Annotated in this window: 47 protein-coding genes (2 of these 47 running past the window's edge); 23 read left to right on the top strand and 24 right to left on the bottom strand. The window is 34.0% G+C overall.

All coding sequences use genetic code 11. From position 1 onward, the window contains the following. The 7 genes from GWR14_RS11935 to GWR14_RS11905 form a co-directional block, all read left to right on the top strand. Window positions 1–997, top strand: the 3' portion of a protein-coding gene (locus tag GWR14_RS11935; protein ID WP_246236319.1) for a glycoside hydrolase family 127 protein. Its footprint begins 992 nt before the window's first position; the window shows 997 of its 1,989 coding nt (coding positions 993–1,989); the start codon falls outside the window, past its left edge; it ends in the stop codon at window positions 995–997. A 233-nt stretch (window positions 998–1,230) separates the two neighbouring features. After that, complete coding sequence (locus GWR14_RS11930) at window positions 1,231–2,922, top strand: ribulokinase (protein WP_163409245.1); 1,692 nt, start codon at window positions 1,231–1,233, stop codon at window positions 2,920–2,922. Continuing rightward, window positions 2,906–3,607 carry an L-ribulose-5-phosphate 4-epimerase gene (locus GWR14_RS11925; protein ID WP_163409244.1) on the top strand — a complete coding sequence of 234 codons (702 nt, stop codon included), beginning with the start codon at window positions 2,906–2,908 and terminating at the stop codon, window positions 3,605–3,607. The genes GWR14_RS11930 and GWR14_RS11925 overlap by 17 nt, the downstream gene beginning before the upstream one ends. Before the next feature lie 159 nt (window positions 3,608–3,766). Beyond that, on the top strand, window positions 3,767–5,275 hold the full coding sequence (gene araA / locus GWR14_RS11920; RefSeq protein ID WP_163409254.1) for an L-arabinose isomerase: 1,509 nt from the start codon (window positions 3,767–3,769) through the stop codon (window positions 5,273–5,275). Between the two features lie 109 nt (window positions 5,276–5,384). Continuing rightward, window positions 5,385–6,566, top strand: coding sequence for an aldose epimerase family protein (locus GWR14_RS11915; protein WP_163409243.1), 1,182 nt, complete (start codon window positions 5,385–5,387; stop codon window positions 6,564–6,566). A 175-nt stretch (window positions 6,567–6,741) separates the two neighbouring features. Next, on the top strand, window positions 6,742–7,398 hold the full coding sequence (locus GWR14_RS11910) for a hypothetical protein (RefSeq protein WP_163409242.1): 657 nt from the start codon (window positions 6,742–6,744) through the stop codon (window positions 7,396–7,398). A 71-nt stretch (window positions 7,399–7,469) separates the two neighbouring features. Beyond that, complete coding sequence (locus GWR14_RS11905; protein WP_163409241.1) at window positions 7,470–7,937, top strand: OsmC family protein; 468 nt, start codon at window positions 7,470–7,472, stop codon at window positions 7,935–7,937. A gap of 419 nt (window positions 7,938–8,356) precedes the next feature. Here the strand turns inward: GWR14_RS11905 and GWR14_RS11900 are convergent, their stop codons facing one another. Both GWR14_RS11900 and GWR14_RS11895 read right to left on the bottom strand, forming a co-directional pair. Then, on the bottom strand, window positions 8,357–10,255 hold the full coding sequence (locus GWR14_RS11900) for an amidophosphoribosyltransferase (protein WP_163409240.1): 1,899 nt from the start codon (window positions 10,253–10,255) through the stop codon (window positions 8,357–8,359). 79 nt (window positions 10,256–10,334) lie between these two features. Further along, window positions 10,335–11,258 (bottom strand): PfkB family carbohydrate kinase, encoded by a 924-nt coding sequence (locus GWR14_RS11895; protein WP_163409239.1) that lies wholly within the window; start codon window positions 11,256–11,258, stop codon window positions 10,335–10,337. Between the two features lie 233 nt (window positions 11,259–11,491). Here GWR14_RS11895 and GWR14_RS11890 point away from each other — a divergent pair, with 233 nt between their 5' ends. Further along, window positions 11,492–12,061, top strand: coding sequence for a hypothetical protein (locus tag GWR14_RS11890; protein ID WP_163409238.1), 570 nt, complete (start codon window positions 11,492–11,494; stop codon window positions 12,059–12,061). Window position 12,062: 1 nt separating this feature from the next. On the opposite strand, the gene GWR14_RS11885 is transcribed toward GWR14_RS11890, so the two are convergent. After that, window positions 12,063–12,467, bottom strand: coding sequence for a hypothetical protein (locus tag GWR14_RS11885; protein ID WP_163409237.1), 405 nt, complete (start codon window positions 12,465–12,467; stop codon window positions 12,063–12,065). Further along, window positions 12,451–13,038 (bottom strand): RNA polymerase sigma factor, encoded by a 588-nt coding sequence (locus GWR14_RS11880; RefSeq protein ID WP_163409236.1) that lies wholly within the window; start codon window positions 13,036–13,038, stop codon window positions 12,451–12,453. The genes GWR14_RS11885 and GWR14_RS11880 overlap by 17 nt, the downstream gene beginning before the upstream one ends. 291 nt (window positions 13,039–13,329) lie before the next feature. On the opposite strand from GWR14_RS11880, the gene GWR14_RS11875 reads away from it, so the two are divergent. Beyond that, a complete protein-coding gene (locus GWR14_RS11875) occupies window positions 13,330–13,680 on the top strand; it encodes a DUF6249 domain-containing protein (protein WP_163409235.1) in 351 nt (116 codons plus the stop codon). 58 nt (window positions 13,681–13,738) lie between these two features. Here the strand turns inward: GWR14_RS11875 and rnhA are convergent, their stop codons facing one another. Both rnhA and purN read right to left on the bottom strand, forming a co-directional pair. Then, window positions 13,739–14,218 carry a ribonuclease HI gene (gene rnhA / locus GWR14_RS11870; RefSeq protein WP_163409234.1) on the bottom strand — a complete coding sequence of 160 codons (480 nt, stop codon included), beginning with the start codon at window positions 14,216–14,218 and terminating at the stop codon, window positions 13,739–13,741. A 101-nt stretch (window positions 14,219–14,319) separates the two neighbouring features. Further along, a complete protein-coding gene (gene purN / locus GWR14_RS11865) occupies window positions 14,320–14,883 on the bottom strand; it encodes a phosphoribosylglycinamide formyltransferase (RefSeq protein WP_163409233.1) in 564 nt (187 codons plus the stop codon). Between the two features lie 175 nt (window positions 14,884–15,058). On the opposite strand from purN, the gene GWR14_RS11860 reads away from it, so the two are divergent. From GWR14_RS11860 to pyk, 5 genes are all read left to right on the top strand, one after another. After that, complete coding sequence (locus GWR14_RS11860; protein WP_007137004.1) at window positions 15,059–15,295, top strand: acyl carrier protein; 237 nt, start codon at window positions 15,059–15,061, stop codon at window positions 15,293–15,295. 181 nt (window positions 15,296–15,476) lie between these two features. Next, on the top strand, window positions 15,477–16,730 hold the full coding sequence (fabF, locus tag GWR14_RS11855; protein WP_163409232.1) for a beta-ketoacyl-ACP synthase II: 1,254 nt from the start codon (window positions 15,477–15,479) through the stop codon (window positions 16,728–16,730). Window positions 16,731–16,739: 9 nt separating this feature from the next. Continuing rightward, on the top strand, window positions 16,740–17,480 hold the full coding sequence (gene rnc, locus GWR14_RS11850; RefSeq protein WP_163409231.1) for a ribonuclease III: 741 nt from the start codon (window positions 16,740–16,742) through the stop codon (window positions 17,478–17,480). Between the two features lie 124 nt (window positions 17,481–17,604). Continuing rightward, window positions 17,605–18,093 (top strand): IPExxxVDY family protein, encoded by a 489-nt coding sequence (locus GWR14_RS11845; RefSeq protein ID WP_163409230.1) that lies wholly within the window; start codon window positions 17,605–17,607, stop codon window positions 18,091–18,093. Window positions 18,094–18,097: 4 nt separating this feature from the next. Continuing rightward, window positions 18,098–19,531 (top strand): pyruvate kinase, encoded by a 1,434-nt coding sequence (pyk, locus tag GWR14_RS11840; RefSeq protein ID WP_163409229.1) that lies wholly within the window; start codon window positions 18,098–18,100, stop codon window positions 19,529–19,531. Between the two features lie 154 nt (window positions 19,532–19,685). On the opposite strand, the gene GWR14_RS11835 is transcribed toward pyk, so the two are convergent. Together GWR14_RS11835 and GWR14_RS11830 are read right to left on the bottom strand one after the other, a co-directional pair. After that, window positions 19,686–20,546 carry a CPBP family intramembrane glutamic endopeptidase gene (locus GWR14_RS11835; RefSeq protein ID WP_163409228.1) on the bottom strand — a complete coding sequence of 287 codons (861 nt, stop codon included), beginning with the start codon at window positions 20,544–20,546 and terminating at the stop codon, window positions 19,686–19,688. 78 nt (window positions 20,547–20,624) lie between these two features. Next, the gene (locus GWR14_RS11830) at window positions 20,625–21,422 is read right to left on the bottom strand and encodes an AraC family transcriptional regulator (protein WP_163409227.1); all 798 of its coding nucleotides are present in this window, start codon (window positions 21,420–21,422) and stop codon (window positions 20,625–20,627) included. 238 nt (window positions 21,423–21,660) lie between these two features. On the opposite strand from GWR14_RS11830, the gene GWR14_RS11825 reads away from it, so the two are divergent. From GWR14_RS11825 to GWR14_RS11805, 5 genes are all read left to right on the top strand, one after another. After that, window positions 21,661–22,857 (top strand): C1 family peptidase, encoded by a 1,197-nt coding sequence (locus GWR14_RS11825; protein WP_163409226.1) that lies wholly within the window; start codon window positions 21,661–21,663, stop codon window positions 22,855–22,857. 149 nt (window positions 22,858–23,006) lie between these two features. After that, a complete protein-coding gene (locus GWR14_RS11820) occupies window positions 23,007–23,732 on the top strand; it encodes a metallophosphoesterase family protein (RefSeq protein WP_163409225.1) in 726 nt (241 codons plus the stop codon). A gap of 44 nt (window positions 23,733–23,776) precedes the next feature. Continuing rightward, window positions 23,777–24,310 (top strand): DUF6646 family protein, encoded by a 534-nt coding sequence (locus tag GWR14_RS11815; RefSeq protein ID WP_163409224.1) that lies wholly within the window; start codon window positions 23,777–23,779, stop codon window positions 24,308–24,310. Between the two features lie 444 nt (window positions 24,311–24,754). Next, window positions 24,755–27,595: a pectate lyase family protein gene (locus GWR14_RS11810; protein ID WP_163409223.1), complete on the top strand. Its 2,841-nt coding sequence runs from the start codon at window positions 24,755–24,757 to the stop codon at window positions 27,593–27,595. A gap of 469 nt (window positions 27,596–28,064) precedes the next feature. Then, a complete protein-coding gene (locus tag GWR14_RS11805; protein ID WP_163409222.1) occupies window positions 28,065–30,830 on the top strand; it encodes a pectate lyase family protein in 2,766 nt (921 codons plus the stop codon). Window positions 30,831–30,906: 76 nt separating this feature from the next. Here the strand turns inward: GWR14_RS11805 and amaB are convergent, their stop codons facing one another. Next, the gene (gene amaB / locus GWR14_RS11800; RefSeq protein ID WP_163409221.1) at window positions 30,907–32,460 is read right to left on the bottom strand and encodes an L-piperidine-6-carboxylate dehydrogenase; all 1,554 of its coding nucleotides are present in this window, start codon (window positions 32,458–32,460) and stop codon (window positions 30,907–30,909) included. 173 nt (window positions 32,461–32,633) lie between these two features. On the opposite strand from amaB, the gene GWR14_RS11795 reads away from it, so the two are divergent. Continuing rightward, the gene (locus GWR14_RS11795; RefSeq protein ID WP_163409220.1) at window positions 32,634–33,593 is read left to right on the top strand and encodes an MBL fold metallo-hydrolase; all 960 of its coding nucleotides are present in this window, start codon (window positions 32,634–32,636) and stop codon (window positions 33,591–33,593) included. A gap of 91 nt (window positions 33,594–33,684) precedes the next feature. Here the strand turns inward: GWR14_RS11795 and sufD are convergent, their stop codons facing one another. The 8 genes from sufD to GWR14_RS11755 all read right to left on the bottom strand — a co-directional run bounded on the left by sufD (window position 33,685) and on the right by GWR14_RS11755 (window position 43,897). Then, a complete protein-coding gene (gene sufD, locus GWR14_RS11790; protein ID WP_095929604.1) occupies window positions 33,685–35,001 on the bottom strand; it encodes a Fe-S cluster assembly protein SufD in 1,317 nt (438 codons plus the stop codon). A 96-nt stretch (window positions 35,002–35,097) separates the two neighbouring features. Then, window positions 35,098–35,487 carry a four helix bundle protein gene (locus GWR14_RS11785; protein ID WP_163409219.1) on the bottom strand — a complete coding sequence of 130 codons (390 nt, stop codon included), beginning with the start codon at window positions 35,485–35,487 and terminating at the stop codon, window positions 35,098–35,100. Window positions 35,488–35,572: 85 nt separating this feature from the next. Then, window positions 35,573–36,319 carry a Fe-S cluster assembly ATPase SufC gene (sufC, locus tag GWR14_RS11780; protein WP_163391696.1) on the bottom strand — a complete coding sequence of 249 codons (747 nt, stop codon included), beginning with the start codon at window positions 36,317–36,319 and terminating at the stop codon, window positions 35,573–35,575. A 151-nt stretch (window positions 36,320–36,470) separates the two neighbouring features. Continuing rightward, complete coding sequence (sufB, locus tag GWR14_RS11775) at window positions 36,471–37,919, bottom strand: Fe-S cluster assembly protein SufB (RefSeq protein WP_163409218.1); 1,449 nt, start codon at window positions 37,917–37,919, stop codon at window positions 36,471–36,473. 82 nt (window positions 37,920–38,001) lie between these two features. After that, window positions 38,002–38,331, bottom strand: coding sequence for a HesB/IscA family protein (locus GWR14_RS11770; protein WP_026727150.1), 330 nt, complete (start codon window positions 38,329–38,331; stop codon window positions 38,002–38,004). 423 nt (window positions 38,332–38,754) lie between these two features. Then, on the bottom strand, window positions 38,755–41,277 hold the full coding sequence (locus GWR14_RS11765) for a T9SS type A sorting domain-containing protein (RefSeq protein ID WP_163409217.1): 2,523 nt from the start codon (window positions 41,275–41,277) through the stop codon (window positions 38,755–38,757). Window positions 41,278–41,507: 230 nt separating this feature from the next. Then, the gene (locus GWR14_RS11760; protein ID WP_163409216.1) at window positions 41,508–43,256 is read right to left on the bottom strand and encodes a sensor histidine kinase; all 1,749 of its coding nucleotides are present in this window, start codon (window positions 43,254–43,256) and stop codon (window positions 41,508–41,510) included. A gap of 14 nt (window positions 43,257–43,270) precedes the next feature. Beyond that, window positions 43,271–43,897: a response regulator gene (locus GWR14_RS11755; protein WP_163409215.1), complete on the bottom strand. Its 627-nt coding sequence runs from the start codon at window positions 43,895–43,897 to the stop codon at window positions 43,271–43,273. Window positions 43,898–44,019: 122 nt separating this feature from the next. On the opposite strand from GWR14_RS11755, the gene GWR14_RS11750 reads away from it, so the two are divergent. Continuing rightward, entirely contained in the window at window positions 44,020–44,877 is an 858-nt protein-coding gene (locus GWR14_RS11750) for an MBL fold metallo-hydrolase (RefSeq protein WP_163409214.1), read from the top strand. Window positions 44,878–44,940: 63 nt separating this feature from the next. Here GWR14_RS11750 and GWR14_RS11745 read toward each other — a convergent pair whose 3' ends face one another. From GWR14_RS11745 to GWR14_RS11735, 3 genes are all read right to left on the bottom strand, one after another. After that, complete coding sequence (locus GWR14_RS11745) at window positions 44,941–46,308, bottom strand: T9SS type A sorting domain-containing protein (RefSeq protein ID WP_163409213.1); 1,368 nt, start codon at window positions 46,306–46,308, stop codon at window positions 44,941–44,943. Window positions 46,309–46,478: 170 nt separating this feature from the next. Then, complete coding sequence (locus tag GWR14_RS11740) at window positions 46,479–47,555, bottom strand: DUF481 domain-containing protein (protein WP_163409212.1); 1,077 nt, start codon at window positions 47,553–47,555, stop codon at window positions 46,479–46,481. 136 nt (window positions 47,556–47,691) lie between these two features. Continuing rightward, entirely contained in the window at window positions 47,692–49,875 is a 2,184-nt protein-coding gene (locus GWR14_RS11735; protein ID WP_163409211.1) for a T9SS type A sorting domain-containing protein, read from the bottom strand. Window positions 49,876–50,099: 224 nt separating this feature from the next. Between GWR14_RS11735 and GWR14_RS11730 the strand changes: the two genes are divergently transcribed. Both GWR14_RS11730 and GWR14_RS11725 read left to right on the top strand, forming a co-directional pair. Continuing rightward, window positions 50,100–51,716: a S8 family peptidase gene (locus GWR14_RS11730; RefSeq protein WP_163409210.1), complete on the top strand. Its 1,617-nt coding sequence runs from the start codon at window positions 50,100–50,102 to the stop codon at window positions 51,714–51,716. 65 nt (window positions 51,717–51,781) lie between these two features. After that, complete coding sequence (locus tag GWR14_RS11725) at window positions 51,782–53,662, top strand: M1 family metallopeptidase (RefSeq protein WP_163409209.1); 1,881 nt, start codon at window positions 51,782–51,784, stop codon at window positions 53,660–53,662. Window positions 53,663–53,755: 93 nt separating this feature from the next. Here the strand turns inward: GWR14_RS11725 and GWR14_RS11720 are convergent, their stop codons facing one another. From GWR14_RS11720 to GWR14_RS11705, 4 genes are all read right to left on the bottom strand, one after another. After that, entirely contained in the window at window positions 53,756–55,513 is a 1,758-nt protein-coding gene (locus GWR14_RS11720; protein ID WP_163409208.1) for a DUF885 domain-containing protein, read from the bottom strand. A gap of 346 nt (window positions 55,514–55,859) precedes the next feature. Continuing rightward, window positions 55,860–56,471: a superoxide dismutase gene (locus GWR14_RS11715; protein ID WP_163409207.1), complete on the bottom strand. Its 612-nt coding sequence runs from the start codon at window positions 56,469–56,471 to the stop codon at window positions 55,860–55,862. A 136-nt stretch (window positions 56,472–56,607) separates the two neighbouring features. Continuing rightward, window positions 56,608–57,282 carry an aminoacyl-tRNA hydrolase gene (gene pth, locus GWR14_RS11710; protein ID WP_163409206.1) on the bottom strand — a complete coding sequence of 225 codons (675 nt, stop codon included), beginning with the start codon at window positions 57,280–57,282 and terminating at the stop codon, window positions 56,608–56,610. 384 nt (window positions 57,283–57,666) lie between these two features. Then, window positions 57,667–57,671: the 3' portion of a 50S ribosomal protein L25/general stress protein Ctc gene (locus GWR14_RS11705; protein ID WP_163409205.1), read on the bottom strand. The gene runs 607 nt beyond the window's last position; 5 of the gene's 612 nt are visible here — the last part of the coding sequence; its start codon lies off the right edge, out of view — the gene reads right to left on this strand; the stop codon is at window positions 57,667–57,669.

Genomic DNA, 57,671 nt, shown 5'->3' with positions numbered 1-57,671 from the left:
CACCGGCGGAATTGGTTCCAGACACGACGGAGAAGCTTTTGGACCGAATTATGAGCTGCCAAATTTAACGGCATACAACGAAACTTGTGCTGCCATCGGCGATGTATACTGGAATCACAGATTGCATAGTTTATACGGTAAATCAGAATATTTTGATGTGATAGAAAGAACAATGTACAATGGTTTAATCTCCGGAATTTCGCTTGACGGAAAACAGTTTTTTTATCCAAATGCATTGGAAGCCGATGGCGTTTATAAATCAAACAGAGGATCCTGTACGCGTCAGGCATGGTTTGACTGTTCCTGCTGTCCAACCAATCTAATTCGTTTTGTACCGTCGATTCCGGGATTGATTTATTCAAAATCGAATGATGTTTTGTATGTGAATTTATATGCTTCAAACAGCGCATCTTTCAAACTTGGAAAAACCGATTTGCAGATTTCCCAGCAGACAGGATATCCATGGAACGGAAAAGTTGCTGTTTCGGTTAACCCGAAAAAAGAAAGCAAATTCACTATTAAACTTCGTGTTCCTGGCTGGGCAAGAAACGAAGTATTGCCAGGCGATTTATACAGGTATAAAAAAGCTTCAACTCAAAAAACGACTATTTCTGTTAATGGTGAATCAATAGCTGCGGAACCTGAAAACGGCTATTATAACATAACAAAAACCTGGAAAAAAGGAGACAAAATTGCACTTAATTTCCCGATGGAAGTACAGGAAGTGGAAACGAATTCAAAAGTAGAAACCAATAAAAATAAGGTTTCATTAGAATACGGGCCAATCGTGTATGCTGTTGAAGAAATTGACAACAAAACCAATTTTGACAAAATAGATGTAACACCTTCAGATACTTTCAAAGTAAGAAAAGAAGCGGATTTATTGCAGGGCGTAAACGTAATTGAGAATTCAAAATTCAAGGCGATTCCGTATTACAGCTGGTCAAACAGAGGCGTTGGAAAAATGAAAGTTTGGCTGGATTATAAAGGGAATTAAATAAAAGAGCAATAAAAACAAACGGTTGCAGGATTTTATGCTAAGGCTGTAAAGAAAGTAAATTAATGGTAATATAATTAGTTTAAAGTCAGTATTTATTGCTTTTTTTAAATCAAAACATTCCTTTTTAATGAATTATTGGTAAAAATTTAGAAACACATTTTTATTAAGTGTTTTTTGTACACTTGTAAAATAATTATCTTTATATTTGTCCTACTAAAAATGAACTTTGAATGAAAAATTATGTAATAGGATTGGACTACGGAACAGATTCTGTTCGGGCAGTACTAATAGACACAGAAAATGGGCAGGAGCTGGCATCCAATGTTTCGCATTATAAAAGATGGAAAAATAAACAATATTGTGATGCTTCTATAAATCAGTTTCGTCAACACCCTTTAGACCATATTGAAGGACTGGAGATAACGATTCAGACCGTTATTAAAGAAAGTAAAGTTGATCCTTCATTGGTACGAGGAATCTGTATTGATACAACAGGATCTTCTCCGGTTCCGGTTACTAAAGACGGAACTCCACTGGCTTTGACAAAAGGTTTTGAGGAAAATCCGAATGCAATGATGGTGTTGTGGAAAGATCATACAGCGATAAATGAAGCTAACGAAATCAATGAACTGGCAGTAAGCTGGGGCGGAGAAAATGTAACAAAATATGTAGGCGGAATTTATTCATCAGAATGGTTCTGGGCAAAAATTCTTCACATTGCAAGAGAAGATGAAGCGGTTAGAAATGCAGCACACACCTGGTTGGAACACTGCGATTTAATGACCTATTTATTAATTGAAGATAAAGATTTAAAAACATTCAAAAGAAGCCGTTGCGCTGCAGGACACAAAGCCATGTGGCACGAAGACTGGAACGGACTTCCTCCGGTTGAATTCTTAGAAAAACTACATCCGTATTTAGCTGCACTTCGTGGCAATTTATATGATGAAACCTATACTTCAGATTTAGTTGCCGGAAAATTAAGCAAAGAATGGGCAGACCGTTTAGGACTTACTACAGATACAGTTGTAGCTGTTGGAACTTTCGATGCACACTCTGGAGCAGTTGGAGCTAAAATTGGCGAAAACACTTTGGTTCGTGTAATGGGAACTTCAACTTGTGATATTTTGGTTGGTTCTTACGAAGAAGTAGGTACAAAAACCGTTCGCGGTATCTGTGGTCAGGTTGATGGATCTGTGATTCCGGGTTATATTGGTCTTGAAGCAGGGCAATCTGCTTTTGGAGATTTATTGGCTTGGTACAAAGAATTGCTGATGTGGCCAACAGAACAGTTATTAGGTGCTTCATCTCTTTTAAATGATGCTCAAAAAGAACAATTAAGAGAAGAATTCAGCGATAAATTAATTGTAGAATTAACGAAAGAAGCTGAAAAGATTCCGTTGTCTGAAAGTGTACCAACCGCTTTAGACTGGATCAACGGACGCAGAACTCCGGATGCAAATCAGGAAGTAAAAAGCGCCATTTCAAACTTATCTTTAGGATCAAAAGCGCCACATATTTTTAAGGCTTTAGTAAACGCAATCTGTTTTGGATCTAAAAAAATCGTTGATCGTTTTGAAGAAGAAGGCGTAAAAATTGACAGTGTTATCGGTATTGGTGGTGTTGCCCGTAAATCTCCTTTTATCATGCAGACTTTGGCAAACGTTTTAAATAAACCAATTAAAGTAGCCTTATCTGATCAGGCTCCGGCTTTAGGAGCTGCAATTTATGCCGCTGTAGCCTCCGGAATTTATCCAAATGTAATTGAAGCCAGTCAAAAAATGGGAAGTCCTTTTGAAAGTGAATACACACCAGAACTTGACAAAGTTGCTGCTTACAATAAATTACTTTTAGCATACGACCAATTAAGCTCTTATGCTGATCCATCTATTAAAATTACACAAAATGAGTTCTCTTTATAAAGATTTAAAACAAGAATGCTACGAAGCCAATATGCAGTTAAATGCATTAAATTTAGTGGTTTATACTTTTGGAAATGTAAGCGCTGTTGATCGCGAAAGGGGCGTTTTTGCCATTAAGCCAAGCGGTGTTCCTTACGAAGATTTAAAACCGGAAGATATTGTTATTGTAGACTTTGACAATAATATCGTTGAAGGCACATTACGTCCTTCGTCAGACACTAAAACACATGCTTATTTGTACAAAAACTGGCCAAATATTGGAGGTGTAGCGCATACTCATGCAACATATTCAGTGGCCTGGGCACAGTCACAACAGGATATTCCAATCTTCGGGACAACACACGCAGATCACTTAACGGCTGATATTCCGTGCGCGCCGCCAATGGCTGATTCACTTATTGAAGGTAACTACGAGCACAATACCGGAATTCAGATTCTGGATTGTTTCAAAGAAAAAAATCTTTCTTACGAAGAAGTAGAAATGGTTTTGATTGGAAATCACGGTCCGTTTGCTTGGGGAAAAAATGCAGCAAAAGCGGTTTATAACAGTAAAGTTCTTGAAGTAGTTGCAGAAATGGCATACCTGACTTTACAAATAAACCCGAATGCGCCAAGACTGAAAGATTCATTAATAAAGAAACATTACAACCGCAAACACGGAAAAGATTCGTATTACGGACAATAATAAATTTGTTTCAGGTTTCAGGTTTTTTTGTTTCAAGTTGTTGGAACGTGGAACCTGAAACTTGTAACAAAGAAAACTAAAACAATAAAATAACAATTTAAATTTTTCAGATTCCAATAACTTGAAACCTGAAATTTGAAACAAAATAAACAAAAAGACATGATTGATATCTCTCAAAAAGAAGTATGGTTTGTAGTAGGAAGCCAGGAATTGTACGGTGAAGAAACGTTAAGAAAAGTTGCTGAACATTCGCAAATAATTGCAAAAGGATTAGATGCTTCATCTCATATACCGGTAAAAGTAGTTTATAAAGATGTAGTAAAATCTCCGGATCAGATCTTAGATGTATGTCTGGCAGCAAACACAACTAAAAACTGTATTGGGGTTATTACCTGGATGCATACTTTTTCACCTGCAAAAATGTGGATTGGTGGTTTAAGAATTCTTAAAAAACCATTATGTCACTTGCACACACAATATAACGCTGAAATTCCATGGGGTTCTATCGACATGGATTTCATGAACTTAAATCAGTCAGCTCACGGAGATCGTGAATTTGGTTTTATGATGTCAAGAATGCGTAAAAAACGCAAAGTTGTTGTGGGTCACTGGGAAGATGAAAGAGTACATAAAAAATTAGGTGTATGGTCAAGAGTAGCTTTGGGTTGGGATGAACTTCAAAAACTAAAAGTAGCCCGTATTGGAGACAATATGCGTGAAGTTGCCGTTACTGACGGTGATAAAGTTGAGGCTCAGATTCGTTTCGGAATGTCTGTTAACGGATATGATTCTTCTGATGTTACGAAACATATCGAAAAAGTTACAGAGAAAGAATTAAACGATTTGTTAGCAGTTTACGAAGCTACTTATAATTTAACAGACTCTTTAAAAGAAGGCGGAGCGCAAAGAAGCTCATTAGTTGAAGCAGCAAAAATCGAGTTAGGTTTAAGAGCTTTCCTTGTTGAAGGAGGTTTTGGAGCTTTTACAGATACATTCGAAAACCTTGGAGTATGGAAACAATTACCAGGAATAGCTACACAAAGATTAATGGCTGATGGTTATGGTTTTGGTGGAGAAGGAGACTGGAAAACGGCTGCTATGGTGAGAGCATTAAAAGTAATGAACATTGGTCTTGAAGGAGGAACTTCTTTTATGGAAGATTACACTTACCACTTTGCACCTCAAAAATCATACGTTTTAGGATCACACATGTTGGAAATCTGTCCGTCTATTGCTGATGGAAAAGCTGCTTGTGAGGTTCACCCGTTAGGAATTGGTGGAAAAGAAGACCCTGTTCGTTTGGTATTTAATTCACCGGCAGGAGAAGCAATCAATGTTTCATTGGTTGATATGGGAACCCGTTTCCGTTTAATTGTAAACGAAGTAGTAGCGGTAAAACCATTGGCAGAATTGCCTAAGCTTCCTGTTGCACGCGTATTGTGGGATTGCAAACCAGATCTTGATATTGCAGCAACAGCATGGATTTTAGCAGGAGGTGCACATCATACTGTATACAGTCAGGCAGTTACAACAGAATTTATGGAAGACTTTGCTGATATCGCCGGAATTGAATTAGTGGTTATTGATGAAAAAACAACTATCAGAGATTTTAAAGATAAATTGAATGCCAACGAAGCGTATTATCATGCGTTTCAACACGGATTATAATCTGGTCAAAAGTCGAAAGGCATAAAGTCATAAAGATTGGTTAACTTTGAATCAATTGGCTTTAAGGCTTTCGGCTTTATGACTTTACTAACTTAAAAAACCAGTATTTATGAATGTATTAAAACGTTGTGCTTTCGGAATTGCGATAATCGGTTTAGGATCTCTTTCTGTTCAATGTAAAAGCGATAAAAAAATGGATGCTACCACAACCCAAGAAACAAAAGATTCTGTAACAATTGTAAAATCAGATTACGGAACAACTCCAAAAGGAGAAAAAATTGAAAGCTACAAGCTGAAAAACCAAAACGGAATGGAAGTAGATATTATCACTTTTGGTGGTATTATCACTGAATTGAAAGTGCCAAACAAAGACGGCGTTTCTGAAAATGTTGTCATCGGATTCAATTCTTTGGAACAATATATGAAACCAAACCCATTTTTTGGAGCACTCATCGGAAGATACGGAAACCGAATTGCAAAAGGTAAATTTTCATTAGACGGAAAAGAATACACTTTGGCAATCAACAATGCACCAAATGCTTTACACGGAGGCCCAGAAGGTTTTTTCAGAGCAGTATGGAAAGCAGATGAGGTTAAATCAGGAGAAACAGCTTCTTTAAAATTATCTTACCTAAGTAAAGATGGAGAAGAAGGATATCCAGGAAATTTACAGGTTTTTGTTACGTATACATTAACAAAAAACAACGAACTTGAAGTGCTTTACGAGGCTACAACAGACAAGAAAACCGTTGTGAATTTAACGCAGCATTCTTACTTCAATTTATCAGGAGATTTTACAAAAACAATCTTAGATCACGAACTGACTTTAAATGCTGATAAAATTGTTCCTGTGGATGCAACTTTAATTCCAACAGGCGAATTACAGGATGTTGCCAACACACCTTTCGATTTCAGAAAACCAAAATTAATCGGAAAAGAAATCGATGCTAAAGACGAACAATTGGTAAGAGGAAAAGGATACGATCACTGCTGGGTGCTGAACAATCCTGAAAAAAGTAAAACAGTTATTGCAACAGCTTACCACCCTGCAAGCGGAAGAGTTTTAGAAATGACTACAGATGAACCTGGAATTCAGTTTTATTCCGGAAATTTCCTTGACGGAACTTTGCCAAATCCAAAAGGAGGAACTTTTGCTCACAGAACAGGGTTTTGTTTAGAAACACAACACTATCCTGATTCTCCAAACCAAAAAGACTTTCCAACGACTGTTTTAAACCCAGGCGAAAAATACAAAACGAAAACTACCTTTAAGTTTTCAGTTAAAAAATAAATTTAAATAAGTTTATAGTTTAGTTCTCTAAAACCTCGAAAGTTGTGATTTCGAGGTTTTTTTGTTAATCTAAATATTATATTCTTTTTATCTTTGATTGATTACACAATGGAAATAAGTTAACAGAAATAGCGCCCCGGTTAAAACCGTTATTAGGCATTATAAAAAATTAAAAATGAATGAAAATTATTCAGTATTTAGAAAATATCCAACATTAGAACAAGTCAAAGAACTAGAAACTTTATTAAATCAGAATAATATTGTTACACAGATAGCAGATAATATTCCATCTGTCGATTCTTCATTTTCGGGAAGTACTTTACAAAATCAATATGAGATAAAAATACCATTAGCAGATTTTGAAAAGGCAGAAAAGATTCTGGATAAAAAGGCAGAAAAATTAATCGATCAGATTGATAAAGACTATTATTTATTCAGTTTTTCAGACGATGAATTATATGAAATACTTTTAAAAGCAGACGAGTGGAATGAATTTGATTATAAGCTGGCGCAAAAAATCTTAATACAAAGGGGTAAATCAGTAGATACAGAATTGCTCAAGGCTTTGAAAAAACAACGTATTGAGTTATTGGCTAAGCCGGAAGAGAATCAGAAATCATGGATTATGGCTGGCTATATTTTTGCAATTCTTGGTGGATTTTTGGGTATTCTTATTGGTTATTCATTATGGACTTCTAAAAAATCTTTGCCAAATGGACAAAAAGTTTATTCTTATAATGATAAAGACAGAGCTCATGGGAAAAATATTTTTTATATAGGGTTGATTATTCTTCCGTTTTACATAATTATAAGGATTTTGACCCAAATTTAATAGTCACATAAGCTAACATTAAATAACTTATTAATAAAGATTAATGTAATTCGCAGCTGAAATTCATAAAAATGTCATTCAAACACCTCTTCAAAGCAAACCTAAACTGGACTTCAAAAACAGAGAAAGAAGAAACCTCAAAATTCTACAGCAAAATACATCAAATTAAAATCGAAGGCAAACCAGTTTTAGACGTTTCTGCTGCAAAAGCTTTCAAAGGCGATCCGGAATTATACAATCCGGAAGATTTGCTGTTGAGTAGTTTGGTTTCTTGCCACATGATGTCGTATTTATATGTATGCTCTCAAAACGGAATTGAAGTTTTAGAATATGTCGATAATGCCGAAGGAACTCTGGAAGTTTCCGCTGATGGAAGCGGGAGGTTTACAGAAGTTCGTCTGTATCCAAAAGTTAAAATTGCAAATAGGGATCAAATTGAGCTTGCGTTAGAACTTCATAAAAAAGCCAATCAATTGTGTTTTATAGCCAACTCCTGTAATTTTCCGGTTTTGCATAATGCTTCATGCGAAGTGCTATAACAAAAACTGTTTGTAAAATTAATTAGACTCTTGCCTAAATATTCTTTAGCCTTTCTTCTGTTCTCTCACGAAAGTTAATACAATAAAAAAGGCGGAATTTCTTCCGCCCTTTTTGCCCCAAATTTACCACATACAATACCTACTAATGTCATGGTCTACCAAATGTATGGCGATATATTTTCTGTTTCAAATATTCTGGACTAAAACAAATTAATCCGATTAAGTGACTGATTTTTAAATTATTGAAGTTGGTATAAATAAAAAAGGTGAGATTTCTCCCACCTTTTTTGCCCCAAATCTACCATAAACTTAACCTACTAATGTTATGGTGCTTCAAAGATATATCAGCATTACACTTTTCCCAAACAATTAGGATGAACGGTAAAAAAAATCGATAAAATGCACTTTTTAACTTTTTTTTAGTAAGCTCTTGCGTTTTTTCCTTCATAAAAGTTCATAAATGCTCTGTTTACAACCCTGTTTCCACCCGGTGTTGGGTAGTCTCCGGTAAAGTACCAGTCTCCTAAATTTTTCGGACAGGCAATATGCAAGTCTTCCACTTTTTGGAAAATGATTTTAACCTCGGCATTAATTTCAGGAGAGCTTAACATTTTAGCTATTTTGTCTGAAATTTCTTCAGGAGTAAAAGGATCGTAGATCGCCGTAACGTAATTTACAACATCAGTATCTGCGTAATTTTCCTGCGCTTTACATTTAGTGTAAACTTCATCAACGATATGATATAAATTTCTCTCTTTTAATAATTCTAAAGCAGCTCTGAAAGCTACAAGACCTTCCAGTTTTGCCATGTCAATTCCGTAACAATCTGGGTAACGGATTTGCGGAGCAGATGATACAATAACAATACGTTTTGGTTTTAAACGATCCATCATTTTGATAATACTCATTTTAAGAGTCGTACCACGAACAATACTGTCATCAATAATAACCAGATTATCATTTGGTTTGATTACGCCGTAAGTAACGTCATAAACGTGAGCAACTAAATCGTCACGGCTGCTGTCCTCAGTAATAAAGGTTCTGAGTTTGGCGTCTTTGATTGCTACTTTCTCCGTACGTATTTTTACAGCCAGAAGCTCCTGAAGCGTTTCGGCTGTCAGCGTGTTTCTGTTTGCAATTATGTAATCGTTTTTACGCTGGTTAAGGAAATCCTGCGCTGCTTCAACCATTCCGTAAAAAGAAGTTTCCGCTGTATTTGGAATATATGAAAATACAGTATTGTCTGTATCGTTGTCTATTGATTTTAGAACGGCAGGTAAAACTAATTTCCCCAGATTTTTACGCTCCTGGTAAATTTCGGCATCACTTCCTCTTGAGAAATAAATTCTTTCAAAAGAACAGGCTTTTTTAACGGTTGGTTCCAGAATTTGATTCATGGTAACCTTTCCATTTTTCTTTATAATTAATGCATTTCCTGGGTCGATTTCCTGAACGCTGTCAAAAGGAACGTTAAATACAGTTTGAATAACAGGTCTTTCAGAAGCTACAACAACTACTTCATCATCCTGATAATAATAAGCTGGGCGAATACCGGCTGGATCTCTAAATACAAAAGCGTCTCCGTGACCTAGTAAACCAGCCATTGCATAACCACCGTCTAAGTTTTTGGCAGAGCGTGTTAATATCTTGGCAAGATCCAAACGTTCTGCAATTACCGGTGAAGCTTCTCTTTTTGAGTAACCTTCCGCTTTACAGTCCTGATACAATTGCATTACTTCTTTATCTAGAAAGTGACCAATTTTTTCCATTACAGTAACGGTATCGGCCATTTCTTTTGGATGCTGTCCTAATTCAACCAAATTTTGGAAAAGCTCTTTAACATTGGTCATATTAAAGTTTCCTGCCAAAATTAAATTACGGTGCATCCAGTTGCTTTGACGTAAAAATGGATGTACACTTTCGATGCTGTTTTTTCCGAAAGTTCCATAACGAACGTGTCCTAAAAATAATTCTCCAATATAAGGAATACTTGTTTTTAGTTCTTGTATGTTGTCTCCCAATTCAGGATTTGCTTTTAATTCTTCACTAATGCGTTCATTAATTTGTTTAAAGACATCCTGTATTGGCTGTGAATGATTTGAACGAACCCTGCTAATATAACGTTCACCAGGTTCTACATCTAATTTGATACTTGCAAAACCGGCACCATCCTGACCACGGTTATGCTGTTTTTCCATCATCAGATACATTTTCTGAATCCCGTAAAAAGCAGTTCCGTATTTTTCTTTGTAATATTCAAGCGGTTTAAGAAGTCTGACTAAGGCTATACCACATTCGTGTTTTAAAGCGTCGCTCATTGTGTTTTGTATTTGTGTTGTTGTAAGTTGTGTGTATTAACGTAATAAAAAAGCCCCGTTTTATCGAGGCTCTTAGGCATTATATTTCTATGTCAAACTGAGTTAACGACTTAAATTGCTGTAATCGAATCGCTACTTCTGTTTTGCTTAATGTTTCCATCCTCTCGGTTCCAAATTTCTCTACGCAGAACGAAGCTAAATTCGAACCGTAAATAATTCCGTTTTTCATGTTTCCAAAAGAAATGTTTTCGCTTTGTGCAATAAATCCGGAGAAACCGCCTGCGAAAGTGTCTCCTGCTCCTGTCGGATCGAAAACTTCTTCTAATGGTAAAGCCGGTGCAAAAAATACTTCTCTATTGTGGAATAAAAGTGCGCCGTGTTCTCCTTTTTTAATCACTACGTATTTTGGTCCTAATTCCTGAATTTTAGCAGCTGCTTTTACTAATGAATATTCACCAGAAAGTTGTCTTGCTTCTTCGTCATTGATTGTGATAACATCTACACGTTTGATTACGTCTAGTAATTCAGGAAGAGCGCAGTCCATCCAAAAGTTCATTGTATCTAAAACAACTAATTTTGGTTTTTTCTCCATTTGATCTAAAACACTGCTTTGTACTAACGGATGCAGGTTTCCTAACATCACAACATCAGCATCTTTAAAGTTTTGAGGAACTTTTGGCTGAAAATCTGCCAACACGTTTAACTCAGTTACCAAAGTGTCTCTTGAATTCAGATCATTGTGATATAGACCGCTCCAGAAAAAGGTTTTCCCGCCTTTTACAATTTCGATTCCGGAGATATCGATATTTTTTGAAGTTAAAAGATCTAAATGCTCCTGAGGGAAATCATCGCCAACTACAGAAACTATGGCCGATTGCAGGTTAAAGAATGATGCTGATAAACCAATATACGTTGCAGCACCACCTAATATTTTATCTGTTTTTCCGAAAGGGGTTTCAATTGCGTCGAAAGCAACTGTTCCAACAATCAATAATTTATTCATTTTATGAATTTCGAATTAAGGTGCAAAGATACTTCATAAGTTACAATATTGCAACGGTTTGCAATCTCAAAATTTTCATAAAAAAACGACAACGATTTCGAAGTAAAACTGTTGTAAATGAATTGTTTAAAAATGTTTTTTTGAAAGTTTATAATAGGTTTTCTGGATTTAAAATGCAACTTATATTTTGTAAATATTTTTAGTTAGATTTGTTTGTATACGAAATCTTAGCGATGAATAAAATTTTACCTTTATTGCTGTTTTGCTTTTTGTTTTCCTGCGAAAGAAAGAAACCTAACTTTTCTGAAAAGATGATTGAAAAATTATCGATTATGGAAGAATATGAAGATGGGCAATTATTGCCTTCTATATATGTGGGCTTGGATTTATATGGTTTGATAAAAAATAATGAAGTTTATGAAACTAACAATCATGAATTGTTCTTTCTTTATCAAGGGTATTATTTTAAAAAATTTGAATCCTTTGAAAGTTTTTTAAATGCTATTTTAAACAAAGATTTTGTTTTGGATAAACAATTGTTTAAAAAGCGAATCTATCTGCCAAGTTTTAAACTGAATCCAATTATAGAAAAAGAATATACAAGTTTAGGATTCGATAAGTTTCTAAAAAAATATTCGAAACCATCTATTCGAAAAAATGAATTAGAACTTAATAAATCAATTATAAAGGCTGCAGAATATTCGACAGTGAAATATTTTTTATTTATAAATAGATATGATGTTAGCGTGGATTGCTATATCGGTAAAGATTACATAAGAAAAAGAGAAGATTCCTTTAAATAATTTACAATTGATACTTCTTATCAAAATAATTCTTTAAAACCCCAACCTGAATCAAAATCATAAAAGGAACAATTAAAATAGCATACAGGAAATTTTTAGAAAAATGAATACCGGAGAATAATGTTGCAATTTTATCAGAATATAATTTTCCAATTTCGTCAATTTTAAAATTGCTTTCTGGAACTGAAAAAAGAGAAACATACATTACAAGGAAAGCTAAGGCAATTCCAATAGAAATCCATACCGGCTTAGAAATTAATGGTTTGTATATTTTAAGTTTTTTCTCTTCTAAAATTAGAACTTCAGCCATTATTTTAGAAGTGAAATCTATTGATGGTGACTGCAGTTTTTCTTCAGCCATCATTCTGTCAATAAGTTGTTCTATATCTTTATCGCTCTCTCTCATAACATTGTATTATTTCCGGTTCTAACTGCTGTCTCAAAATTACGGCTAATTTCTGTCGGCTTCTAAATAATTTTACTTTGACATTATTAGCATTGATGTTCATTATTTTGCCAATTTCTTCTAAACTCTGATCTTCAAAATAAAATAAAGTCAGTAGGAAATTTTCTTCACTTGGTAGCAAATTTAAAGAATTTTGAATGGTTTGCTTTCGTTCCTTTTCTTCTAAAGCACTCAAAGCATTCTCCATCGTTTTAATTAAATGTGCCGAAAATTCATCAATCGAAATGTTTAAATTTTCTTTTTTGTTTTTCTTCAAACGGTCTAAACATGTATTGTAAGCAATTTTATAAATCCAGGTCGAAAATTTCGAATCGCCTTTAAACTTACTTAAAGAATTATATATTTTTATAAAAGTGTCCTGAGCAACTTCTTCGGCTTCTTCCCTGTTTTTAACCATTTTCAGCGCCAGAGTAAAAATCATGTCTTTATAACGATCGACCAGCACGGCAAATGAATTAGTTTCGCCCTGAAGGATTCTGTCGATATAATGTTGATCAGATATTGTACTCATATTATATAGGACGACAATTTGTTTTCAAAGGTTACATCGAATTTAGGAAAAAAATAAAATTCCAATTATTTAAATTCCAATCTTTATATAATAATGTGGAGTGAAAAACTTTATAAAGTTTTAAACTTTGACAAAGCTATGTGGGTAAACTAATTTCTAATCAAAATTAATTGATTATCACTTAATTTTGGAATTTGTAATTTAAAAAATTGATTTTTTTTGGGCTAAGTTGTAACCTGAATTTAAAAAGCCTCGTCCTATGAAGTATCAATCAATTAAAAATATAAAATTATGAATGCAGAAATTTTAATCCCAATCACTTTTTTTCTAATGATTTTCGGAATTGTATACCTTATTTATTCAACTCGAAACAGAGAACGATTAGCGCTTATTGAAAAAGGGGTCGATGCCAGTATTTTTTTAGAAGGAAAAAATAAAGGCGTGCCGGCATGGAAAGTATTTGTTGTGAATCTGGCCTTCTTATTAATAGGAAGCGGTGTAGGGATATTTATTGCCTTGTTGATTACGACTTATACTTCTTTAGATGATGATGCCGTTTATCCTTCCATTATTTTTATAATGTCCGGAGTTGGATTATTAATCGGATTTGGAACGGCTAAGGATTTAGATAAAGAGCAATAAAGATTTATAAGTTAGTGTAAAAAAACGTATCGGGGTTTGATTTCGATACGTTTTTTATTTATATCAGTTTAGAATCAGTAGTTTCATAAAAAGAATCTACAGAAAGTTTTGGCTGCAAGGATGCCATAACAGCCAATTGATCACAACGTTCATTTTGTGGATGATTGTTGTGTCCTTTGATCCATTTAAAATTGACTTGGTGTTTGCGATAAACAATTAGAAAACGTTTCCAGAGATCAGAATTTTTTCTTCCGGTAAACCCTTTTTTCTCCCAGCCTAAGACCCATTTTTTTTCAACAGAATCCACAACATATTTAGAATCCGAAATTACAAGAACTTTCATGTTTGGTTTTTTGAGTTTTTCTAAACCAACAATTACAGCCAAAAGCTCCATTCTATTATTAGTTGTCAAGCGAAAGCCTTCGTAAAATTCTTTTTTATGAGGTGTTCCAACCAATTCCATCACGACCCCGTAGCCACCATTGCCGGGATTTCCTTTTGCGGCACCATCTGTATATATATGTACTTCGTGTTCCATTTAGATTTCTTAGATTTTAGACTTCTTAGATATTGATTTTAGACTCTTAAAATTTAAATATAATATATTAGAAATCTAAGAAGTCTGACAATCTAAACAATTTATTGTTCTAAGATAGTCTGAATAACTTCTGGAAAATGTTTTTGTTCCAGTTCATGAATTTTCTCTGCAACTGTTTCAGGGGTGTCTTCATCCGTTAAAGCAACGTTTGCCTGAAAGATAATAGCACCTTCATCATAATGTTCATTAACATAATGAATAGAGATTCCGGTTTCTTTTTCCTTATTGTTTACAATGGCTCTGTGTATGTGCATACCGTACATTCCCTTGCCTCCGTAATTGGGCAAAAGTGCCGGATGGATGTTGATTATTTTGTCTGGGTACTGCTCAATTATGTTTTCGGGAAATTTCAGTAAAAAACCAGCTAGCACAATCAAATCCGGGGCGATTTTTTGTATTTTTTGTAATAAATTTCGCTCTAAAAGTTCGTTTTTTGAGAAGATTTCGACCGGAATTTGATGGTTTTTTGCCCTTTCAATGACTTTTGCATTTGCATTATTTGTAAAGACAGAAACAACCTTTGCAATTTCGGTTTTAGAAAAATATTTTATAATGTTTTCTGCGTTAGTTCCTGAACCTGAGGCAAAAACGATAATTTTTTTCATGATATAATTTATTTTGAGAATGCAAAAAACGGAATAAAAAATCAAAATAAATAGTATTGAAAGACCTTTCTTGAAATTAATTTTATAAATTAGTAACACATTTATTAACTAAATAGTTGTTTTAAAATAAAGTTTTTTATTTTTGCCAACAAATTAAATTCTAAAATTAAAGATTATGTCAGACATTGCATCAAGAGTAAAAGCGATTATCGTAGACAAATTAGGTGTTGACGAAAACGAAGTTGTAACAGAAGCAAGCTTCACTAATGATTTAGGAGCTGACTCATTAGACACTGTTGAGCTTATTATGGAATTCGAAAAAGAATTTGATATTCAGATTCCAGACGATCAAGCAGAAAACATTGCTACTGTTGGTCAAGCTATTTCTTATATCGAGGAAGCTAAAAAATAATAATATCACACCCGATTCTGATTTACTTTAGAAATCGGGTGTTATTATTTATAAAATTTAAATTTCGATTGGTTTTCAATCAAAAGATATAGTATATATTGTAATGCCCATGGCTCTTAAGTAGAACATACAGTTAAGAAAGCGTGGGTTTTATTTGTTTAAAGATACAAAATACATTTTTATGGCATTAAAGCGAGTTGTTGTTACAGGATTAGGTGCTCTTACCCCTATCGGAAACAATATCCAGGAGTATTGGGATGCACTTATTAATGGAGTTAGCGGTGCTGCCCCAATAACGTATTACGATACAGAGAAACATAAAACCAAGTTTGCCTGCGAAGTAAAAAACTTCAATATCGAAGATTACATGGACCGAAAGGAAGCACGTAGACTTGATAAATTTGCTCAGTATGCAATTGCAGCCAGTGATGAAGCTATTAAAGATGCCGGAATTACAAATGATAATGTTAACAAACAAAGAGTTGGTGTTATCTGGGGAGCCGGAATCGGAGGTTTAGAAACTTTTCAGGATGAAGTAATGTATTATGCAAAAGGAGATGGAACGCCAAAATTCAATCCTTTCTTTATCCCTAAAATGATTGCAGATATCGCACCTGCTCATATTTCAATGCGTAATGGTTATATGGGACCTAATTATACTACAGTTTCAGCTTGTGCTTCTTCTGCTAATGCTTTAATTGATGCTTTTAATTATATTCGTTTAGGAATGTGTGATGTAATTGTATCTGGAGGTTCTGAAGCCGCTGTTACAATTGCAGGTATGGGAGGTTTCAGTTCAATGCACGCATTATCTACAAGAAATGAAAGCCCGGAAACAGCTTCAAGACCTTTTGACGCAACCAGAGATGGTTTTGTTTTAGGTGAAGGAGCAGGAGCTCTGGTTCTTGAAGAGTATGAACACGCTAAAGCAAGGGGTGCAAAAATCTATTGTGAAATTGGAGGAGGCGGAATGTCATCTGATGCTTACCATTTAACCGCGCCGCATCCGGAAGGAATTGGAGTTATTGCAGTAATGCAAAATACGTTAAGAGATGCCGGAATGAATCCTGAAGATGTAGACCATATCAATACTCATGGAACTTCTACTCCTCTTGGAGACGTAGCTGAGCTAAAAGCAATCAGTGCTGTTTTTGGAGATCATGCAAAAACCATCAATATCAATTCGACAAAATCTATGACAGGACATTTACTTGGTGCTGCAGGAGCTATTGAGGCAATTGCTTCAATTTTAGCCATGCAGAACAGTATTGTTCCTCCAACAATTAATCATAGTGTTGTGGATGAAAACATTGATCCGTCACTAAACCTCACTTTAAATAAACCTCAGAAAAGAGAAGTAAATGTTGCTATGAGTAATACATTTGGTTTTGGAGGTCATAATGCTTGTGTATTGTTTAAAAAATTAGTTGACTAATTTCTGTATATGAATATTATCAAAAAAATATTTAAAAAATCCCGTTCTCATGAAGGCGGGATTTTTTTTGATGATATTCAGAAAATTCTTGGTTTTGAGCCTATTTCGCTGGAATTTTACAAGAAAGCATTTACACACAGATCTTCTAATAAACAGGATAAATTTGGAAATCCGGTTAATTATGAGAGATTGGAGTTTTTAGGGGATGCTATGTTGAGTTCTGTGATTGCTGCACATTTATATAATGAAGCTCCAAACGGAGATGAGGGTTATTTGACAAAAATGCGTTCTAAAATTGTGAGTAGGGAACACCTGAACGAACTAGGTAAAGATTTAAATTTAGTCCGGTTTGTTGAAAGCAAGGTGCCGGTTCAGCATTTTGGGGAAAATATACACGGAAACATTTTCGAAGCACTCATAGGTGCTATTTACTTAGACCGGGGATATTCTTTTTGTGAAAAATTTATTCATACCAGGGTGATTATTCCTTATGTTGATATTGCACGTCTTGAAGGAAAAGTAATTAGTTATAAAAGTTTGGTTATTGAATGGTGTCAGAAAGAAAAGAAAATTTTTCATTACGATATTTTTGAAGATAACGGGATTGACGGACAACGATTATTTGGCGTTAAACTGAGCATCGATGACAAAATTGTGGCAAGGGCAAGAGCAACTTCAAAAAAGAAAGCAGAAGAGAAAGCATCGCAGCGGGCTTATTTCGCATTTCAGGAAAAAATGGCGAAGAAATAACACAAAAATGCTGTGATACCAGTAATGCTATAACGTTTTAGTTTATAAATTAACAAAAACATGCCGTTCTTAACTATTTCCGCTACGATAGAAATAGTATATTTACAACTTGATATTTCATGATATGGCTGTTCATAGATTGGATTTAGACGAATTTGACGAAATTGATTATTATTTAATGGCAATTCATACTTCCCTGGAGGACTATCGATTGGCCTATTTTATCAATAAAAAACTTCCGGTCAACTTAAGTAAGAGCAAAAACGAGATTCATGCTCAGACTAAGAATGGTGAGGCAAATTTTTCCAGATTTTATTATTATGATACCGATAAAGCCCTTTCATGGAACCTGATTCAGAATAAAAATGAAATCATTTCAGTGAGTACGGGTGATTTTCAGAATTTGTTTTCCAATGAAAAAAGTGAGTTTTCAACAACAATTCATTTACTTCCTGAATTCAAAAAAGTAGATTTTTTCCTGAAAATTGACAATAGCGATGAGGCTATAGATTTTTCAGAGATACAGCAAAAGCTAAATACAATTGAGAGTATTGCGGCTATTTATGCTGTGGATACGAACAAAATAAAATCAAAAAACAATTTAATTTTTTAAAGAAATGCTAACAAACAAAAAAACTAAAATTGTAGCTACACTTGGACCTGCATGTAGTACGAGAGAGATCATCAAGGATATGATCGAAGCAGGGGTTAATGTGTTTAGAATCAATTTTTCGCATGCTGACTATGAAGGAGTAAAAGAGAAGATAAATATTATTAGAGGACTAAACGAAGAATTTGGATATACAACTGCAATCCTTGGGGATTTACAAGGGCCAAAGCTCAGAGTTGGTGTGATGGAAGAAGGAACAGTTGTTAATGATGGTGACATTATTACTTTTACAACTGCTGAAGATATTATAGGAAATGCTCAGAGAGTGTTTATGAAATATCAGAATTTCCCAAATGATGTTAATCCGGGAGAGCGCATTTTGCTTGATGACGGTAAGCTTATTTTTGAAATCGTTTCTACAGATAAAAAGACTGAAGTTGTTGCCAAGGTTATTCAGGGTGGTGAATTAAAATCTAAAAAAGGAGTTAATCTTCCAAATACAAAAATTTCTTTACCTGCTTTAACTGAAAAAGATATTGCTGATGCAATTTTTGCAATTGAGCAAAAAGTAGACTGGATCGCACTTTCATTTGTGAAAACTCCACGTGATTTACAGGATTTACAGGAATTAATCGCTAAACATTCAGAATATAAAATTCCAATCGTTGCTAAAATTGAAATGCCGGAAGCTCTTGAGAACATGGATAAAATTGTAGCATATTGCGATGGTTTAATGGTTGCTCGTGGAGATTTAGGAGTTGAACTTCCTGCTCATGAAGTGCCATTGGTTCAGAAAGATCTAATTCGCAGAGCTAAAACAGCTAGAATTCCTGTAATCGTTGCTACACAAATGATGGAAACAATGATTACAAGCTTGACTCCAACAAGAGCAGAAGTTAATGACGTTGCAAACTCTGTAATGGATGGAGCTGATGCTGTAATGTTGTCCGGAGAAACAGCTACAGGAAATTATCCGGTACAGGTAATCCAGAGAATGACTCAAATTTGTGAGGCTGTTGAGGATTCTCCGCTTATTCAGGTTCCACAAAATACGCCACAAATTAAAACAAAACGTTTTGTTACTAAAACAGTTTGTCATCAGGCAGCTTTATTAGCTAATGAAATAGAGGCTAAAGCAATTTGTACCTTGACAAATAGTGGTTATACAGCTTTTCAGATTTCAGCATGGAGACCATCTTCTGCACATATTTTAGTGTTTACTTCAAACAGAAGAATTTTAACTCAGTTAAATTTATTATGGGGAGTTAAATCTTTTTTCTATGATAACGAAGAAAGTACAGATGATACTGTTACAGATGTAAATCAAATTGCAATTCAAAAAGGGTATGCTAAAAAAGGAGATTACTTAATTAACCTTGCTGCAATGCCAATTAAAGATAAAGGAATGGTGAATACCATGAGAGTTTCTGAAATAGAATAGTTTTTTATAAAGCACATATTTAAAAATCCATCCGGAATATCGGGTGGATTTTTTTGTTTCAATTCTTATGAAAAGGATTATGAGTAATCAAATAAAAATTCCCGACAAATAAAATTGATCGGGAATTCTGATGTAATTTATGAACATAAAAGCACTATCTTTTCCAGTGCGGTTTAATAATTTTGTTTTGCTTATGAATTAAAATTAAGAATAAAATTGTTGCAAGTGCACAGAAAACAATAGCCTGAATAGATCCTTCAGGACCAAACTCTCCGCCGGTAATAATTTCCGGGCCTTGTATTTTGGCCTCAAATAAGCTGTTTGTTTTTTCGTTTCCTGATGTAATGGCACCAAAGATTCCCGACTGTGTAAAGTTCCAGGCAAAGTGTAAAGCAATTGGAAGCCATAAATTACGGCTGTAAATAAAAGCAGCTCCAAATAAAAATCCTGCCATGATTATGCATATTGATGACAGTAAAGTGCCGTGAGGATTTGCCAGGTGAAAAACACCAAACAGGACTGATGAAATGGTAAGCGAAATATAGCTTCCCAGTTTTTCTTCCAAAATCCTGAATATAATTCCGCGAACCAATATTTCTTCTATAATTGCAACTGTAAACATAATCGCAAACGGAATCAGGACGAACGAAACAGGATTGGTATTCACGATGCTGTAACTTCCATTTAAATACATTACGAAAATGGTAAGTGATTGTAGAATAACACTTATTAGAATGCCCAAAGATATATTTTTGACAATTCCTTTTGTGGCAAATTCAGTTATGGTCCTTTTATCATACTTTTTAAAAAACAAAATATAGCTGAAAACGCAGGCTGATGAAACCAAAAGCCCTTTGAGAAGATTTCTGTAATCTTTGTCAAGTGGTGTTAATGTCAGTAATCTTGAGGCAATTTGCTGTCCGATTATAACAACTGCCATAAAAACAAGTAAGGCAAGAATCATCTTGGTTATTGGTGATTTAAATATTTTTTGTTTTGTAGTAAGGGCTTTCATTTAGATTAGGTTTAAGTATTAATTTGAAGCAAAAGTATATTGCTGCAAAACCAAAAAATAGAATGAAATTTGCCTTACTTATAATTTTTGAAATTGTTTGGGTAAAAATCCGGTTTGATTTTTGAAAGTCCTGATAAAGTGACTTTGATCTGCAAAACCGCATTCGAGACTAATTTCGGTTAGATTGGTCTGGTTTGATTGTATGAGTGAAATTGATCGGTTTATTTTGATACGGCGCATATATTCGCCAAGAGTGCAGCCAAAATATTTAGGAAAGTGTTTGGATATTGTAATAGGATTTAGTTGTAAAACCTTTGCCAGATCTTTCAGATTTGGATTTTCATTCCAGCAGTCATTCAATAATTCGTTTAAACTTTTTACCCAATACGGGCTCTTTTCAAATCGTTCCAAATGATGATGTGTTTGGGATAATTGAGAAAAAAGCATCGTTATATTATCGCTCGAAAAGGTATCTGCGTTAAGCGTTTCTTTGAATATTTTAAGGATCAGAAATTTTGTGAGCGCAGTATTTTTAACTGATTTTTCGATTATCGCTTCGTTGATTTGAAGTTCTCTCAGGAGGTTTTCTTCAATTTCGATATTGATGTTTTTCGATGGAAAAAGCGTATTCTGGTTCAAATGCAATTCGTTACTGTGATAAAACAATAATGAACCTGCTCCAACAGTTTCACTAAAGTTTTTTCGTTTTTCTGTTGTTCCACCTTTCAGGAAAAGCGTAATGTGTGCATTATTGTGTGAATGCCAGCCTTCGTATACCTTATTTTGATACTCAGTTTCAACTACTGCAATACCTTGTGTGGTGTTAAAGATGTTTTTGGTGTTGCCTAAATATTTCTCCTTTTCGAGTTCGTACATTTTTGGGCTATTAGGTGCTATATGGACTAAAAATATTATTTATTAGAAAATTAAAATAAAACACACACACTTTCAAAATATTAATTGCTTTTTGAAGTATTTGTAAGGTTCGGATGCTTAATAAAAACATTGTATAAAAATTAACTCAAAAATAATAGTTTTTTTACTTATTATTTAATTGATTTGTAACAAAAATAAAATAAGAGTTACTAATTAGGTAACTATTAAATCATTGATTATGTATAAAATTACAATGAAATCAATTTTTGCTGCGTCTGTTTTTTTGGCAGGTGTCAGTGGGGGTTTCGCACAAGACATTTTAGTAAATTCACTAAAGCTTAATGCAAGTGATAAAAGCAAAGAAAATTTTAAATTCACTGAAGTAATTAATTTAGGGACTACTTCGGTAAAAGTACAAGGCTCTTCAGGAACATGCTGGAGTTATTCGACCAATTCCTTTTTAGAATCCGAAATGATTCGTTTAGGAAAACAGCCGGTTGAGCTGTCTCAGATTTTTTCTGCTAGAAACGTATATGTGGAAAAAGGAAAAAATTATGTACGAATGCACGGCGCTGTTACGTTGGGTGATGGAGGATCTTTGCATGATGTAATTAATATGTATAAAAAATACGGTACTGTTCCGAGAGAAGTTTATACAGGATTGAATTATGGAACAGATAAAAATAAATTTGCTGAAATGGCAGCAATTATCGAAGGAGTATTGACAGCGGTTGTTAAAAATCCAAATGGAGAATTGACTCCAAGCTGGGAAAAAGCATATGCTTCTGTTATTGATTCATATTTAGGGAAAGTTCCGGATAATTTTGCTTATAAAGGAAAAAATTATACTCCGCAGAGTTTTGCCAAAGAAGTAGTTGGGATCAATCCTGATGAATATGTAGAAATGTCATCTTTTACTACTGCTCCGTATTATCAAAAAACATTATTAGCCGTGCCTGATAACTGGTCATTTGATCAGGTTTATAATGTAAAAGTAAATGATATGACAGATGTTATTGATAATGCTTTAAAAAAAGGCTATACAGTGGCATGGGCAACAGATGTTAGTGAAAAAAGTTTTAGCTGGAAAAATGGTGTTGCATATGTTTCGTCTAAAAAATACGATGATATGACAGCCGAAGAAAAAGCAGATATGTTTAACGGGCCAAAAGCAGAGCCTGAAATTACTGCTGAAATGCGTCAGGCAGCTTTTGATAACTATCAGACTACCGATGACCATGGAATGCATATTATTGGTCTGGCAAAAGACCAAACAGGAAAAGAATATTATATCGTAAAAAATTCATGGGGAGAAACAAATGACTACAAAGGTTTCTTGTTTGTGACTAAAAATTTCGTAAAATATAAAACGACAGCTTTAATGGTAAACAAAGGAGGGATTCCTTCTGAAATTGCCAAAAAACTAGGCGTATAATTTCGTTTGTTTTTTAAAGTATTAATCCCGACAGCGCTTATAAACAATGTGTTTTGAGGTTGTCGGGATTTCTTTTTATTGAGATAAAATAATTACCATACACAGATCATTTTGTATATTTTTGTAAATTCCGAATTAAATAATTTTAGATGAGAACATTTGTTATAGGCGACGTTCATGGTGGTTTACTCGCCCTTGAACAAGTGATGAAAAAAGCAGAAGTTACCGAAAAAGACACTTTAATATTTCTTGGCGATTATGTAGACGGCTGGAGTCAGTCGCCTCAGGTAATTGATTATCTGATTCATCTTCAGGGCAGGCAAAAATGTATCTGTATAAGAGGAAACCATGATGAATTGTTATTAGAATGGCTTAAAAATGCAAAAAACAATGAACTTTGGTATCAACATGGCGGTGAGGCAACTGTTTTGGCTTATGAACAGTTGAATGATGAGCAAAAACAAGTCCATATAAAATTTTTGGAATCACTTCAGGATTATTATCTCGACGAACAAAATCGCTTATTTGTACATGCAGGTTTTACTAATTTGAACGGTGTTGAGTATGAATATTTCTCTAAATCCTTCTATTGGGACAGAACCTTATGGGAAACTGCACTTTCATTGAATCCTGATTTGAAAGAAAAAGACCTGTATTATCCTAAACGATTTACATTGTACAGAGAAATTTATATTGGGCATACACCTGTTAGTCGAATTGGTGAAACGGTTCCGATAAACAGGGCGTGTGTCTGGAATATTGATACAGGAGCAGCCTTTAAAGGACCTTTGACTATAATGAATGTCGATACGAAAGAATTCTGGCAAAGTGAACCATTGAATGAATTGTATTTTAATGAAAGAGGCAGGAATTAAGCTGTAAAAATTTATTTTTGCACTTTAAAAAATATTTAAATTTTATGAGAAAAATTATTGCATTATTATTTCTAGGATTATCTGGCATTAGTACACATGCACAGCAGGCTTTTAAAGGAAAAGGTGATATCAAAGTTAATATCGGAGCGAATATACAGGATGGTGGATCTGGAATTCAGAGTTCTGTTGACTTTGGTCTGGCAGAAAATTTCTCTTACGGTTTTGTGGCTACTTATTTGTTGGGGGTAAGTGAATTTTCAGGTTTTTATAATGGAGGAACAACTGAATATCATAATGTAAAACCAGATTTTGAAGATCGTTTTGATGCTAAATTCAGAATCAATGCTAACATAGGAAATGTATTTGATATTGATGAAAAATTGGATATTTACCCTGGTTTAAGTCTTGGACTTAAAAACTTCGGCGGACATGTGGGAGGTCGTTATCTTTTTACAGAAGGTTTCGGAGTATTTACTGAGCTTGGGTTTCCTATTGCAAAATATAGTGATAACGACAAAATGTTTCATCATTTAAATAATCAGTTTACGTTTAGTCTTGGTGCTTCTTTTAGTTTATAAGGAGTTTTAAAATAAAAAATATGAAGCGGCGGTTTGCAATTCAAACCGCCGTTTTTTTTGTTTAAATCTAACTGAAATCTTTTTTGTTTCTGAAAATCTATAAAGTGCAAATAGTCTTAAATAGAATTTTCATGATATTACTTTTTCTAAAAAATAGGAATATTCCTGTCGTTTGGGTTTGTTTGTTTTTTCAGTCAAATTTTTAGAATATAAAAGAACTATTTCCTAAAAAGCCAATGTTTATGGGTTCTTAGAAGTTTTTTGAACTATAACGTTTTAGTTGTATTATGTATATTAAAAACGGTTATTTTTTTTATTATGTGTATTTTTTTTCTAAATTTTTTTTTGATTAAGGAAAAATATTTACTTTCGTGTAATCGATTACATTTTATTTTAATTTTTTCGATGACTTAAACTAAACTATCATTTACTTAAACCACATTTATGAAAAGAATTTTACTTTACATGGCTTTGCTGTTTATTTCAGCGAACGTTGGGGCACAAACTATCACAAAATCTTCAGGATGGCTTGAGTCTGCTTTTGTAGAATGGTCTCCGGTAGCGGGAGCTGACAGTTATAACGTTTATTATACTGGCGGAGGAGAGACAAACAAAAAAATTGATGAACAGCTGATTCGTAGTTATGGGACTTATTTCCGTGCTGATGTACCTGGTATTGCAGCAGGTAGCTACACTTTGACTGTGAAACCGGTTACAGCAAGCGTTGAAGGTGTTGGTACAACAACATCAGTTTTAACTGTTGTTGCTCATGACCGAAATGGTTTTGCTTTTGATGGTGGCCGGGTTCCGGGAGGATATAAGGCTGATGGTACACCTAAGACAGGAGCTGTTATTTTGTATATCACTCAAAACACAAAAAACACGATTGCTTACAACATTGTTACAAGCAGTAAAGGTGCAGTTACTAATTATGTTGGACTGCAAAATATTTTATATGGTATTAAAAAAGGATATGATACCCGTCCATTTATTATTCGTTTGATTGGTAATATTACTGATATGACTGTAATGGAAGGTGGTGATATTACTATTGAAAATAATAACAATGCAAATAGTTATCTTACATTAGAAGGAGTAGGAAATGATGCTGTTGTAAACGGAATGGGAGTTCGTCTTAAATCTGCATCTAATATTGAGGTTAGTAATCTTGGTTTTATGAATTGCAACAGTACAGCTGGTGATAATATCGGTATGCAGCAGGATAACGATCATATTTGGGTGCATAATAATGATTTGTTTTATGGAAATGCCGGTAGTGATGCTGACCAAATAAAAGGTGATGGGGCATTGGATAATAAAAACTCAACTTATATCACATTGTCTTATAATCATTTTTGGGATAATGGTAAAGCAAGTCTTTTGGGGTTAAGTGAAGGAACGACTTCTGGATTATATATTACGTATCATCACAACTGGTTTGATCATTCAGATTCCCGTCATCCACGTGTTCGTTATTATTCTGCACATATTTACAATAATTATTATGATGGAAACGCTAAATATGGTGCGGGATCAACCATGGGGTCTTCTTTATTTGTAGAAGGTAATTATTTTCGAAATAGTAAGAATCCAATGATGACTTCTTTGCAGGGTACTGATATATGGAGTAGTAGTAAGCAGGCAAATGATGCTGCTAATCAGGGAACATTTTCTAATGAAGCAGGAGGGACTATTAAGGCTTTTAATAATACATTTGATGCGGATATAGCAACTAATAGCATGCGTTTTGTAGCTTATGGAGATACTAATCCCTTGTATAATATTGCGGGAAAAATTAGTTCTACATCTGATTTTGATGCTTATTTGGCTACAGCCCGAGATGAGATTGTTCCGGCTACGGTAACTTCAAAATCAGGAGGAAATACATATAATAATTTTGATACCGATGCTGCATTGTATGTAAAAAATCTGGTAATAGACTCTCCTGTTGATGCTAAAGCTAAGGTTGTGCAATACGCAGGTCGTATTTCCGGAGGAGATTTAAAATGGACTTTTAATAATTCAACAGATGACACTTCGTACCTTGTTATTGCAGCATTGAAGACTTCACTTACGAATTATGTTTCAACAATGGTTGCTGTACAGGGAGAAACAGCGGCGCCAGGAAATCAAACATTGATAGCAACTACAAATAATAATAATCAAACCGTATCTAGTGGTGCTGCAATTAGTAATATTGTATTTACTTGGGGTGGTGATGCTACAGATGCTTCTGTAACAGGATTGCCAAATGGAATCACTGCTGCAAAAAATACTACTGCTAAAACATTAACTCTTTCCGGGGTACCTACTGAAACTATGGAGTATACGGTTACTACTACAGGAAGTGCAGGGACTTCTGCTTCAGATTCCGGAACAATCACTATGCTGCCTCCAAGCAGTCAGGTGCTTACGTCAACTAGTAATAATAATAGTCAGACAATAACTTTGGGTGCGGCAATAGCTCCAATTGTATTAACCTGGAGCGGTGATGCTGAAGATGCTGAAGTTGGTGCATTGCCTGCTGGTCTTGGTTCAGTAAAGGATACAGGAGCAAAAACAATTACAATTTCGGGTACGCCAACAGCTACAGGTTCGGTTACTTTTACTGTAACTACTTCGGGCAGTGTGGGAACTCCGGTTGCAGTATCGGGAACAATTGTTGTTAATGCTGTGGTTTCTGGAAGCGAAATACATGATTTTTCTAGAGCAACACCAACTCCTACATCAAGTTCATTCTATACTATCAGTGGAAATATGAATTCTACTGCTGGAACTCAAAATTATGATGGATTGTCATTAACTGCTCGTCTAAAATTAGAGACGGAAACATCAATAACTTATAAAACAACTGCTATATCAACACTGACATTGGTTTTTGATGCAGATTTTGTTAAAAAGGTAAAAGTTGATGATGTAAATTATACTGCTGTAGGCGGAATAGTTACGATTCCTTCACTGCCAGCGGGTTCGCATATAATAAAAAAAGGTGATGTTGCAAATTTATTTTATATTAAGACGACATACGCTACATTAGGTTTGGGTGATAATGTTCAGGTTTCAAAATTAGCTATATATCCAAACCCTGTTTCAGATCAATTATATATATCTTCTGAAGATCAAAAGATAGAAAATGTAATGATTTACAGTTTAACCGGAGCGGTGGTGAAAAATATTTCAAATGAGGTTGAATCAGTTGATGTTAGCGATCTTGCTTCAGGAAATTATGTGGTAAAAGTGACTACTGATCAAGGAGTTATTACTAAAAAGATTGTCAAAAAGTAATTGAAATTGTTTATTGAAAGGGCTTCCAATTTTGGGAGCCTTTTTTTTGTGTTTTATATTGAATTTTGCTTTTAAGGGAAATTTTAAAGGATGTTTTAGTTTGATTTTACTTTTCTATCTATAAAATAGTAGGTTTTTTCTTTCTTTATTTTATGTGTCAGACAAATTAAATTTTATAAAACAAAATAACTATTTTAAGTTAATTTTTTTTAAACTTCCAGTTTAAGGAGTTTATGAGGCTGTATAAAATAAGGCTTTTTTAATGTGTGTAATTTATTACATTTAATGCAACAAATTACATTTTGATTATTTAAAAAGCTATTTTTTTATTTAATGTGTTTTTTTAATACTAAAATATTATGAATACTTAAATTTTGTATATTTTTGCGTAATCGATTACATTTTAATATTTGTATTCGTACAAAACAAACCACTTTATTAAACTATCAATTAAACCAAAACCACTAGAATGAAAAACAAATTATTTTTTTTGACTATTTTGTTTGCTTCAATGCAAACATGGTCGCAGCAAATTAATGAGGCGGTCGGCTGGCTCGAATCTGCTTTTGTAAAATGGCAGCCTGTCAGTAATGCCCAGACTTACAATGTCTATTATACCGGAAACGGTTTTACAGACAAAAAAATTGACAATCAGTTAATTCGCAGTTATGGTTCTTATTATCGTGCGGATATTCAGGGACTTAAGGCAGGAACTTATACTGTAAAAGTTAAGCCCGTAATTTCTGGTGTCGAAGGAACAGGAACTGCAACAGGTACTTTAACTGTTTTAGCACATGACCGAAATGGTTTTGCTTTTGATGGCGGCCGTGTTCCGGGAGGTTATAAAGCTGATGGTACTCCAAAAGACAATGCGGTGATTCTTTATATCACGCAAAACACCAAAAATACAATTTCAATGGATATTACCGGAGCAAGTGCAAATCCTTGTGTTGGGCTTCAAAACATTTTGTATGCGATTAAAAAAGGAAAAGATACTCGTCCGTTTATCATTCGTCTTTTAGGAAATATTACTGATATGACTGTAATGGAAGGTGGGGATGTTGTTATCGAAAATGCCAATAACGCTTCCAGTTATGTGACTTTTGAAGGTATTGGTAATGATGCAGTTGCCAATGGCTGGGGAGTACGTCTTAAATCAGCTTCGAATATTGAAGTTAGTAATTTAGGATTCATGAATTGCAATAGTACAGCTGGCGATAATGTTGGAATGCAACAGGATAACGATCATATCTGGGTTCATAATTGCGATTTATTTTATGGAGATGCGGGTAGCGATGCAGACCAGATAAAAGGGGATGGTGCTTTAGATAACAAGTCGTCAACGTATATTACATTGTCTTATAATCATTTTTGGGACAATGGAAAAGCAAGTCTTTTAGGTTTAAGCGAAGGTACTACAACGGGATTATATATCACATACCACCATAACTGGTTTGATCATTCAGATTCCCGTCATCCAAGGGTTAGATACTATTCTGCACATATTTATAATAACTATTATGATGGTAATGCAAAATATGGTGCGGGATCAACATTAGGTTCTTCTTTATTCGTAGAAGGAAATGTTTTTCGCAATTGTAAATATCCTATGTTAACTTCTAAGCAAGGAACAGATATTTTTTATGATTCTGAAGGCACTTTTTCAGGTGAAGCCGGAGGTACTATCAAGGCTTTTAATAATACAATGAGTGGTCAGACGCGTTACGTTCCATATAATGCGGCCAATTATCCTGTTGAGTTTGACGCTATAGAAGCTGCAACAAGAGGTGAGGTTATCAGCAGTAGTATTAAGTCAAAACTCGGAGCAAATAGTTACAATAATTTTGATACAGATGCTGCTTTATACGTTAAAAATCTGGTTATAGATCAGCCTGCGGTAGCACAAACTAAAGTAGTACAGTATTCAGGCCGTGTTTCAGGAGGAGATTTAAAATGGACTTTTGATAATGCTGTTGATGATACTTCGTCTACTGTAATCACAGCATTAAAATCGGCTCTTACGAATTATACAGGAACATTGGTTTCCGTACAAGGTGAAACAAGCGTTGTAAGCAATCAGACGCTTACTTCAACTACAAATAATAATCAGACTGTAACGAGCGGTACTGCTATTAGTTCTATTGTTTTTACCTGGGGAGGCGATGCTACAGATGCTACAGTAACAGGATTGCCGGCTTCCGGAATTACTTTTGTAAAAAATACTACTGCTAAAACTATTACTATTTCAGGTACCCCAACAGCAACAGTTTCCTATTCGATTACTACAAGTGGGACAGGAACTGCAGCAACAGGATCGGGAACTATTACGGTTACAGCGGCAAGTGCTCAGACCCTTACTTCGACTACAAACAATAATCAAACAGTAACAAGTGGTACTGCTATTGGTTCTATTGTTTTTACCTGGGGAGGAAGTGCTACAGATGCAACCGTAACAGGGTTACCGGCTTCCGGAATTACTTTTGTAAAAAATACTACTGCTAAAACGATTACTATTTCAGGTACTCCAACAGCAACAGTTTCGTATTCTGTCACTACAACAGGAACAGGAACGGCTGCTACAGGATCCGGAACAATTACCGTGACGGGAACATCGGCAGGAAACCAGATTCATAATTTTACAACTTCTGGAAAAACCAGTACATTTTACACTATTACCGGAAATATGAATTCGACAGCAGGTTCTGTAACCTATGCTGGGCTTACATTGACGGCGCGTTTAAAAATTGAAACGAGTACATCAATTAGTTATACTACAACAAGTGCATCAACTTTAACATTGGTATTTGATTCTGATTTTACAGGGACAATAAAGGTTAACAACGTTTCTTATGCTGCTGTTGGAGGAATTGTGACAGTTTCGGTTCCTGCAGGTGCGAATACCATAACAAAAGGTTCTGTTGCAAATTTGTATTATATAAGTACAGCATATAATACAACTTCACGTATGGCATCAGATTTATCAGATAGCTCAGTTGAGGAAACGGTTGAGTCTAGATCATTGACTTTGTACCCGAATCCAGTTTCAGGAGAGTTGAATATTGATTCAGATAAAGCGATTCAAAAAGTAGAAGTTTATAATTTGACAGGCGCTTTGGTGAACTCGCAAGAAGGAAATAATACCAGTATTGATATGGGTAATCTTGCCAATGGCAGCTATTTAGTTAGGGTTCATGCCGGAAGTAGTGTTACTACAAAAATCATCATTAAAAAATAATACCCAACTAACTAACCATTATTTTTAAAGTAGAAGGCTTCCGATTTCGGAAGCCTTTTATGATTAAAAGGGGTGTCTATAAATCAAATTTAATACCTTGAGCCAATGGCAGACTAGTTGAATAGTTAATGGTGTTAGTCTGGCGTCTCATATAAACTTTCCATGCATCAGAGCCAGATTCCCTTCCGCCTCCGGTTTCTTTTTCTCCGCCAAAAGCACCCCCGATTTCTGCTCCTGAAGTTCCAATATTTACATTGGCAATTCCGCAATCAGATCCTGTAACAGATAAAAACTTTTCAGCTTCGCGCAAGTTGTTTGTCATAATTGCGGATGATAATCCCTGTGCTACACCATTTTGGTAATCGATTGCATTGTCAACTTCTCCTAAATATTTTATCAGGTATAAAACCGGTGCAAAGGTCTCATGCTGCACTATTTCAAAAGAGTTTTCTGCTTCGGCAATGGCAGGTCTTACATAACAGCCGCTTTCGTAACCTTCGCCAGAAAGTACGCCACCTTCAACTAAAATTGTTCCGCCTTCAGCAACAACTCTGTTTAAAGCTTTTGCATACATTTCGACAGCATGAATATCAATTAACGGCCCAACATGATTGTTTTCATCAAGAGGATTTCCGATACGTAATTGTTTATAGGCAGCTATTAATGCTTCTTTTACTTTATCATAAATACTTTCGTGAATAATCAGTCGTCGGGTTGAGGTACAGCGCTGTCCGGCAGTTCCAACTGCGCCAAAAACTGCACCGATTACGGTCATTTTAATATCTGCGTCAGGAGTCACAATAATGGCGTTGTTTCCTCCTAGTTCCAATAATGATTTGCCTAATCGTCCGGCAACTGCCTGAGCTACTATTTTTCCCATTCGGGTAGAGCCGGTTGCAGAAATCAACGGAATACGGGAATCTGAAGTCATTAATTCGCCAATTGAATAATCACCGTTTATCAGACATGAAATACCTTCAGGTAAGTTATTTTCTTTAATAACCTGAGCAATTATATTTTGACAGGCAATTCCGCAAAGAGGTGTTTTTTCAGAAGGTTTCCAGACACAAACATCTCCACAAATCCATGCTAAGGCTGTGTTCCAGGACCAAACGGCAACAGGAAAATTAAAGGCAGAAATGATTCCGACAATTCCTAACGAATGATATTGCTCATACATACGATGTCCGGATCTTTCGGAATGCATGGTTAATCCGTGCAACTGGCGGGATAAACCGACTGCAAAATCACAAATGTCAATCATTTCCTGTACTTCTCCGTAGCCCTCCTGTAATGATTTGCCCATTTCATAAGAAACCAATTTACCAAGAGCTTCTTTGTTTTGGCGCAGTTTTTCTCCAAACTGACGTACAATTTCTCCACGTTGAGGTGCAGGAATTAAGCGGAATGTTTTAAAAGCTTCTGTTGCTGACTGAATTACTTTTTCATAATCTTCAGCTGTAGACATTTTTACAGATGCAATTAATTTTCCATCAACTGGAGAATAGCTATCCAAAATTTCTCCGGATGAAAAATTATTTAAACCCGTTGATGTCCCTTCATTTATAAATTTGATGCCCAGTTTTTCCAGGGCTTCATTGATTCCAAATTGAGATGCTATTGTTGTCATTGTAACTTTTCTATTTTAAAATGTGATATTTTAATGTAAAGATATTGTTTTAAGATTGAATTTTATCATCGGAGAACAAAGTAAATTTAGCTTTAATTTTTAGGATTTTCACAATTATAAGTCGCTAAATTTGTCTTAATTCATGAAATTTGTAACCATAAAAAATATTAGGTATGAAAATTACAAAAATGCTTTTGGTTTGTTTGGTTTTAATATCATCCAATTCATTTTCCCAAAAAGTTCAAAAATCAGCGTTTCAGGTTGTTCCTTTGGGAGTTAAGGGTGGGATTGACGAAAAAAACCTGTCAGCTTATTTATTAGCACCTTCTAATACCAAAGATTACATTTGTCTGGATGCCGGAACCATTAATTCGGGAATAGAAAAAGCTACTGAGAATAAGGTATTCAAGGTTTCAGCAAGTGAAGTTTTGCGAAAATATATTAAAGGATATTTGATTTCACACGCCCATTTAGATCATGTTTCAGGTCTGATAATTAACTCGCCGGCAGATTCTTCAAAAACGGTTTATGCCACAAAAAGATGTATGGAAATGATGGAAAACCATTATTTTAATGATCAGACCTGGGCAAATTTTGGCGATGAAGGACCTGGTTTCCATATTAAGCGTTATCATTTTCAGACTTTAAATCTAAAAGAAGAAACTGCAATTACAAACACCAAAATGACGGTAAAATCTTTTCCGTTAAGTCATGTAAATCCATATGAAAGTACAGCCTTTTTAATTAGAAACAATGATGATTATGTTTTGTATCTTGGTGATACCGGTTCGGATGCAGTGGAAAAAAGCAATAATTTAAAGGAGTTATGGATGGCGATTGCACCATTAATTCAGAATAAACAATTAAAAGGCATTTTTATAGAAGTTTCTTTCCCAAATGAGCAACCGGATCAGTTTTTATTTGGGCATCTGACACCAAAATATTTGATGGATGAACTTCACGAATTAGAAAAACTGGCAAGGAAAAATTCTTTAAACGGATTTAAAATAGTAATTACGCATTTGAAACCGCCTGCTAAAAATATTGTAAAAATTAAAGAGCAGTTGAAAACTCAGAATGATTTGGGGTTGAAATTTATTTTTCCGGAGCAAGGGAAAAGTTTTGAGTTGTAAATGATGGAGGAATGTGCCTCTGAAATAATGTATTATAAAAAAACCGACAAATTCTAAAATTTGTCGGTTTATATTTTTATAAAATTAGAATTTACAAATCAAATCCTAAATTCACTCCCAATTTCATGGCAATGATTTTAGTAATTCGTTGTTTTAATTCTGGTATTTTAATGCTTTCGATTACGGCATTTGAGAATGCGTACATCAATAAAGCTTTAGCTTCTTTTTTCGGGATTCCGCGTGACTGCATGTAGAACATTGCTGTTTCATCTAATTGTCCAACAGTACAACCGTGAGAACATTTTACATCGTCAGCGAAAATTTCTAATTGTGGTTTTGCGTTGATTGTAGCTTTATCACTCAATAAAATATTGTTGCTTTTTTGGAAAGCATTTGTTTTTTGAGCTTCTTTCTCAACCAAAACTTTTCCGTTGAAAACTCCAGTCGAACGATCAGAGAAAATTCCTTTATAATCCTGAAAACTCTCGCAATTTGGCTGTGCGTGGTTTACCAAAGTATAATGGTCAACGTGTTGTTTATCATTAAGGATTGAAATTCCGTTTAAAGTGCTTGTCAATCTTTCTCCAAAATGATAAAAATTCAAATTGTTACGAGTTAAATTTCCGCCAAAAGAGAAAGTGTGAACATAAGCGTGACTTTCTTGTTGTTGTGAAACATAAGTGTTGTCAATTAAATTCGCTTCGCTATTATCATTTTGAATTTTATAATAATCAACAATCGCACGTTTTTGAGCAAAAATCTCCGTAACAGAGTTTGTCAAAACCGGATTTTCATTCAAACTTTGGTGACGCTCAATAATTTGAACATGTGAATTTTCACCCACAATAACCAAGTTTCTTGGCTGAACCATTAAAGCAGCTTCATTTCCAGTTGAGAAATACATGATCTCAATTGGTTTATCCGCTACTTTTTTCTTTGGAATATTGATAAAAGCACCTTCAATTGCAAAAGCCGTATTCAATGAAGTCAAACTGTCATCTTTACTTGCAATTTGATTAAAGTAGGTATCAATAACCATTTTGTATTTTGGTTTTGTTAATGCCGATGACATTAAGCAAACATCGATTCCGTCGTGTGTTGTAGAAGACAAATGCGAACTGAAAACACCATCGATAAATACTAATTTGTATGTATCAATTTCGTGTAAAAAGTATTTTTTTACCTGATTAAATTCGATTGCATTTTCCTGCTTTGGAAAAACCGTAAAGTCATTTTTTAAGATGGCGTTTAGCGATGTGTATTTCCAAGCTTCTTCTTTTTTGGTTGGGAAACCTTTATTTTCGAAGTTTTTTAAAGCATTTGTGCGTATGTCATGTAAATCCGAATGTACATCGACACGCTCCTCAAAAGCCATAAAAGACGATACTAATTTTTCTTTTAAATCCATTTTGTTTTTGTTTCCTTCGGAGTTTCAGGTTTCAAGTTGACTGTTGGAACTTAACTCCTTTTTACTCTTTTGTTTCAGGTTTAATGTTTCAAGTTTCTACTGAAACTTATTTCCTTTGAAATCTTTTTTATTGAGATAAGTGATAAAGTTTTTGATTTTGCCACTTAAATTTTCATAATCCTTTTTTAAAGCTTCGAATTTTTCTTCTGAAATATATTCAAAATCAAAAACTCGGTATAACTGAGATCTCGTTTCTCCGGCTGAGCCTTTTGCAATTGATAAAAATTGTCGAAATTCTAAATTTCCATCTCTTTCAAAACCTTCTGCAATGTTATCCATTACAGAACCCGAAGAATCTTTTATTTGATTTTTAAATCTGAGATCTGATCTTAAGTCTGTATGAATTGCAATAAGATGAATTTCTTTTGCTAATCGTCGAGCCTCTTTCCAGATTTCTAAATCCTCAAATCGAGTTATTGTCGCCATAATTTCCGTTTAAGTAATTTAAGTTTAAACTTACAAAATGTAACTCAACTTGAAACTAAAAAAACATGAAACCTGAAACAAAAATTTAGTTCTCTGCTTTAATCCAGTCGTATCCTTTTTCTTCTAATTCGTATGCTAACTCTTTTCCGCCAGATTTTACGATTCTTCCGTTGTAAAGAACGTGAACGAAATCAGGAACGATATAATCTAATAAACGTTGGTAGTGCGTGATAACGATAATAGCGTTTTTGTCGCTTTTTAATTTGTTTACACCATTCGCCACAATTCTTAAAGCATCGATGTCAAGACCAGAATCGGTTTCGTCAAGGATTGCCAATTTTGGCTCTAACATTGCCATTTGGAAAATCTCGTTTCTTTTTTTCTCTCCTCCGGAAAAACCTTCATTAAGAGAACGAGAAAGAAATTTACGATCGATTTCTAATAACTCCGATTTCTCACGAATTACTTTCAACATTTCGTTAGCTGGCATTTCTTCTTGTCCGTTTGCTTTACGAGTTTCGTTGATAGCTGTTTTCATGAAGTTAGTAACGCTAACTCCAGGAATTTCTACCGGATATTGAAAAGAAAGGAAAACACCTTTGTGTGCTCTTTCTTCTGGAGCTAAATCGCCAAGATCTTCTCCGTCAAGAATTACCTCTCCGTCTGTAACTTCATAATTTTCGTTTCCTGCAATTACTGCAGAAAGAGTACTTTTTCCAGAACCATTTGGCCCCATGATAGCGTGAACTTCGCCAGCTTTAACTTCTATATTAATTCCCTTAAGGATTTCTTTATCACCAATTGCGGCGTGAAGGTTTTTTATTGATAACATCTTTTTTTTGTTTAAAGTTTCAAGTTTCAGGTTTTCAGTTATGCTGAAAAACGAAACTTTGAAAAATCTTTTATTTTAATATGATATAAAATTCTTTTTAAATGGTTGCAAAAGTAAGTTTCAGATCAAAAACTTGAAACCTGAAACTTTTTTAGCCTACAGATCCTTCTAAAGAAATCTCTAATAATTTTTGTGCTTCAACAGCAAATTCCATTGGAAGTTTGTTCAAAACGTCTTTACTGAAACCGTTTACGATTAATGCAATCGCTTTTTCAGTTGGAATACCTCTTTGGTTGCAATAGAAAACCTGATCTTCTCCAATTTTACTTGTTGTTGCTTCGTGTTCGATTTTTGCAGATGGATTTTTACTTTCGATGTAAGGGAAAGTATGTGCACCACAATTGTTACCCATTAACAATGAGTCACATTGAGAAAAGTTTCTTGCATTTTCAGCTCTTGGTGAAATTTGCACTAATCCACGGTAGCTATTTTGTGATTTTCCTGCAGAGATACCTTTAGAAATAATAGTCGATTTAGTATTTTTTCCTAAATGGATCATTTTAGTTCCAGTATCCGCTTGTTGGAAATTATTGGTAACAGCAATAGAATAAAATTCTCCTACTGAATTATCTCCTTTAAGTACACAAGAAGGATATTTCCAGGTTACAGCAGAACCGGTTTCAACCTGTGTCCACGAAATTTTAGCATTTGTTTCGCATAAACCTCTTTTAGTTACAAAGTTGTAGACTCCACCCTTTCCTTCTTTATTTCCAGGGAACCAGTTTTGAACGGTAGAATATTTAATTTCAGCATCATCCAAAGCGATTAACTCAACAACAGCAGCGTGTAATTGATTTTCGTCACGGCTTGGAGCAGTACATCCTTCAAGGTAAGAAACGTAACTTCCTTCATCAGCAATAACTAGGGTTCTTTCGAATTGTCCAGTTCCTGCCTGATTGATTCTGAAATACGTTGAAAGTTCCATAGGACATTTAACGCCTTTTGGAATATAACAGAAACTTCCGTCAGAGAAAACCGCTGAGTTTAATGCAGCATAAAAGTTGTCTTTCTGAGGAACAACTGTACCTAAATATTTTTTAACCAATTCCGGGTGTTCTTTGATAGCTTCAGAAATCGGACAGAAAATAATTCCTTTTTCTGCCAGAGTTTTTTTGAAAGTCGTTGCTACAGAAACAGAATCGACAACAATATCCATAGCGATATTGTTCATCTTTTTTTGTTCATCAACAGAGATTCCTAACTTTTTGTACATTTCTAAAAGTTCAGGATCAACGTCGTCCAAAGTTTTATTAGGATCTACCGTTTTTGGAGCTGAATAATAAGAAATTGCCTGAAAATCCGGTTTTTCGTAATTAACGTTTGCCCATTCCGGCTCGATCATTTCTTTCCAGGTACGGAAAGCTTCGATGCGCCATTCGGTCATCCATTCAGGTTCTTCTTTTTTCAGTGAAATAGCTTTTACAATTTCTTCATTTAAACCAATAGGGAATGTCTCAGATTCTATATTGGTATAAAATCCGTATTCGTATTCCTTGGTTTCGAGTTCGATCTTTAAATCGTCTTCTGTGTATTTGCTCATTATATTTTTTAATGTTGTCTTAAAGTTTTAAAGTCAGAAAGTCAGTTAGTCGTCTTTAAGACTTATGGCTTTCGGCATTTGACTATAGAGAAAATGATTCACCGCATCCGCAAGTTCTGCTTGCGTTTGGATTATTGAAAACGAATCCTTTTCCGTTTAGTCCTCCAGAAAATTCTAAGATTGTCCCAGCTAAATAAAGGAAAGATTTTTTTTCAACAGCAATCTGTATGTCATTGTCTACGAATATTTTGTCGTCATCTCCTTTGGTTTTGTCAAATTTTAAATCATATGACAAACCAGAGCATCCTCCGCTTTTCACTCCTACACGTACGTAGTCATGTGCGGCATCGAAACCATCATCAGTCATCAAATCGATGATTTTCTTTTTGGCTGTATCAGAAACTTTTATCATTGTTTATGGTATTTGTATTTTTCTTTCATTTTTAGTCCAAATTCAAAAAAACGGTATTTTTTTAAAATGCTGGATTTCAATGTTGAAATGAAATTATTTGCAAAGATACGACTTAAAAACCTTTTTCCATAACGGTTCACATTATTATAACAAATGTTAAAATAGATATAAGTTATTTTAAGTTTATTATTTTAAATCTGCCAGGAAGTTGATAAAGGCTTTTTGAATGGTTATTTCTTATATTTCTATTACTGCTGCATCTTTTAGGGAAAAGAAATAATGTTTTAGTTTCGAGTAATAGATAAAAAAAAACTTTTTGTTGATAGGTATTAAATATATAAAATCAACTTCCATTACTATTAAAGAAATGGAAGTTGATTTTATATATTTTATCAGTTAAGCTGTTTTGTCTGAAAGTTATTCTCAGTTTTTAATTATTTTTTTTGTTATTGTTTGCCCTGTATGTTCAAGTCCTTTTAAAATATAAATTCCATTGGACAATGCACTAATATCTGCTGAATCTGAAGTATGAGGAATGTTTCTTTTCTTTCCAAGTATATCATAGACAGCAATTTCTGTAAGTTCCTGAGAAAAATAAATCTTGCTGTTGGCTGGATTCGGATAAATTGCAAAAGTATTTTTATAAGATTCTGGTATATTAAGCGTCGTTGTTCCTGATAGTATTCTGGCGATACGACCGACTGTAACGCCATTATATAAAATAAAAACACCGGAAATTAAAATTTTACCGTCTGGCAGAATGATAATATTGTCAACGCTACTGCTTATTCCCTGGTTATTAGCTATTCCTGTTCCTGCAACAAATGTGGTATCGTGTGTTCCGTCTGTATTGAGTCGGGCAATATTTAGAATAGGCGTACCTCCATAAGAAGTAATAGTTCCTCCTATTATAATTTTTCCATCGGATTGTATTGCTATTGAGGAAGGGTTAGTATAAGGATTTGTTCCGGTATTGGTAAATAACATTGATTGTGCCACAAAAGTAGGATCTAATGATCCATCCGTATTAAGTCGGGCCAGTCCTGGTGGAGGGCTATTTCCACCTGTGAAACCAACAAAGGTTCCCGAGATCAACAATTTTCCATCAGATTGTATTTTAACGACATCTATGTTCCATTCTATTGAAATTCCGACATTAAAAAATGTGGTGTCGATTGTTCCGTCAGTATTAAGTCGGGTAATACATTGTTTAGGGGTTCCTTTATAATTTTTAAAATTTCCTGCAATTATGATCTTTCCGTCAGTCTGTGTAACTATGGAATAAATAACATTATCGGGTCCGGCTCCAGGGTCAAAAGCCGTATCAATTGTACCATCACTGTTAAGTCGGGCAAACCTGTTTCTTGTAATGCCGTTGAAAGAGGTAAATAATCCGGAAATCAAAATTTTTCCATCGGTTTGTACTGCAATTGAATAAATACTGTTATTTACTCCTGTTCCTATATTGAAAGTAGTGTCAAGCGTTCCATCCGAATTTAAACGTGCTATACCATTTCTTGCCACACCATTGTAATTGCCAAATCTTCCTCCAATTAAAATTTTTCCGTCTTGTTGCGTTGCAATAGTATAAACAGTACTACTTGGTCCTGTTCCGGGATTAAAAGTGGCATCAAGTGTTCCGTCAGCATTTAAACGGGCTAATCTCTTTCTTAAAATCCCATTGTAAGAAGTGATATATTCTCCTGTAATTAAAATTTTCCCATCTGGCTGTAATGCCATACGCTCAATTGACTGATTGGATCCGCTTCCAAATCCTCCCGGGTTTAAGAAAGTTGTATCAATAGTCCCGTCATTATTTAGTTGGGCAAATCTGCCTATTAAAGTGGTATTAAAAGAGGTAAAGTTACCTCCGGTTAAAATTTTCCCATTAGTTTTTACAGTGATGGTATAAATACTTTCATTGACACCAGTACCTGAATCAAGAGAGGTATCAAGTGTTCCGTCTGAATTTAGTCTTGCTAAACTGTTTTTTGCAGTACCATTATAAGATATGAATGATCCTGCTATTACCATTTTTCCGTTAGATTGTGGTATGATTTTTCTAACTGAACCATCAAATCCAGTTCCAAGGTTAAAATCGTTATCAAGTGTTCCATCACTGTTGAGTCTGGCAAAACAACTACGTGATGCAAAATTATAAGTTGAAAAATATCCGCCGATTAAGATTTTTCCATCTGACTGTAGTGCAATGGTTTCGATCCCATTAGCTCCATTTCCAGGATTAAAAGTAGTGTCTAATGTTCCGTCAGTATTGAGCCTGGCTATATTTTTTCTTGAAATTCCATCAAAGGCCAAAAAATCACCTATAATTAAAATTTTACCATCGGGTTGTAGTACTATTTCCTTAACGGTACTATCAAGACCAACAGGAGAGCCAAATGATGTGTCTAATGTCCCATCAGAATTTATTCTTGCAATATGCTTTCTTGCTATACCATTATAGGATGTGAAATATCCTCCAATTAAAATTTTTCCGTCGGTTTGTACTGCTATTGAATTATAAGAATTGAAACCCGATCCTGGTTCAAAAGAGGAATCAAGTGTTCCGTCAGTATTAATTCTGGCGATACGATTTTTAGCAGTACCATTATAGGAAGTAAATCCTCCAGTAATTACAATTTTCCCATCAGACTGTAATGTTGCGGCACTAACTGCTGCATTGGCTCCGGTTCCTATATTAAAAGAGTTGTCTGTAGTTCCATCAGCATTGAGTCTTGCGATACGGTTTTTTGACTTATAATCATAGCTTATAAATTCTCCTGCAATTATGATTTTTCCATCTGTTTGCTCTATAATGCATTTTACGGTTGCATCAGCTCCTGCACCAATAACAGGATTAAAAGTCTTGTCTATCTCTCCGGATTGTGCATATATCCCTCCGGTAACTAAGAATAAAAATATTTTTATGAGAAGTGCTCCTTTCATGATTATTGTTTGTTAATTATTTTTAAATCAAAGGATTATGTTGTTGATGTAAAATTGAATTAAAATAAAAGATCTTACAATACGCAATTAGGGGTATTGATAATGTTGTATTTTATCAGGAAAAGAAAGTAAAAGTTAAATAATTAGATTTTTATAGAAGATGTGCTTACTAATGGGTAAAAAAAATACGCTCAATGGCGTATTAAATTTTTTTACTCTGTTTATAAATGTTAAAAATAAATTTCGATACTGATTTTTAATCCATTATCCGATTGTATTTTTACATTGCCATTTAAGTGGGCAATTCTTTTTTTAATATTTATTAATCCGTTTCCAAATTTATTTTTTTCCTGAATTCCTTTGCCATTATCTTTAATGGTAATGAGAAGCCCTTTTTTATCAATTGAAGAAATTGTAATAATTACTTTATTGGCTTCTGCATGTTTGACAGTATTATTTAATGCTTCCTTGATAGAAAAAAATAGATTTTTTCTTGAATTTCCGTTTAAGATTCGGTTGCATATAGTATCAATATCTTCAGAAAAAAGCATCTTAATTTCAGTCCCTTCAAAAAAATTATAGGCATATTGTTTTACATATTCTGTAAAATTCTGAACATTATTATTATCTGCATTTAGCGACCAGATAAAAGCATTGAGACGTTGCGAAATCTCAGAACTGGTATTACTTATTTTATCAATCAGGACTTTCTGCTTATCGTTAGGATCGTAATTTTTTAATAAATTAGCGTTGATTAAAATACTGCTTAATTCACTGCCAATATCATCGTGAAGGTCTTTACTGATTTCATTTTTTTGATTTAAAATTTTCTTTTGTAATCTGTTTTTTCTTCGGATGATAATAATAATCAGCAATAAAATTAATCCTAAAAAAAGCGTAGTCAGAAGCTGTAAAATCTTTATGTTTTTTTGTTTGTCAAGTTCATTAATTTTGGATAGTAACAGTTTTTTTTCGCTGTTAATATATTGATCCGTAATGTTTTGAATGTGAAAGTTTCCGTTTTTATTTATGTTTTTTTCAATTTTCAATAATTTCTCCTGAACTGAAAGCAATAAATTTTTATCGTTAACAGATTGAAATTTACTTAATGACTGTTCGTAAAAAAGTTTTTGAAAAGAAGCATTTACGTTGTGTCGCCTTATTATTTCCTGACCTTTTTCAAAATAATAATGGTCTGTTTTGGGGTTTCCAGAGCCAGATTCTATTAAATTTCCATAACCTAATAATGCAGTGTCATAAATAGCTCCGTTTAATGAGGTTATGATGCTTTTTTTGAAATAAAATTCAGCAGAGTCTTTTTGGTTTTGCTTCAAAAATAATTCTCCAAAAGTGCGTTCTACATTGGCAACACATCTTATATCTTTCAGCTTTTTAGCAAAACTATATGCTTGTTTGTTATAAAAATGAGCAGAATCTAACTGTTGGGTTTTAATTTTTAACTGGGCTATATTATTATAGATATACTCTTTATTAATCTGATATCTTTTATAATTTATATGATAAGTGACAGGGAAATATTTTTTTGCTTTGTGAAAAGATTTTTCAGCTATAGATGTTTTACCCATTTCATACCAGTTAATTCCTTCTAAAAGAAAAGCGTTAGAAAGATGTAAACTGTCCTTGGTGATTGTTGCTAATTTGATTGCTTTTTGAGCTTCATGTAAACCAAATTGAAACAATCCTGAGTAATAAAAAAGTTCTGACTGCAGACTGTTTATACAATATTGCTGTGTATCGTTAGGACATTTTTGAAGCTTTTTTTTAGAATAATCCAACCATTTTTGGGCATCTTCAATTTTGTCAAGCTCCAAATATTTTTCAGAAACAGCTATCGAATTAGCTACTTCACAATTGGGTGCTTTGCATTTGCCAAATGCTTCTTCTTTGTCCTGTATTGTTTTCTGGGAAAAAACAAAAACAGAGGAAAACAAAAAAAATAAGAAGTAGTATAATTTCATTTCCCTTTTTTAAATTATCGCTTCAAATACATATTAACTGCTTCAACCCGGGTATTTACTTGTAATTTTTCGTAAATGTGCTGAATATGTTTTCGAACGGTTCCTCCGCTGATCTGAAGATTGTCTGCTACTTCTTTATTCATCTTTCCAGTAGCTAATAATTCTAAGATTTCATTTTCGCGGGGCGTTAACAGCAAGATACTTTCATTAGTCGTTTCAAATTTAGAAAAACTGGTTACAACTTTTCTGGCAATGCTGCTGCTCATCGGACTTCCGCCATCAAACAAGTCATTCAGTGCCTCAATAATTTTCGTTGGCCCTTCGGTTTTTAAAATATAACCACTGGCACCTGCCTTTAAACTTTTAAAAATATTTTCATCGTCTTCATAAGAGGTGCACATTATAAACAGTAAATTGGGGTTCTTAGTTTTTAAAATTGAAACACATTCATACCCGCTATATCCGGGCAGATTCACATCCATAAGTAAAGCATCTATTGCCAGAGTAGGAACCACTTCTATCGCAGATTCAGCATTTTCAAAAGTGCCTGCTAGTTCAAATTGTTCCGTAAACTGAATCATCATCGCTAATGCTTCCCGTAAATCACGGTTGTCTTCTACAATGCCAATTCTTTTCTTCATTTTGCTTATTCTTATCAGGCAATATTAAAAATAATTAAACTCTCCTAAAATACGCAAATAAGCGTAGTAAATAAAACCTAAACCATTAAATTGCATTAGATTTTGAATTTAATACAATATATATGAAACTTTATCCAATAGAATCAGGAAATTTTAAATTAGACGGAGGCGCTATGTTTGGGGTTGTGCCCAAAACAATCTGGAATAAGACCAATCCTGCAGATGCTAATAATTTAATTGATATTGCAGCGCGTTGTTTGCTTATCGAAGATGGAAACCGCCTGATTTTAATTGATACTGGAATGGGCGATAAACAATCGGAGAAATTTTTTGGATATTATTCGCTTTGGGGCTCTCATACTATAGATAAATCGCTGGCCAAATATGGTTTTCACCGAGATGATGTAACAGATGTTTTTATGACACATCTTCATTTTGACCATTGTGGAGGAAGCATTCGATGGAATGCAGATAAAACCGGATACGAACCCGCTTTTAAAAACGCCAAATTCTGGACTAATGAAAATCATTGGGAGTGGGCAACAAAACCAAATGCACGTGAAAAAGCTTCTTTTTTGGCAGAGAATATTTTGCCGATGCAGGAAAGCGGACAATTAAATTTTATAGAAAGACCGGAAAGCGATTTTGGTTTTTCAAAAGAATTAGGTTTTGATATTTACTATGTTGATGGGCATACCGAAAAGCAAATGATTCCACATATTCAATATAAAGATAAAACAATAGTTTTTTGTGCTGATTTATTAGCGACTGCAGGACATATTCCGTTGCCGTACGTTATGGGATATGATACAAGACCATTATTGACAATGCCCGAGAAATCAAAATTGCTAAATGCTGCTGCCGATAAAAATTATTATTTGTTTTTGGAACATGACGCCCATAACCAGATTATTACGGTAGAACATACTGAAAAAGGAGTGAGGCTAAAAGAGGTTTTTACCTGTGAGGATGTCTTATAAAACATCAAAACCCTGTTTTCTGAGATGAAAACAGGGTTTTGATTTTATATTGGTTTTCGATATTTATTCAACTATAATTTTTTTTACTATAGTTGTTCCTTCGTTTTCCAAATAAATATAATAAGTACCACTTCGGAATCCGGTTAGATTAATAGTGTTGTTATTTGAACCATTAGCAAATTTTGTTGTTTTTATTAGTTTTCCAAGTGTATCATACACCGTTGCTTTTTCAAGTGAACTATTGTCAATATGCAATTCTCCTTTAGTAGGGTTAGGATAAAGGGCTATTTTATTTAAAGCTGTTTCTGTTACTCCTAAGGCCGCACAACTTAAGCTGTAAGTTGATGCAGCATCTTTATTAGTCCAGTTAGTATTTGAATAAGAAACATCGTCTACCTGAATACAACTTAAATTAGCATTCGAGGTAAAATTTATATTTGTTAAAATAGCATTGTTTCCGTTTTTTAAATTAAGATTTGTTAATTGGTTAGAATAACAGTGTAGATATGTTAAAGCAGTATTTTTAGAAAGATCTAATGTAGTCAATGAGTTAGAGTGGCAATCTAAACTTTTCAGAGCGATGTTTTTAGAAAGATCTAATGTCGTAAATGAACTGGAATGGCAATATAAAAGTTGCAGCGCAGTATTCATAGAAAGATCTAATGTCGTCAACGGACTGGAATGACACTGTAAATAGACCAAGGCAGTATTTTTAGAAAGATTTAATGATGCTAATGGATTTGAATAGCAGGTTAATTGTATTAAAGCGATATTTTTAGCAAGATCTAATGTTGCTAACTGGTTGTTAAGGCAAATTAAAACTTCTAAAGCGGTATTTTCAGACACATCTAATGTTGCTAATTGATTATTATCGCAAGTTAAATTTTTCAAAGCGATATTTTTAGTAACGTTTAATGTTGTCAATAAGTTAAGGCTACAATTTAAATCCGTCAAGGCGATGTTTTCAGAAAGATTTAATGCCGTGAATGAGTTAGATTGACAATCTAAATTTTCTAAAGCTGTATTGTTAGAAAGATTTAATGATGTTAATTGGTTTGATCTGCAATATAAATATTTTAAAGCTGTATTGTTAGAAAGATTTAAAGCCGTCAATGAATTATAATGACAATATAGATATTTCAAAGCCGTGTTTTGCGAAAGATCTAATGTGGTTAACTGGTTATTATTGCAAATTAAGTTTGTTAAAGACACAAATCCCTGAATACCTGTCAAGTCAGAAATAGAACTATTTGAAATATCAAGGGAAGTTAATTTATCAATATTACTGGTTAATACTTGGCTATCAGGTGTTCCGGAATCAATGCCAAGAGCAATTAGCTTATTTTCAAAATTAATATCGGGGATGCTGGTGTATTGGGCTAAGCAAGATAAACTTGTTAAAAAAAACAACGAAAGTAATTTTATTTTCATAGGTTAAAAGATTTTTTTAGGTGATGCAAATGTATCAAATAATGAATATTTTCCTAATAATTTCACAAAAAATAAAAAATAATAATAAGCTCTTTTTGTTAATTTATGTTGGTAAAAATTCTTGGGGAAGTCAGAAATTTGAGGGAATGGGTTTGGTAAAAAAGAATTTTTTAATCCAGTTTCCAGCCAAAAGTGGTCTGAAAAACATAATCATCTTTTGCGGCACCTTCTTTCGGTTTGTTATCATAATTGTAAACAAACGAAAGCTTGATGAAAAAATCTAAAGGAAGGTCATATTTTGTATCTAAGTTAAAATCCGTTCTGACCCTTTTGTTTTCGGTTAGACTTGGAAAAACGGTTACTTTCGACTGAATGCTAAAATCACCAATATCGTATAAATTCAAATCGGTTCCCAAAAATAGCTCTAAACTTTTATTAGGTTCGTTGGTATCAATATAACGTTCATGATTAAATGACAATCCTGCTGCAACACCCCAATATTTTTTGTTGCTGTGCATAAGATATTTTCCGTAACCTGCTTTTGAAATAATACGCAAATCAATATCCTGTTCTGTATTGGATAAAGTAGTGATTGATAAAGGAATAAAATAATCCCTGGGCAGCAGGTGTATGTAGCTTAAGTCAGTATCAATTCTTCGGATAGGGTCGCTGTCATCCTGCACAGATTGAATTTGTTTGTATGTTGCCGTCCCATACCATCTTTTTGCCGTGTAGCCTAAATTTACATTTACAGTTAATTGCTGTAGGTTTTGTGCTTTGGTCAGTTTTATTCCAGCATCAAAACTGGCGTCAAGTCTGTCCCAAAAACTGTCATTAACCGGTTTGATATAAACAATTTCACTGAGTTTTACTTCAAATTTGGTTTTACTGTCAACATTGGTAATCTGACATTTATTGGGAGTTTTACTTTTTGAAAGGATTCCGTTTAATAAAACCCCTGAGTTCAGACTTATAATATGGACTTTTTTAGAAGAAATATACTTTAGTTCTTTCCATTCCAGTTTAAAATCGTCCTTGCTGTAATCTGTTTCTATCTGAAGAACGCCTTTGTTCATTATTTTTATTTCTCCAATTATAACATCATCGTTTTTGAGGACTAATGTATCAGTTGTATGTTCATAAACCGCTTTGGGTATTTGGTTGTTTTTGAGTGCCAAGGAGTCAGGTGTTTGCGCACTGATTTTAAGAAAAAATAAAATAAAAAATAAAAGGCTAATTTTATTCATATATAGTTTTATTTCTTTGGTTTTCAGCTTGTAAGAATAAAGTTAGCGATAATTTTTACAGGAAAAACAGATTCATAAAAAAAATCCCGTTTTCATTATTTGAAAACGGGATTTTTTGGTTTTATGAATTGTAAAACTATTCCACTATTACTTTTTTAACAGTAGAAGCATCCTTATTTATTAAGTATAAAAAATAAACTCCTTTTGGTAATCCTGATAAACTGATTGTGTTATTTGTAGTGCCAGGGTTTAAAGTGAAAGATTTTACCAATTGTCCTAATACATTATAGATAGTTATTTTTTCTAATGTAATATTGTTAATGGTAACTTCGTCTTTAGTTGGGTTTGGATATAAAGCAATATTATCGAAAACAGAATCTTCAATACCCAAAGAACAAGTTGAAGAATAAATAGTTGAAGTTTCCTTAATTTTTGACCAGTTAGTATTTGAAAAAGATACATCATCTACTTTTACACAAGAAAGCTGATTAAGGCCAAGGAAAGAGGTTGCAATGGTACTTACAGATTTTTTCCCAGTTACATTGAGAATAATCATGTTTTTATTATTCCCATTTTGCAGATTCAAAAATACAAGTGGATTTGATACAACATATACAACAGTAAGTTTATTGTTTTTAGACAAATCCAATGATGTAAGCTGATTGGAAGAAGCATTCAGTGTTTCCAGAAGAATGTTCTTAGTAAGATCCAAATTTGTTAATTGATTGTTACTGCAATCTAAATTGGCTAATGAAGTGAAATTTTCAATTCCCGATAAATCCGTTATGTTGCTGTTTGATAGATCTAAAGATGTAATAGAACTTATGTCTGAAGTGGAAATTTTTCCGTTTAAACCGTCGGTATCAATTCCTAAATCAATTAATTTTTGTTCAAAGTTGCTGTCTTTTAATGCGATATATTCTACGGAGCAGTTGATATTAAAAGTTGCAGTTGCATCTTTAAAGGCGAGCCAATTAGTATTAGAGTATTCCGTATCGTCAACCTGAATACAACCCAGATTTGGGTTTTCTGTAAAATTTACTGAATTTCCTAAAAGTAAATTATTACCATTTTTAAGATTTAAACTTGTCAGGTTATTTGAGCTTACATTAAGAATTTCAAGCAATGTGTTTTCAGAAATATCTAATGTAGAAAGTTTGTTGTATGAAACGTTAAGGTAAATTAATTTTTTATTTTTAGAGACATTTAAAGTAGTTAAAATATTTCTCTCTGCATGTATTGCATGTATAGAATCATTTTTGGTTAAATTGAGACTTGATAACTTGTTATCTGATATAAGGAGATTGCCTAATTTTAGGTTCTTTTCTAAATTTAATAATGAAATTTTGTTATTAGCACAATTTAACTCTCTCAAAGAATCATTTTTAGTTAGATTAATAGTAGTTAGGTTATTATTTGTGCAATCTAAATACTTCAAATCTTCAAAATCTTCAATTCCTGTTAAATCAGAAATATTACTTGATGAAAGTCGCAAAGATATTTCAGATACGATATTTTCCTTTAGAACTTTTCCGTCTGGAGTGCCCTCATCAAGTCCAAGCTCAATTAATTTGTTTTCAAAATTAATATCAGGGATTAGTGTATACAAGATTGGTTTTGGAGCATTGTATAATGTAGAAATTTCCTGTGGTGTTAAAGTACGGTTCCAGATTCCGATATCGTCTATAGAGCCTTCAAAGAAATTATTTGATTTATTCTTTCCTATTCTAAAAAGATTTCCAAACCCATTAGTGTACAAATCAGCAGATCCACTTAACTTTAATTGATTATTTATATACAATGAAAAGGTGTTCGTTGGGTCATCAAAGACCATTGCAAAAAATGTCCATTCATTGTTAAAATAATCGTCCTGTGATGAAAAAGTTTTTGAGTCAAATTGTATGTCTAAATATCCTTTGCGATAAAAACTGATTTTAAACCAATAATTCGGGTCAGATACATTTCCATAGTTCAAAAGACAAAAATCTAGTTCTTCTGATACAGATGGGATATCAGCCTGAAACCATCCAGTAATAGTTCTTGAACCGCCTTTTAGAGGATAGTTTTTCACATCAGCCTCTATATTGCTGCTTATTCCATTGAAAAAGTAGGCACTCCTGCGTTGTCCAAATCTATCTTGGGTTGGTTCAACATTTGTAGCAATTCCATGAGAATCATTTCCGCTGATATCATTGGCATTTCCATTGAAAGGATAATATGCAAGAAGTCCATTCAGAGGAACATAATCAGGGATATTTGAAGATTGTGCATAAATACAAAAATTTGCCAGTAACAGCATCAAGAGTAGTTTTGTTTTCATAAATTCAATTTAGTATTTGAGAGTGCAATGATACAAAATATTAGCGATTTTCCTGTTTATCAAATGTTAGGTCACAAGTAGAAACTAGTATGTATGAATTTAATTTTGTTGTTGTTGAGAAAACTTTAAAAGATAAAATTTCATAACACAGTGTTAACGGTTAGTTTTTTGTAACAAAATATCATAATTTAGTCCCATCTTTAACTTTCATTAGAATTATATACATGAATCATACAAAATCGAATTGTTTATCTGCTTTTGCATTGCTTGTTCTGGCAGGTTTTAGCGCTACTACACAAGCGCAGGTTTCTACACCTAAAACGGCTATTACGGCTCCTTTGGCTATTATTAAAAAAGCGCCGGTTACTGAAAATGAACTGAAAAGATGGTCGCATCTGGACCTGATTAAGGATTCTATTCCGGGAATGAGTGTAGACAAAGCTTATGCTGAATTACTTCAAGGAAAAACAGGTAAAAAAGTAATTGTCGGGGTTGTAGATTCTGGTGTTGATATCGAACACGAAGATTTACAAGGAGTGATTTGGACTAATCCAAAGGAAATCCCGGGTAACGGAATTGATGATGATAAAAATGGTTACATTGATGATATTCACGGATGGAATTTCCTTGGAGATGTTGTCGATGAAAACCTTGAGATGACCCGTATTGTTAAAAAAGGCGATGACGGTTCCGAGCAATACAAACAAGCTTTAGCACAATATACTGAAAAATACAACAAAGCTCTAAAAGACAAAGAACAAGTTGATTTTTTACTGGATGTGCACAAAACCATTCAAACGGCTTTAAATAAAAAGGAATATAAAAGCGAAGATTTGAATACCATTACTTCTACGGACCCAAAAGTAGCCAGAAGTAAAATGGTAATGACTCAGATTTTTACAAATGCAGGACCAACATTTAATCCGGAAACTGAGTTAGAAGACTACAGAGAACATGTTTATAATGAATTGAATTTCAATTTAAACAAAGATTTTGACGGAAGAAAAGTTTTAGGCGATAATGCAGAGGATATCAAAAGCACTAAATACGGAAACAATATTGTATTTGGGCCGGACAAAGAAAAAGCATTACACGGGACTCACGTTGCGGGAATCATTGCACAGGTTCGCGGTAATAATTTAGGCGGAGACGGAGTGGCAAATAATGTAGAGATTTTGACAGTAAGAGCCGTTCCGGACGGAGATGAATATGATAAAGACATTGCTTTGGCAATTCGCTATGCTGTTGATAACGGAGCTAAAGTAATCAACGGAAGTTTCGGAAAAAGCTTTTCACCGCACAAACAATGGGTTTACGATGCCATTAAATATGCAGCAAAAAAAGACGTGTTGATTGTTCACGCAGCTGGAAATGACGGTTACAATATCGATGAGAAACAAAACATTAATTATCCAAACGATTCTCAGGACAACGTAAAAGAATTTGCGGATAACGTTATCACAATCGGAGCAATTAATAAGGTATATGGAGAGGCTGTAATCGCTGATTTCTCTAACTTCGGAAAAATAAATGTAGATGTTTTTGCTCCCGGTGAAGAAATTTACGCAACAATACCTAATAATAAATACAAGTATTTACAAGGAACTTCAATGGCGTCTCCAAATGCTGCAGGAGTTGCAACTTTGATTCGTTCTTATTACCCAAAATTAAAGGCTTCACAAGTAAAACAGATTTTGATGGATTCAGGTGTTTCACTTCCGGCAAATGTGGCTTTAGGAGAGAATAATGAGGTTAAACCGGCATCAGAATCATCTAAAACGGCTAAAATGGTAAACGCTTATAATGCTTTGCTATTGGCAGAAAAAATGTCTAAAAAATAAACATAATATAGACTATTAATTTAATGGAAGGGCCAACGCTCTTCCATTTTCTATTACATATAAATATGCGAAAAATTATTTTACTTTCTTTTTTGAGCTTTGGTTTAAACACAACTTTTGCGCAAAACGCTCCATATTGGCAACAACACGCCGATTATAAAATGGAGGTTTCGATGGATGTAAAAAACTATCAGTACAAAGGAAAACAAGAGTTGGTTTATACGAATAATTCTCCTGATACTCTACGAAAAGTATTTTATCACTTGTTTCCAAATGCTTTTCAGCCGGGAAGTGAAATGGATGCCCGCCTTCATTTTATAAAAGATCCTGACGGAAGAATGGTAACCAAGGTTAAAGGAGCTGATGGTAAAGAGGTAAAACAAAGCCGTATCGAATCTTTGAAACCAAACGAAATAGGATTCTTAAAAATTACAAACTTCAAACAAGATGGTACTGTAGCTCAGACAAGGGTTTCAGGGACTATTTTAGAAGTCACTTTGGCTAAACCAATTTTACCGAATTCTAAATCGGTTTTCACATTAGATTTTGACGGACAGGTTCCGGTTCAGGTTCGTCGTTCAGGAAGGAATAATTCTGAAGGAGTAGAACTCTCAATGTCACAATGGTATCCAAAATTGGCCGAATTTGATTTTGAAGGCTGGCATGCAGATCCTTACATCGCAAGAGAATTTCATGGTGTTTGGGGTAATTTTGATGTAAAAATTACAATCGATAAAGATTACACTATTGGAGGGTCGGGATATCTTCAGGATAAAAATTCAATTGGTCACGGTTATGAAGATGCAGGTGTGACAGTTGTCTATCCTAAAAAAACGAAAACACTTACATGGCATTTTATTGCGCCAAATGTACATGATTTTACATGGGCAGCGGACAAGGAATACACCCACGATATTGTTAAAGGACCAAACGATGTTGATTTACATTTCTTCTACAAAAACAATCCAAAAACAACCGAAAACTGGAAACAGTTAGAGCCTTTAATGGTAAAAGTGATGGATTATTACAACCATAGAGTAGGGCAATATCCGTACAAACAATATTCATTTATTCAGGGAGGAGACGGCGGAATGGAGTATGCAATGTGTACTTTAATGTTAGGAAACGGAACCCTTGAAGGAATTCTTGGAACAGCTACGCATGAATTGGGTCACTCGTGGTTTCAGCATATTCTGGCTTCAAATGAGTCAAAACACCCTTGGATGGATGAAGGTTTTACAACTTACATTGAAGACAGTGCTTTGAATGAATTGGCTGGAGATAAAAAAGTGGCAAATCCGTTTAAAGGAAATTATGCGGCATATTATCAATTAGTAAATTCCGGTAAAGAACAGTCACAGACCACTCACGGAGATCGCTATGATGAAAACCGTCCGTACAGTATTTCATCTTATATAAAAGGTAGTATCTTTTTATCACAATTAGAATATGTAATTGGGAAAGAAAATGTAGATATCACTTTGAAAAGGTATTTCAACGATTTTAAATTCAAGCACCCAACACCAAATGATATCAAAAGATCTGCTGAAAGAGTTTCAGGAGCTGAGTTGGACTGGTATTTGACAGACTGGGCGCAAACAACCAATACAATTGATTACGGCATCAAAGATGTCGCTGATGATTCTGGAAAAACAACCGTTACTTTAGAAAGAATTGGAAGAATGCCAATGCCAATTGATTTAAAAGTTGAATATACAGATGGAACTTCTGAAAGTTTCTACATTCCGTTAAGAATGATGAATTTCATTAAACCAAACCCAGATTCAAACCTGAAAAGAACTGTTTTGAATGACTGGGCATGGGCGCAACAAAACTATAGTTTTACAATTGACAAAAACAAAACAGCGATCAAAAAAATAACCATTGATCCAAGCGGATTAATGGCTGATGTAAAACCTGCAAATAACGTTTTTGAAGTGAAATAATTTTCATCTTAAAGCATAAAAAATCCCGTTTAAATTCTCTAAAAATTAAACGGGATTTTTTTTATTTATCATAAACTCAATTTGAAAACCAGTTTATAAAATGTTGTTCCAGATTTTTTCATCTTTCAGTAATATTTCTCTCATGATTTGAATTGGAGGCATTCCGTTATCTAGCATTGCGTCATTAAATTTTTGCAGGCTATAATTGCTTCCTTCTTGTTTTTTATAGTCCTCACGGAGTTTTAAAATCTGTAGTTTTCCTAATGTATAAAATAAATAACCCGGATCATAAGTTCCACGCATAGCTTCCTGGCGTGAAGGTTTGTCGCCCTGATACCAGTTATCCATGAAAAATTGTGTGGCATCATCGACATTCATTCCAAGACAATGCGTATTGATGGATACGCACAAACGGCAAATTCTTAAAAGAGCATCACCGGATTGTGCCAAACGGTATTTTGCGGCTTTAATTGGATCTCCTGTATTTCCGTAACCTTCATCAATCATCATTTTTTCAGTGTAATGTGCCCAGCCTTCCACAAAACAATAACTCATAAAAACCTTTTGAATTTTTGAAGTTTTTGAGGCATTCGAATGCAAAAATTGGGTATAATGTCCCGGATAAGCCTCATGTATAGAAACAATATCGGTTGTATAATAATTAAATTGCGCCAGCCAGTCTTCTTTTTGCTTGGATGTCCATTTTGGGTCAACAGGTGTAATGTAGTAAAAAGCTTGAGTCGCTTTCGTTTCAAAAGGCCCTGGTGAATCCATAGATGCGGTACTTGTAGCTCTTGCATAGGCAGGGGTTTCCTTAATTTTAACACGTACTTCAGATGGCATTGTCACTATTTTGTGATCGATTAAATATTGCCGAATGGCTTCAATATTTTTTCGGGCATGTGGAATCAAATTTTCAGCAGTAGGATGCTCCTTTTGCATGTCGTTGTATACATCAATTGGTTTTTTATTTGGGTTGATGATTTTTGCTGCAGCATCAAATGAAGCCTGTTCTTTTTTTAATTCCTTTAAACCGATAGCCAAAATTTCATCTGGAGATAACTTTATATCTTCCTGATAAAGCAGCATTTTTTTATAATTCTCGGCGCCAATTGCATATTTATTGTTGGCTTTGGGTAGTTTTTCTTTTTCTAAAAAAACAGCAAAATCATTAATTGCGGCGATAGCTTTTTTATTCGCATCGTTAAAAGACTTCATTAAAGTATCGTTTTTTACATTTTTTAGAGCTACTAAAAGATCATTGCCTAAAAACGAAGCCGAACCTTTTGCAATATCGATAGCAAGTTGAACATGAGGTAAGGCAAGAGAATCTTCTAAGTTTGCCTTAGCATCTTTAAAAAATTGCGGTGCCGATTTTTCGATTGCAATAATTGATTGTATCTGTTGTTCAATAGGGGCGAAATTACGCTGAATATAAATGTTTACATCAATTGTTCCGGCATAAATCATTGGGTTTTTGCTGTAAATTTTTAAATCTTCAAATGAAAACAACTCATTTTTTACATTTGATTTAATGATTTTCCAATCATAGTATATTTTTTTACTCAAGGAAGCAGAATCAATTGCCGAGAATTGCTGATCGTATTTTTTAAGAGAAGCAAGTCTTTTGTCCAAATCTGTTTTGTTAAAATGGCCCAATTTGCCATCATATTCATGAAATCCTAAATAGACACCAAATTGAGGGTTAAATTCGAGACTTTCACTAATATATTTTTCAGATAGTTTTAAAAAAGCTTCATCACCAGATCCTGAAGTATCATTATTCTCTTGTTTTTTATTACAGCTAAAGAGAATAACAAATAAAAAGCAGGAAAAAAAAAGTTTTTTCATATAGTTTTTAGTTTGAAAGTTAAATGGATTACTGAATTGTAATTCAGTAATAAGAATATCAAAAATAGATAATTTTTCAAACCAAAAAACATAAATTGTAGTATTTTTATTTCATATTTTGATGTGTCCTGTGAATATCAATTCTAAAACAAATGTATGATTCCAGTTCCAGTCTTTTCTAGTAGATTAATTTATAAGTGTTTGATGGTACATAAAGTATCGGTATCATAAAAATGGTAGAGGCAAATATTTTTACAAAAGATTTAAAGTACATTCGTCGGTTCAATAAAAAAACCGATTAGTTCAGAAATGAACTAATCGGTTTTTTTGTTATATGTTGAAAAGATTATTTGTCTAAAGCAAATCTTCTTGCAACTTCTGTCCAGTTGATTACACTGAAGAAAGCTTCAATATAATCAGGTCTTCTGTTTTGGTAGTTTAGGTAGTAAGCATGTTCCCAAACATCCATTCCTAAGATTGGAGTTCCACCGTTACCAGCAGCTTCTGGCATTAATGGATTGTCCTGATTTGGAGTACCTACAACTTCTAATTTTCCTCCTTTTTGAACTGTTAACCAAGCCCATCCAGAACCAAATTGTGTTGCACCAGCTTTAGCGAATTTTGCTTTAAACTCTTCAAAAGTTCCAAAAGAAGCTTCAATTGCAGCTAACAAATCACCTGTTGGTAATCCGCCTCCGTTTGGAGACATAACTGTCCAGAATAAGTTGTGGTTGTAAAAACCTCCACCGTTATTACGAACAGCTGCGTTAGATTTATCTAAATTGATTAAGATATTTTCTATTGTTTTTCCTTCTAAATCTGTACCTGCAATTGCAGCATTAAGATTTGTTGTGTAAGCATTATGATGTTTAGAATGGTGGATTTCCATTGTGCGCGCATCAATATGTGGTTCTAATGCGTCATATGCATAAGGTAATTGTGGTAATTCAAAAGCCATGGTATATGATTTTATGATTTATAATAATTTATCCAAATTTATACATTTAACTTTGGAATAGAAAATACTATTTCGTTATAATTCAATTTAATTAATTGATAATTTGTTTTTTTTAAGATTAAATACTTGTAAATCTTTATTTTCCGTTAAAAGTTGTCATGGTATTTTCTAATCCGGCTGTTCCGAAAGTTTTGATGATTTCTGCAGAAATTTCTAAACGCTCCGGGAGTTTTGTTTTTTCTTCTTCGTCCCATTCTCCTAAAACATAATCTACCTGCTGTCCTTTTTTGAACTGATCGCTGATGCCAAATCTGAAACGGGTATATTGTTGAGTATTTAAAACCAAATTGATGTTTTTTAAGCCGTTATGCCCGCCATCACTTCCTTTTGGCTTGATTCTGATTGTTCCGAAAGAAAGGTTTAAATCGTCTGTAATTATTAAAATATTCTCTAGCGGAATGTTTTCTTTATCCATCCAGTATTTTACGGCTTTACCACTAAGATTCATATAAGTGTTCGGCTTAAGTAAAAAGAAAGTTCTTCCTTTGAATTTATATTCAGCTAAAGCGCCCAATTTTACGGTTTCGAATGAAAGGCTTTCTTTTTTGGCTAAAAAGTCCAAAACTTTAAATCCGATATTGTGTCTCGTGTTTACGTATTCGGCTCCGATATTTCCTAATCCGACGATTAAATATTTTTTACTCACGTTTTTTATATTGTTTTTTGGGTGTTCATGAACCTCCGTTTTTATATTGTCTGTGTTTTCTTCTTTTGGTGTTGATGAAAACAGGTTGTTTATCCATTTTATCATTTGACAAAAGTAAGGCTAATTAGGGAATGTGGCAATTTGATAATTAGATAATTGTTTGCTGACTGTAGCTTAACCACAAAGAATCGTAAAGAAAGTATTAAGAAGCTTAGAGTCTTATAAAAAAGATACTTTCTCGCTAGCCCTGACAGAAGCGGCATCCTTTTTCTGGCTTTTTTAGTCAGGAAAAGATACAGCGGATGGCAGGAACGTGTGGTCCTAAAAAGCTGAATGTTTCTGCTCCTAAAAAAACTAATTACAAAGAGACAAGGTTTTGACTTCACTTAGCCTGACATCAGAAAACTTAGGATCTTAGCAACTCAGAACTTTCAAAAAAAAAGCACCAACCTTTCGATTGATGCTTTTGTATTGAGTAGCTGAAAAAAATTATT

The organism is Flavobacterium ajazii (assembly GCF_010614725.1).
Lineage (GTDB): Bacteria > Bacteroidota > Bacteroidia > Flavobacteriales > Flavobacteriaceae > Flavobacterium > Flavobacterium ajazii.
Note: the sequence above shows the minus strand (reverse complement) of the source record. Positions and strands in the feature narration are given on the sequence as shown.

Excerpts from the sequence above, each read along its gene's own strand:
- GWR14_RS11930 (WP_163409245.1), top strand. The coding sequence starts at position 1,231 with ATGAAAAATTATGTAATAGGATTGGACTACGGAACAGATTCTGTTCGG.
- GWR14_RS11925 (WP_163409244.1), top strand. The coding sequence starts at position 2,906 with ATGAGTTCTCTTTATAAAGATTTAAAACAAGAATGCTACGAAGCCAAT.
- araA (WP_163409254.1), top strand. The coding sequence starts at position 3,767 with ATGATTGATATCTCTCAAAAAGAAGTATGGTTTGTAGTAGGAAGCCAG.
- GWR14_RS11915 (WP_163409243.1), top strand. The coding sequence starts at position 5,385 with ATGAATGTATTAAAACGTTGTGCTTTCGGAATTGCGATAATCGGTTTA.
- GWR14_RS11910 (WP_163409242.1), top strand. The coding sequence starts at position 6,742 with ATGAATGAAAATTATTCAGTATTTAGAAAATATCCAACATTAGAACAA.
- GWR14_RS11905 (WP_163409241.1), top strand. The coding sequence starts at position 7,470 with ATGTCATTCAAACACCTCTTCAAAGCAAACCTAAACTGGACTTCAAAA.
- GWR14_RS11900 (WP_163409240.1), bottom strand. The coding sequence starts at position 10,255 with ATGAGCGACGCTTTAAAACACGAATGTGGTATAGCCTTAGTCAGACTT.
- GWR14_RS11895 (WP_163409239.1), bottom strand. The coding sequence starts at position 11,258 with ATGAATAAATTATTGATTGTTGGAACAGTTGCTTTCGACGCAATTGAA.
- GWR14_RS11890 (WP_163409238.1), top strand. The coding sequence starts at position 11,492 with ATGAATAAAATTTTACCTTTATTGCTGTTTTGCTTTTTGTTTTCCTGC.
- GWR14_RS11885 (WP_163409237.1), bottom strand. The coding sequence starts at position 12,467 with ATGAGAGAGAGCGATAAAGATATAGAACAACTTATTGACAGAATGATG.
- GWR14_RS11880 (WP_163409236.1), bottom strand. The coding sequence starts at position 13,038 with ATGAGTACAATATCTGATCAACATTATATCGACAGAATCCTTCAGGGC.
- GWR14_RS11875 (WP_163409235.1), top strand. The coding sequence starts at position 13,330 with ATGAATGCAGAAATTTTAATCCCAATCACTTTTTTTCTAATGATTTTC.
- rnhA (WP_163409234.1), bottom strand. The coding sequence starts at position 14,218 with ATGGAACACGAAGTACATATATATACAGATGGTGCCGCAAAAGGAAAT.
- purN (WP_163409233.1), bottom strand. The coding sequence starts at position 14,883 with ATGAAAAAAATTATCGTTTTTGCCTCAGGTTCAGGAACTAACGCAGAA.
- GWR14_RS11860 (WP_007137004.1), top strand. The coding sequence starts at position 15,059 with ATGTCAGACATTGCATCAAGAGTAAAAGCGATTATCGTAGACAAATTA.
- fabF (WP_163409232.1), top strand. The coding sequence starts at position 15,477 with ATGGCATTAAAGCGAGTTGTTGTTACAGGATTAGGTGCTCTTACCCCT.
- rnc (WP_163409231.1), top strand. The coding sequence starts at position 16,740 with ATGAATATTATCAAAAAAATATTTAAAAAATCCCGTTCTCATGAAGGC.
- GWR14_RS11845 (WP_163409230.1), top strand. The coding sequence starts at position 17,605 with ATGGCTGTTCATAGATTGGATTTAGACGAATTTGACGAAATTGATTAT.
- pyk (WP_163409229.1), top strand. The coding sequence starts at position 18,098 with ATGCTAACAAACAAAAAAACTAAAATTGTAGCTACACTTGGACCTGCA.
- GWR14_RS11835 (WP_163409228.1), bottom strand. The coding sequence starts at position 20,546 with ATGAAAGCCCTTACTACAAAACAAAAAATATTTAAATCACCAATAACC.
- GWR14_RS11830 (WP_163409227.1), bottom strand. The coding sequence starts at position 21,422 with ATGTACGAACTCGAAAAGGAGAAATATTTAGGCAACACCAAAAACATC.
- GWR14_RS11825 (WP_163409226.1), top strand. The coding sequence starts at position 21,661 with ATGTATAAAATTACAATGAAATCAATTTTTGCTGCGTCTGTTTTTTTG.
- GWR14_RS11820 (WP_163409225.1), top strand. The coding sequence starts at position 23,007 with ATGAGAACATTTGTTATAGGCGACGTTCATGGTGGTTTACTCGCCCTT.
- GWR14_RS11815 (WP_163409224.1), top strand. The coding sequence starts at position 23,777 with ATGAGAAAAATTATTGCATTATTATTTCTAGGATTATCTGGCATTAGT.
- GWR14_RS11810 (WP_163409223.1), top strand. The coding sequence starts at position 24,755 with ATGAAAAGAATTTTACTTTACATGGCTTTGCTGTTTATTTCAGCGAAC.
- GWR14_RS11805 (WP_163409222.1), top strand. The coding sequence starts at position 28,065 with ATGAAAAACAAATTATTTTTTTTGACTATTTTGTTTGCTTCAATGCAA.
- amaB (WP_163409221.1), bottom strand. The coding sequence starts at position 32,460 with ATGACAACAATAGCATCTCAATTTGGAATCAATGAAGCCCTGGAAAAA.
- GWR14_RS11795 (WP_163409220.1), top strand. The coding sequence starts at position 32,634 with ATGAAAATTACAAAAATGCTTTTGGTTTGTTTGGTTTTAATATCATCC.
- sufD (WP_095929604.1), bottom strand. The coding sequence starts at position 35,001 with ATGGATTTAAAAGAAAAATTAGTATCGTCTTTTATGGCTTTTGAGGAG.
- GWR14_RS11785 (WP_163409219.1), bottom strand. The coding sequence starts at position 35,487 with ATGGCGACAATAACTCGATTTGAGGATTTAGAAATCTGGAAAGAGGCT.
- sufC (WP_163391696.1), bottom strand. The coding sequence starts at position 36,319 with ATGTTATCAATAAAAAACCTTCACGCCGCAATTGGTGATAAAGAAATC.
- sufB (WP_163409218.1), bottom strand. The coding sequence starts at position 37,919 with ATGAGCAAATACACAGAAGACGATTTAAAGATCGAACTCGAAACCAAG.
- GWR14_RS11770 (WP_026727150.1), bottom strand. The coding sequence starts at position 38,331 with ATGATAAAAGTTTCTGATACAGCCAAAAAGAAAATCATCGATTTGATG.
- GWR14_RS11765 (WP_163409217.1), bottom strand. The coding sequence starts at position 41,277 with ATGAAAGGAGCACTTCTCATAAAAATATTTTTATTCTTAGTTACCGGA.
- GWR14_RS11760 (WP_163409216.1), bottom strand. The coding sequence starts at position 43,256 with ATGAAATTATACTACTTCTTATTTTTTTTGTTTTCCTCTGTTTTTGTT.
- GWR14_RS11755 (WP_163409215.1), bottom strand. The coding sequence starts at position 43,897 with ATGAAGAAAAGAATTGGCATTGTAGAAGACAACCGTGATTTACGGGAA.
- GWR14_RS11750 (WP_163409214.1), top strand. The coding sequence starts at position 44,020 with ATGAAACTTTATCCAATAGAATCAGGAAATTTTAAATTAGACGGAGGC.
- GWR14_RS11745 (WP_163409213.1), bottom strand. The coding sequence starts at position 46,308 with ATGAAAATAAAATTACTTTCGTTGTTTTTTTTAACAAGTTTATCTTGC.
- GWR14_RS11740 (WP_163409212.1), bottom strand. The coding sequence starts at position 47,555 with ATGAATAAAATTAGCCTTTTATTTTTTATTTTATTTTTTCTTAAAATC.
- GWR14_RS11735 (WP_163409211.1), bottom strand. The coding sequence starts at position 49,875 with ATGAAAACAAAACTACTCTTGATGCTGTTACTGGCAAATTTTTGTATT.
- GWR14_RS11730 (WP_163409210.1), top strand. The coding sequence starts at position 50,100 with ATGAATCATACAAAATCGAATTGTTTATCTGCTTTTGCATTGCTTGTT.
- GWR14_RS11725 (WP_163409209.1), top strand. The coding sequence starts at position 51,782 with ATGCGAAAAATTATTTTACTTTCTTTTTTGAGCTTTGGTTTAAACACA.
- GWR14_RS11720 (WP_163409208.1), bottom strand. The coding sequence starts at position 55,513 with ATGAAAAAACTTTTTTTTTCCTGCTTTTTATTTGTTATTCTCTTTAGC.
- GWR14_RS11715 (WP_163409207.1), bottom strand. The coding sequence starts at position 56,471 with ATGGCTTTTGAATTACCACAATTACCTTATGCATATGACGCATTAGAA.
- pth (WP_163409206.1), bottom strand. The coding sequence starts at position 57,282 with ATGATAAAATGGATAAACAACCTGTTTTCATCAACACCAAAAGAAGAA.